Genomic DNA, 54,700 nt, shown 5'->3' on the forward strand with positions numbered 1-54,700 from the left:
ACGTGCGCGAAGGCATCATCACCTACAAGATCGCGGCCCACGCTGCTGACCTTGCCAAGGGCTGGCCCGGCGCGCAGCTGCGCGACAACGCGCTGTCCAAGGCACGCTTCGAATTCCGCTGGGAAGACCAGTTCAACCTGGGCCTGGATCCGGAACGCGCGCGTTCGTACCACGACGCCACGCTGCCGGCCGAAGGCGCCAAGATCGCCCACTTCTGCTCGATGTGCGGGCCGAAGTTCTGCTCGATGAAGATCACGCAGGAAGTGCGCGACTACGCGGCGTCGCTGCCCAAGGAAGCGAAGCAGGGCATGGAAGAAAAGTCGATCGAGTTCCTGAAGAAGGGCAGCAAGATCTACTCGTGATGCCGTGACAGGCAGTACGGGCATGGCGTCGCAACCCATGCCCGCGCATGATCCGCCGCCGCGCAGCGCCCCGCGCGGCGGCACCGACAACAAGGAGGCCGGACGCGGCCGCATGGCGCGTCCGGCACTACACCCCTCATGACAGCAGTGCAGTCGTTTGACGTCGCCATCCTCGGGGCCGGTCTTGCCGGCCGCCTGGCCGCCTGGCAACTGGTACGCAGCGGCGCCCGCGTGGCGCTGGTGGAGCGGGCCGGTCCGGACGGCGCGGGCTCGGCCGCCTATGTGGCCGCGGCCATGCTGGCGCCGCTGGCGGAATCGGCCATTGCCGAGCGCCGCATCGTCGACCTGGGCATCGCCAGCATCGACCTGTGGCGCGCGTGGCTGGCCGAATTGCCTGAGCCGGTCTTCTTCCAGGAGGACGGCACGCTGGTGGTCTGGCATGCGCGCGACCGCGCCGAGATGTCGCTGTTCACCAGCCGTGTGCGCGCGGTGGCGCCGCCCGAACTGGTGTCGCAGCGGCTGCGCGCGCTGGACGGCAAGGGCGTGGGCGAAGTCGAGCCCGCGCTGGCGGGCCGCTTCCCGCAGGGCCTGCTGCTGGCCGGCGAAGGCCAGCTCGACAACCGTGGCGCGCTGCGCGCGCTGCTGTCGTGCGCGGTCAGCGAAGGCGTGCATTGCGTCTGGGAGGCCGGCGAGGTCGATGCCGAATCGCTGCCCAGGCTCGGCATCCGTGCCGACGTGGTGCTGGACTGCCGCGGCCTGGGCGCGCGCGCGTCCTGGCCGGCACAGGTGGGCGGCACTGCCGGCGGCACCCAGCCGGGGCTGCGCGGCCTGCGCGGCGAAGTGGTGCGCGTGCATGCGCCCGACGTCAGGCTGCACCGGCCGGTACGGCTGCTGCATCCGCGCTACCCGATCTATATCGCGCCCAAGCCCAACGACCTGTACGTGATCGGTGCCACCGAGCTAGAAAGCGAGGATGATTCGCCCATGAGCGTGCGTTCCGCGCTGGAGCTGCTGTCGGCGGCGCATTCGCTGCATCCCGCCTTCGGCGAAGCGCGCGTGCTGGAGCTGAACGTGCAGCGGCGCCCGACGCGGCCCGACCACCTGCCCGCGATCCGCGTGGACCAGCGCGCGCGCGTGGTGCGCGTCAACGGCTTGTACCGGCATGGCTTTCTGATTGCGCCGGCGGTGACCGAGGCCGCGTGCGCGGTGGTGGGCGCGCTGCTCAAGGGCGATCCCGCGGCCCATGCGGTGCCGGCGGCGCTGCGCTGGCCTGGCATGATCGAGGCCGTGACCGAAGCGCCCGCCACCACCACCATGGCCGCACCCGGCGGACTGCTGCACTAACGCATGACAGACATGGATATCCTGCTCAACGGCCGACCGCTCGCCCTTGCCGATTCCGCCACGCTGGCGGACGCGGTGAGCGCGGCGCAGATCGCGCCCCCCTTTGCCGCGGCGGTCAACGGCCAGTTCGTGCCGCGCGGCGCCCACGCCAACACCCTGCTTGCGGCCGGCGACCGCATCGACCTCGTGCAACCCGTGACGGGAGGCTGACCCATGACATTCGAACCTTCCGAAACCCTGCGCGACCCGTTCGTGCTGTATGGCGAGTCGTTCGGCTCGCGCCTGCTGCTGGGCACCGCGCGCTACCCGTCGCCGGCCACGCTGGAGGCCGCCGTGCAGGCTTCGAAGCCCGCCATGATCACCGTTGCGCTGCGCCGCCAGGGCGCGGTGGGTGCAGGCGAGGGCGGCCAGGCCTTCTGGCAGATGCTCAAGGCGCTGGACGTGCCGGTGCTGCCCAATACCGCTGGCTGCTTCACCGCGCAGGAAGTGATCACCACCGCGATGATGGCGCGCGAGGTCTTCGAGACCCCGTGGATCAAGCTGGAACTGATCGGCGACGACTACACGCTGCAGCCCGATACGCTGAACCTGCCGGCCGTGGCCGAGACCCTGATCAAGGAAGGCTTCAAGGTGCTGCCGTACTGCACCGAGGACCTGGTGCTGTGCCGCCGCCTGCTCGACGTTGGCTGCCAGGCGCTGATGCCATGGGCCGCCCCGATCGGCACCGGCCGCGGCGCGGTCAACCCGCACGCGATGCGCGTGCTGCGCGAGCGCCTGCCCGACACGCCGCTGATTGTCGATGCAGGCCTCGGCCTGCCGTCGCATGCGGCGCAGGTGCTGGAGTGGGGCTACGACGGCGTGCTGCTCAATACCGCAGTGGCGCAGGCCGCTTACCCGGTCAATATGGCGCGCGCCTTTGCGCAGGCCGTTGAGGCCGGCCGCACCGCCTACCTGGCCGGGCCGATACCCGAGCGCGAGGTGGCGCAGGCCAGCACCCCGGTGGTCGGCATGCCGTTCTGGCACGCCGACAGCACGGAGCAGCGCGCATGACCCGCCGCGCCGTGCATGCCGCCAGCGACGGCCCGCTGCGCCAGGCGGTGCTGGAACACTATGGCGAGACCTTCGGCGTCGATGACAAGCCGTGGCAGGCCTGGCGCCTGGCCGACGCGCCCGCGCAACCTGGCGCCCACGACGTGCTGCTGTTCGACGGCGAAGCCGACGCAGGCACGATCGCGCGCGTCGCCGCCGCGGGCGCCACGCTGATCGAGACCGACCGCGAGGGCGGCCAGTGGGTCGACACCGTGCGCTCGCCGATGGGCACGTGGGTCTTCTCCGTCGCCGCAGACACCGACCAGCCGCATTCGCCCGCCTTTGTCGCGGTGCTGCTGGCCAGCCTGTCGCTGCATTTCCCCGCGCACGACGCGCTGTGCCTGGCACGTGCCTGGGAGCCGGGCTCGGCCGACTGGCCGTCCGACTTTGCCCGCTTCCCGCACGTGCGGCACGCCGCCCTGGTGGCGCCAGAGCAGGCCGCGGCGCCGTTCGCGCCGTGCCCCGCGCTGGGCCTGTACGTGGTGGTGCCAAGCGCCGAATGGATCGAGCGCCTGGCGCCGCTGAACGTGCCGACGGTGCAGTTGCGCTTCAAGTCCGACGACCCGGCCGCGGTGCGCGCCGAGATCGCACGCGCGGCGAAGGCCATGCAGGGCTCGTCTTCGCGCCTGTTCGTCAACGACCACTGGCAGGCCGCGATCGACTACCGCGCCGCCAACGGTGGTGAGCAGAGCGGCATCTACGGCATCCACCTCGGCCAGGAAGACCTGGATGATGCCGACCTCGACGCGATCAGCGCTTCGGGCCTGCGCCTGGGTGTCTCCACCCATGGCTATGCCGAGATGCTGCGCGTGGCCGCGATCCGCCCCAGCTACCTAGCGCTGGGCGCGATCTTCCCGACCACCACCAAGGTGATGCCGACCCAGCCGCAGGGCATGGGCCGCTTCCGCGCCTATGTGAAGCTGATGCAGCCGGTGATCCCGTCGCTGGTGGGTATCGGCGGCGTCAACGCGGCCAATATGCGCGAGGTGCTGGCCGTCGGTGTCGGCAGTGCCGCCGTGGTGCGCGCGGTGACCGAGGCTGATGACGTGCCGGCCGCGGTGGCCCGCCTGGCCAGCCTGTTCCCCGCTGCCTGAGCGCGGAGTCAGCCATGGCTGCTGCTGCGCACATCCGCCTGGCAGCGGCCGACGAGGTGCCGCGCCTGGCCGATATCGAACTGGCCGCCGCAGCGCTCTTCCCTGACGCGGACCTGCCGGCTCTGCTGCGCCTGGTCAGCACGCCCGAGCCGGTGCTGGCCGCCGCGCAGCGCGAAGCGCGCCTGTGGGTGGCCGAGCGCGATGGGGAACTCGCCGGCTTTGCGCTGGCCAGCCGCAACGGCGAGTACGCCTATCTCGATGAAATGGATGTGCACCCCGACCACGGGCGCCGCGGCATTGGGCGGGCGCTGGTAGGGGCGGTGCAGGGCTGGGCGCGGGCGGGGGGATCGCACTCGCTCAACCTGACCACCTTTGCCCACCTGCCCTGGAATGCTCCGTTCTATGCGTCGCTCGGGTTTCGCCAGCTGCGAGACGACGAGCTGTGTCCGCTGCTGGCCGATGCGCTGGCGGCGCAGCGTGCTGCGGGGCTGCGGCAGCGGGTGGCGATGCGGCAGGTGCTCTGAAGGGCGCGCGCGGCGCCAGGATTTGTGCGACATTCGCCCAGCCGCGGGAACCGAACGGGACCCCGCCGTTATGATGTTGGGCAGCACTCCCCGCCAACCACCCAGCATCCCCCCATCATGTCCTCCCAGCCCGCCCCCGAAATCACCCCCGTCGCCCCCGGCACGCCCGAGAAGCCCTACTTCGGCATCGACGTGCCGCTGATGCGCTATTTCGGCCTGCAGCCGGAGCTTATCGAGGAGGGCTATTGCCGCACGCGGCTGCCGGCGCACCCGTCGCTGGTCAACAGCCGCGGCGATGTGCATGGCGGCACGCTGATGGCGACGCTGGACTTTACGCTGAGCGGCGCCGCGCGCTCGCATGCGCCGCTGGAAACCGGCGTGATCACGATCGATATGTCCACGCATTTCCTGGCGGCCGCGCGCGGCGAGCTGACGCTGGAGGCGCGCTGCCTGCGGCGCGGCGCGCGCATTGCATTCTGCGAGGGCGAGGTCAAGGATGCTGCCGGCACCGTGGTGTGCGTGGCGCGCGCCGCATTCAAGCTGGTGCCGCTGTCCGCCGGCGGCAACTGACCCCGGCGTCGGCCTGGCCGCTCAGTCCTGCAGCGGCCGGTACACCTGTTCGAAGCGTGCGCGCTCTGTGATGCCATAGTCGCCGGGCGCGTATTGCATCAGCCAGTCGCCCGGCTTGCCGTGCAGCACGTCGCCGCCGGCGCTGCGCGCGATGCTGAAGGCCTCGTGCATCTCGCGCGCCAGTACCGGGATCGGCTTGTTGCGGTAGGCGCCGTCCTGGCCGTGCGCGAGCGGCGGCACGGCCTCGTACTTGGGGTCGAAGCGGTCGCGTGAGACGCACCAGCGGTCGCCGCCGCGGCTGGTGATGAGCGCATCGCCGGGCTGGTAGCGGTTGGGTCCCTCGCGGCTGATCAGCTCGCCGGGCCCGGTGGCGAACACCACGTCGACGACTTCATGCTTGAGGTAGAACGCGGCATCCAGATCGCTGCGCAGGTCGATATCGGCCAGCATCGTCATGTCTGTCAACCCAGCGCGCGCGGCGCGAACAAGTGGTTCAGCGGCCCGTTGCCGGCGCCCAGCCGCAGCCCCGCGCCCGCCGCGATGGCCTGTGCCACATAGTCCAGCGCCGTGCCCACTGCAGCCTCCAGCGCATCGCCGCGCGCCAGCTGCGCGGCAATCGCGGCGGCCAGCGTGCAGCCGGTGCCGTGCAGGTTGCGGGTATCGACACGCGGATGCGTGAACACGCGCACGCTTCCGTCGGCCAGCATCAGCAGGTCATCCAGGCCGCCGGCGGCGGCGCCGTCTTCGAGGTGGCCGCCCTTGAGCAGCACCGCGGGGCAGCCCATCGCGATCAGCTCGGCGGCGGCCTGTTCCATCTCGGCGCGGCGCGCGATCCTGCGCCCCAGCAGGTACGAGGCTTCGGGCAGGTTGGGTGTGACCAGCAGCGCGCGCGGGAACAGCAGTCGCACCATGGCCTGCGTGGTGGCGTCATCGGACAGCGTCGCGCCCGAGGTCGAGATCATCACCGGGTCCACCACCAGCTTGCGGATGCCGTGCCGGTCCGCCGCCGTGGCCACGGCCTCGACGATGGCGGCGGTGCCCAGCATGCCGGTCTTGGCCGCGTCCACGCCGATATCGCTGGCCACGGCATCGATCTGCGCGGCCACCATGTCGGCGGGAATGGCGTGCACGCCGGTCACGCCCAGCGTGTTCTGCGCGGTGATCGCGGTGATGGCGCTCATGCCGAAGCAGCCCAGCGCGGAAAAGGTCTTCAGGTCGGCCTGGATGCCGGCGCCGCCGCCGGAGTCGGAACCGGCGATGGTCAGGGTACGGGGTGGCGTTGGGATCATCTGTGCAGGAATCGGAGGGAGCCGGTGCGCAAGGCGCCCGGGCACGCTACAATACCGCCACTCCGAGGAGCGTTGCAACGGATGGAGGCCCGCGAAGCACATCGCGCGGCCGGCGGCACAGCCGCCCCATGCCATCCGCCAGGCTCGGACTGTCTTCAACGGCGCTCGCTGATCCGTGGTCCGCACGGAGGCGAGTCGACCTATCCGCGTGCTTCGCATGTGCCCTTGCGCCATGCCACAGCTGCCAGATTCCCCGTACTCGTCACCTGCGCGCCACTCTTCACCGGGAGTGAAACATGAACGCTGTGACCGACCTGAAGCAAGACTACCTCGTCGCCGACATCAACCTGGCCGGCTGGGGCCGCAAGGAAATCGCCATTGCCGAGACCGAAATGCCCGGCCTGATGGCGATCCGCGACGAATTCGCCGCCGCGCAGCCGCTCAAGGGCGCGCGCATCGCCGGCTCGCTGCACATGACCATCCAGACCGCCGTGCTGATCGAGACGCTCAAGGCACTGGGCGCCGACGTGCGCTGGGCCTCGTGCAACATCTACTCGACCCAGGACCACGCCGCTGCCGCGATCGCCGCCGGCGGCACGCCGGTGTTCGCCTTCAAGGGCGAATCGCTGAAGGAATACTGGGACTTCACGCACCGCATCTTCGACTGGTCGGACGGCGGCACCCCCAACATGATCCTGGACGACGGCGGCGACGCCACGCTGCTGCTGCACCTGGGTGCGCGCGCCGAGAAGGACGCGTCGCTCATCGCCAAGCCGGGCAGCGAGGAAGAGACCTACCTGTTCGCCGCCATCAAGGAAAAGCTGGCCAAGGATCCGAGCTGGTACAGCCGCAACCTGGAGGCCATCCGCGGCGTGACCGAGGAAACCACCACCGGCGTGCACCGCTTGTACCAGATGGCCCAGAAGGGCGAACTGCGCTTCCCGGCCATCAACGTCAACGACTCGGTGACCAAGAGCAAGTTCGACAACCTGTATGGCTGCCGTGAGTCGCTGGTGGACGGCATCAAGCGCGCCACCGACGTGATGATCGCCGGCAAGGTTGCCATCGTGGCCGGCTACGGCGACGTGGGCAAGGGCAGCGCACAGGCGCTGCGCGCGCTGTCGGCGCAGGTGTGGGTGACCGAGATCGACCCGATCTGCGCGCTGCAGGCCGCGATGGAAGGCTACCGCGTGGTGACCATGGACTACGCCGCGGAGCATGGCGATATCTTCGTCACCTGCACCGGCAACTACCATGTCATCACCCATGACCACATGGCAAAGATGAAGGACCAGGCCATCGTCTGCAATATCGGCCACTTCGACAACGAGATCGACATCGCCTCGATCGAGAAGTACGAATGGGATGAGATCAAGCCGCAGGTCGATCACGTCAGGTTCCCCGACGGCAAGAAGCTGATCATCCTGGCCAAGGGCCGCCTGGTGAACCTGGGCTGCGCCACCGGCCACCCGTCGTACGTGATGAGCAGCTCGTTCGCCAACCAGACCATCGCCCAGATTGAACTCTGGCAGGAACGCGACAGCGGCAAGTATCCGGTCGGCGTCTACACGCTGCCCAAGCACCTGGACGAGAAGGTGGCGCGCCTGCAGCTGCGCAAGCTGAACGCGCAGTTGACCGAGCTGACCGAACAGCAGGCCGCGTACATCGGCGTGAAGAAGGAAGGCCCGTACAAGGCCGACCACTACCGCTACTGATCCGCGCAGGAAGGCAGGGCTCCCCCTCCCGCTTGCGGGAGAGGGGAGAAACCACATTCAAGGAGCCGTCATGAGACTACTGGTCGTCTGGGTCATCAACGCCGTTGCGCTGTTCGTGCTGCCGTACCTCATCTCGTCGATCCACATCAAGAGCTTCGGCTCGGCGATGCTGGCGGCGCTGGTGCTGGGCCTGGTCAATACGCTGATCCGTCCGATCCTGGTGATCCTGACGCTGCCGGTCACGCTGCTGACGCTGGGGTTGTTTATCTTCGTCATCAACGCGCTGCTGTTCCTGTTTGTCGGCAACCTGCTGTCGGGCTTTACCGTCGGCGGCTTCTGGGCGGCCCTGCTGGGCTCCATCCTGTACAGTGTGATCTCGTGGCTGCTGGCCAGCCTGCTGCTGGGCGAACGCAACGCCTGACGCGGCGCCTGCACTGTCACGAATCCCATTTCGCGCGCCGCGCCAACGCGGCGCGCCACCATCATGCAAGACCGCTACTTCAGCTTTGAATTCTTCCCGCCCAAGACGGCGGAGGGCACGGAGAAACTGCGCAACACGCGTGCGCAGCTGGCCCCGCTCAAGCCCAAGTACATCTCGGTGACGTTCGGCGCCGGCGGCACCACGCAGCAGGGCACGCTGGACGCGGTGCTGGAAATCCAGCGCGAAGGCATCGAGGCCGCGCCGCACCTGTCGTGCGTGGGCTCGTCGCGCGAGAGCATCCGCGCCGTCCTGCAGCAGTACCGCGACGGCGGCATCCGCCATATCGTCGCGCTGCGCGGCGACATGCCCTCGGGCATGGGCGAGATCGGCGAGTTCCGCTACGCCAACGAACTGGTCGAGTTTATCCGCGCCGAGACCGGCGACTGGTTCAACATCGAAGTCGCGGCCTACCCCGAGTACCACCCGCAGGCCAAGTCGCCGCGCCACGATCTCGAGAACTTCGTGCGCAAGGTCAAGGCCGGCGCCAACTCGGCGATCACGCAGTATTTCTACAACGCTGACGCCTACTTCCGCTTTGTCGATGACGTGCGCGCGACGGGCCTCGAGGTGCCGATCGTGCCGGGCATCATGCCGATCACCAACTACACGCAGCTGATGCGCTTCTCCGAGACGTGCGGCGCCGAAGTGCCGCGCTGGGTGGCCAAGCGGCTGGAGAGCTTCGGCGACGACCGCGAATCGATCCGAGCCTTCGGCCTGGACGTGGTCACCGCGCTGTGCGAGCGTCTGCTCGCCGCGGGCGTGCCGGGCCTGCACTTCTACACGCTCAATGCCGCCGGCGCCACCAAGGCGATCTGGCAGCGCCTGAAGCTGTAACGCCCGCCATGGCCACGCGCCGCCCCGATCCCTTCATCGAACATCTGCTCGAGCTGATGGGGCCGCTGGCGGCGCGCATCGGTCCTGTCAGCGCCAGGCGCATGTTTGGCGGCCATGGCCTGTTCTATGACGGGCTGATGTTTGCGCTGGTGTCGGGCGGAACCTGCTACCTGAAGGCGGATGACGCCACGCGCGGCAAGTTCGAGGCCGAGGGCAGCGAACCCTTCCGCTATCAGTCGGCGAAGCGCGAGGTCACCATGCGCCACTACCTGAGCCTGCCGCCGGCGGCGCTGGAATCGCCCGGCGCGATGACGCCGTGGGCGAAGCTGGCGGTGGAGGCGGCGCTGCGGCTGGGGAATGCGGGCTGAGGCAAGGTCCCGCTATCGCGCCGAACTGCCGACAGTGCCATACTCGGCACCATGGTCACCGCCACCTTCCGCTTCTACGAGGAACTGAACGACTTCCTCGCGCCGGACCAGCGCCGGCGTGACCTGTCCTGCGCCTGCGCGCGCGCCGCCACGGTCAAGCACATGATCGAGGCGCTGGGCGTTCCGCATACCGAAGTCGAGCTGATCCTGGTCAATGGCGAATCGTCCGGGTTCGAGCGGCAGCTGTGCGATGGCGACCGGGTCTCCGTCTATCCCAAGTTCGAACGGCTCGATGTGTCCCCGCTGCTGCGGGTACGCGAGCAGCCGCTGCGGGTGATGCGCTTTGTCGCCGACGCGCACCTGGGCGGCCTGGCGCACCTGTTGCGCATGACCGGCTTCGACACCCTCTACGACAACCATTTCGAAGACAGCGAGATCGAGCGCATCGCCGTCGACCAGGGCCGCGTTGTGCTGACGCGCGACCGCGAGCTGCTCAAGCGCCGCGCCATCACCCACGGCTGTTATGTGCGCGCGATCAAGTCGCAGCTGCAGGTGCGGGAGATCTTTGCGCGGCTGGACCTGGCGCGCAGCGCACGGCCGTTTTCGCTATGTCTGGACTGCAATGCGCCGCTGCGTGCGCTGGATGCGGCCGGCGCGGCCGGGCGCGTGCCGCAGGGGGTGCTGGAGCGCCATCGCAGCTTTGTCACCTGCGACCAGTGCCGGCGCGTGTTCTGGGAGGGCTCGCACTGGCGCTGCATGCGTGCGCTGGTGGATGAGCTGGTGCGGGGCGCCGAGGCCGAGCCGGGTTAGTGTCCTGTCCCGCACATACCTTGCCATTTTGGCAAGCTATCTACGGAACAGGACACTAGAACGCGCCGGACTCCGTGACGATCCAGTCCATGGCAATGTCATGCGGCTGCGCCTGCAACGGTAGCCGGCAGCTTTCGTAGCCAATGCCGATCGCCACTGGCCGCTGCGCCATGGCCGCCAGCGTGCGGTCGTAGAAGCCGCCGCCGTAGCCCAGGCGGAACTTGTCCGGGCTGAAACCGACACAGGGTATGAGCAGCGCCTCGGGCGTCACGGCCTCGGTGCCGTCCGGCACCGGGATGCCGTAGTGGCCGGTGGCCATGGGCGTGTCCGGTGTCCACAGGTGGAAATCCAGCGGCGCGCCCGGGCGGCTGACCGACGGCAGCGCGGCGCTGCGGCCAGGCATGGCGGCGAGCCAGCGGCCGACCGCCTCGCGCGCATCGAACTCCTGCTGGATCGGCCAGTAGAAACCCAGGCAGCGCACGGCCAGGCCGGCCAGCAATCCGGACAGCGCGGCGGCGATGCGTGCGTCGGCTTCGGCGCGTGCGGGCAGGGCGGCGCGCTGCGCCAGCAACTGCGTGCGCAGTGCACGACGGTCGTCGGCGGCGGGGTTGGGTGCGGTCGTGACAGGAGTGGATGACATGGCGTGGGATAATGCCCCTCGTCCGAACCAAACACGGACGGCGGAGCCGCGGCTGGGCACAAGGTTGCACGCGCCGGCGCCGCCGTCATCGACAAGGAAGCAAAGAATGCTGAAGGGAGTATATCTGCAGCGTGCCGGCCGGGCCGCCTGGATCGCGCTGGCATGTGCACTGCTTGTCACGCCCGTCCATGCGCAGAAGCGCCCGCAGGCGGTGTCGCGCCCGCAGGCGGCGGTGATCCCGAGCGATCCCGACGAGGCCTTCACCGCGCTGCGCGAAGCCGCGCGCAAGAACGACGTGGAACGCGCCTACGCGATCTCGGCCACGCTGGTGGACTACCCGGTCCCGTCCTATGTTGAGTACTTCCGCATCAAGCCGCAACTGTTCGACGCCAGCGGCCTGGCGCGCATCGATGCGCCCGACGACCAGGTGCGCGCATTCCTGCAGCGCTACAAGGGCGATGCCATTGCCGACCGCATGCGCAATGACTGGCTGCTGGTGCTGGGCAAGAAGCGCGACTGGGCCAATTTCGATGTCGAGTATCCGCAGTTCGCGCTCAAGGACGATACCCAGGTCGAGTGCTATGCGCTGCTGTCGCGCGCGCTCAAGGGCCAGAACGTGGCCGCCGATGCGCGCAATGTGCTGAGCGACCCCAAGTACTACGGCGAAGGCTGTGTCGACCTGATCGGCTACCTGGCGCAAAGCCAGCAGATCCAGCGCAGCGATGTCGCCTACCAGGCGCGTCTGGCGCTGGAACAGAACTATGTCACGCTGGCCGGCAAGATCGCCGCGCTGGTGCCCGACGCGCGCGCGGATGGCGATACGCTCGCCACCGTCGTCAAGATGGCGCGCAACGACCCGTCGCAGGCTGCAGCCTACCTCGGCACGGCCCAGGGCGCGCTGTCGCGCGACGAGCAGGGCGCGGCCTGGGGCGTGATCGGCCAGTTTGCCGCCAAGAAGCTGCTGCCCGACGCAGCCGGCTACTACCGCCGCCAGATGGACCTGGGCGGCAACCAGTGGCTCTCCGACGACACGCAGGAATGGCGCGTGCGCGCCGCGCTGCGCCAGGGCGACTGGAAGCAGGTGCGCCAGGCGGTGGAGCTGATGCGCCCCGAACTGCGCGCCAAGGACCCGGCCTGGATCTACTGGTATGGCCGCGCGCTCAAGGCCGACGGCCGCGACACCGAGGCCCAGCAGAACTTCCAGCAGATCGCCGGCCAGTTCAATTTCTACGGCCAGTTGGCCAGCGAAGAGCTGGGCAACCGCATCACGCTGCCGGCGCGCACCACCGTCAGCGACGCCGAGGCCATGGCCATGCGCACGCGCGCCGGTTTTCAGCGGGCGCAGAAATTCTATGCGATGAACCTGCGCTTCGAAGGCAACCGCGAGTGGAACTGGGAGCTGCGCAATATGAGCGACCGCGAGCTGCTGGCCGCGGCCGAGTATGCGCGCCGGCTGGAACTGCTGGACCGCACCGTCAACTCCGCCGACCGCACCCGCAACGAACATGACTTCACGCTGCGTTTCCTGATGCCGTACCGCGACATCATGCAGCGCGCCACCGACGATGTCGGCCTGGACATGGCGTGGGTCTACGGCCTGATCCGCCAGGAATCGCGCTTCCTCATGAACGCGCGCTCGTCGGCGGGCGCACATGGCCTGATGCAGGTGATGCCGGCCACAGCCAAGTACGTCGCGCGCAAGATCGGTATGGCCGACTTTTCGCCGTCGATGATGGCCGATCCCAATATCAACATCCTGCTTGGCACCAACTACCTGAACATGGTGCTGACCGACCTGGACAGCTCGTGGACGCTGGCTTCGGCTGCGTACAACGCAGGCCCGGGCCGGCCCAAGGCCTGGCGCAGCACGCTGGCGCAGCCGGTGGAAGGCGCGATCTTTGCAGAGACCATTCCGTTCAATGAAACGCGCGGCTATGTGAAGAATGTGCTTTCCAACGCCACGTACTATGCTGCATTGATGAGTGGCCGGCCGCAGTCGCTGAAATCGCGCCTGGGCATGGTCGCGCCGTCGGCGGTGACCACTACCAGCCTGCCCTGAAGTTGCCCCTGTGGGGGCGGGCAGGACGGGCCCTGCCGGGACGATCCGGCGGGCCCGGGCTGGCGCAGGGTGCGGCGGCGTGCAGTTTTCTTGGCACGGAGGCATCATGCAGACCAGCAACGTCCTCGTCATCGGTGGTGCCGGCTTTATCGGCAGCCACCTCGTCTCGCGCCTGGCCGGGGCTGCCTCGGCCTCGGGCGCGCCGCTGGAGCCCGGCGCCAACCCCGATTCCCCCATCGCCCCAGACCGCATCGTAGTCGGCACGCGCAATATCGAGCACGCGCAGCACCTGCTGCTGCTGCCGCGCGTGGAGGTGGTGGAGCTGGGCCTGGCCGACAATGCCGCGCTGGACGACGCCATCGGCTCGCTGGGCGTGGATGGCATCGTCGTCAACCTGGTGGGCGTGCTGCACGGCGAGCGCGCCGACCCCTACGGCGAAGCCTTTGCCAGCGCGCATGTGGAGATGGTGCGGCAGATCGCAGCGTCGTGCCTGTCCACCGGCGTGCGCCGGCTGTTGCATATGAGCGCGCTGGGCGCGGACAGCAACGGGCCGTCGATGTACCTGCGCAGCAAGGGCGACGGCGAGCGCGTGGTGCGTGCCAGCGGGCTGGACTGGACCATCTTCCGGCCCTCGGTGGTGTTCGGCCCCGACGACCATTTCCTGAACCTGTTCGCCCACATGCAACAGATGGCCCCGGTGGTGCCGCTGGCGTGCGCGCATGCGCGCTTCCAGCCGGTATTCGTGCAGGATGTGGTGCAGGCCTACCTGAATGCCATGGTGAACCCGGCCACGATCGGCCACGGCTATGAGCTGGGCGGCCCGCAGGTCTATACGCTGGAAGAGCTGGTGCGCTTTGCCGGCCGCGCTTCCGGGCATCCGCGCCCGGTGATCGCGCTGCCCGATGCACTGGCACGGGTGCAGGCCAGCATCATGGAGCATATGCCGGGCGAACCGCTGCTGTCGCGCGACAACCTCGACTCGATGCAGCTCGACAATGTGCTGGAACACCCGGTCGCACCCGAACTGAACCTGCATCCGGCCAGCCTGGAGTCGATCATGACCGACGCGCTGGCCGGGCGCAACCGCGATACCACGCTGACCCATATGCGCGCGAGCGTGCACCGCTGACGGGCCCGGCGGCCCGGTGCGCGCATCGATGCGCCCTATGTGACCGGATTTCATATCGGTTGCTAGCGCAATTCACTTTGATGCGGACGGCCGCGCTGGCAGAATGACCAGTCCGGCGCGCGGCCGCCATGCCGTCCTGCAGGCGGCAGGCGCCGCGCCTGCGCCGTCTCCCTCCGTTTCCTCCCCCAAGGACCCACGATGAAGCTCGTCATCGGCAACAAGAACTATTCCTCCTGGTCGCTGCGCCCGTGGCTGTTGCTGCGCCAGGCCGGCATTGATTTCGAAGAAGTGCAGGTGCGCCTGTTCACCGGCAGCTTCGCCGCCGAGATCGCGCGCTACTCGCCCGCGGGCAAGGTGCCGGCGCTGGTCGATGGCGAGGTCACGGTGTGGGATTCGCTGGCGATCTCCGAGTATCTGGCCGAGCGCTTCCCGGAAAAGCACCTGTGGCCGGCCGACCGCGCCCAGCGTGCAGTAGCGCGCGCAGTCTGCGCCGAGATGCATTCGGGCTTCGGCAACCTGCGCAACCAGTTGCCGATGAACGTGACCGCGGTGCTGCCAGGGCGCGGCTGGAACGTGGCCGTGCAGCGCGACGTGGAGCGCATCGCCGCGATCTGGGAAGGGCTGCGCCAGCAGCACGGCGCGAACGGGCCGTTCCTGTTCGGCGAGTTCACCGTGGCCGACGCGTTCTTCGCGCCGGTGGTGAGCCGCTTTGCCACCTACGGCATCCACCTGCCCGATGACGCCGAAGCGGCCAAGGCCTACGCCGACTTCATGCTGGCGCTGCCGGCAATGCAGGAATGGATTGCCGGCGCACGCGAGGAACGCGACTTCCTGGCCGACGACGAACCCTACCGGCTGGCCCCGGATCGTCCCGATGCGATAATCATCAACCACTAGCGATACCGCCGGCGCCGGGCACCTGCCCGGCACCGGCCCATGACGAGGCCACAACGATGCAGGTGTATGCCGTCGGCGGCGCGATCCGCGACGAACTGCTGGGCAAGCCCAGCCAGGACCGCGACTACGTGGTCGTTGGCGCGACCCCGGCGCAGATGGAGGCCGCGGGCTTTCGCCCGGTGGGCAAGGATTTCCCGGTCTTCCTGCATCCGCGCACCAAAGAGGAATACGCGCTGGCCCGCACCGAACGCAAGACGGCGATGGGCTACAAGGGCTTTGCCTTTTATTGCGAGCCCGATGTCACGCTGGAAGACGACCTGGTGCGGCGCGACCTCACCATCAACGCGATGGCGCGCGCGGTCGGTGCCGACGGTAACCTGACCGGCCCGGTCATCGATCCGCACGGCGGCCAGCGCGATCTGGCCGCGCGCCTGTTCCGGCATGTCTCCGACGCTTTTGCCGAAGACCCGGTGCGCATCCTGCGCGTGGCCCGCTTTGCCGCGCGCTTCCATGAATTCGACGTCGCCGCCGAGACCATGCGGCTGATGCGCGAGATGGTCGCCGCCGGCGAGGTCGACGCGCTGGTGCCCGAGCGCGTCTGGCAAGAGCTGGCGCGCGGGCTGATGGAAGCGAAGCCGTCGCGCATGTTCGAAGTGCTGCGCGAATGCGGCGCGCTGGCGCGGCTGCTGCCCGAGTTGGAGCGCCTGTGGGGCGTGCCCCAGCGCGCCGACTACCATCCCGAAATCGATACCGGCGTGCACGTGATGATGGTGATCGATCAGGCCGCCGCCATGGGCGCGCCGCTCACGGTGCGCTTTGCCGCGCTGGTGCATGACCTGGGCAAGGGCACCACGCCCGCGGACGTGCTGCCGCGCCATATCGGCCACGAAACGCGCAGCGCGCAGCTGCTCGAAGACGTCTGCGCGCGCCTGCGCGTGCCCAATGAGTGCCGCGACTTGGCGCTGGTGGTGGCGCGCGAGCACGGCAATATCCACCGTTCGCTCGAGTTCAGCGCCGCGGCGGTGATGCGCCTGCTCGAGCGCTGCGATGCGCTGCGCAAGGCGGCACGCTTCGCCGAGGCGCTGCAGGCCTGCGAGGCCGACCTGCGCGGGCGCAAGGGCTTCGAAGCGAGCCCCTACCCGCAGGCGGCGCGCCTGCTGGCGGCGCTGGAGGCTGCGGCGGGCGTCGATGCCGGCGCCATCGCGCGTGCCTGCGGCGATGACGTGGGCCAGATCCGCGATCGCGTCCATGCCGCGCGCGTGGCGGCGGTGGCGGCGCGCATCGGCGGTTGAGCGTAGCGCACCGGACGTACTGGACTCGTCGGCGCGCAAGACACTAGCGGTAGACCAGCACTGGGATCTGCGTGCGCGTGAGGACCCTCTGCGTCTCGCTGCCGATCACCAGTGCCTGCACCCCACGCCGCCCGTGCGAGGCCATCACGATCAGGTCGCACTTCCTCGCCTCGGCCTCGTCGATGATGGCCTGGAAGATGTGGTCGCCGGTGGGGCAGGCGGTTTCGCACGGCACGCCCGCCGCGGCGGCCTCCTGCGCGATCGTTGCCAGGTAGGCCTCGGCTTGCCGGTAGGCTTCCTGCATGAAGCGTTGCCGGGTTTCCTGGAGCAGGGCGGTCTGCAGGCGCATCACGTCATAGTGCGCGACGACCTGGACCGCGGTGAGGCGGGCCTGTATCGAGCTGGCCAGCTCGATGGCTTTGCGGTAGGCCGTATCGGACAGGTCCGAGCCGTCGACCGCCACGAGCAGATGCTTGAACATTTTGGTCTCCTTGTAAGCCGGCGCCGCACCGCAGCGGTGGCTCAGGCGCCAAGAAATAGCCGGCCGACCTCCGGGTCCCGGCTCAGTTCGTCACCGGTGCCGGCCATGGCCAGCTGCCCGGCCACCAGGACATAGCCGAGGTCGGCGAAGGCGAGCCCTTTGCGGGCGTTCTGCTCGACCAGGATGATGGTCTTGCCCTCGTCCTGCCGCAGCTGGCGCAGGCGTTCGAACACCAGATCGACATAGCGCGGCTCCAGCCCGATCGAGGGCTCGTCCACCAGCAGCACGGCGGGATCCATCATCAGTGCGCGCGAGATTTCGAGCAGCCTGCGCTCCCCGCCGGAGAGCACGCTGGCGCGCTGGCCGCGCCGTTGCGCGAGCGCGCCATGGCGCTGGAAGATGCGCTCGGCCGCAGCCCTGGCAGCTCGCGGGTGCGGCATCAGGTACCCGCCCATCAGCAGGTTTTCTTCGACCGTCATGTCGGGGAAGATCGAACCCTCCTGCAGTACATAGGCCACGCCTGCCTGCCGCAGCATCTGCTCGGCACGCAGGTGGGTGACCGGCGCGCCGGCCACGGTGATGGTCCCCGACATGACCCGGGCCAGGCCGCAGATGGCACGCAGCACCGTGGACTTGCCCGCGCCGTTCGGGCCGATCAGGCACAGCGACCCGCCGCGCGCCACGCGCAGGCTGAAGCCGTGCAGGATCTCCATGCCGCCATAGCCGGCGACCAGGTTGTCGACCGCGACCATTGGCGTGCCGCCGGCCAGTTGCTCAAGTTGTGCGACGGTTGGCCGGGGGCGCGAGAGCGCGGCGGCGAGTGTGGCGGCAGGCGCGTGGGCAAGCGGCTGGGCCATGGTGTGCGCGGTGCTCATGGCTGTCCTCCCAGGTAGGCCTCGATCACGGCGCGGTTGGCGGTGATCTGCGCTGGCGATCCCTGCGCCAACACCTCGCCATGCGCCAGGCAATAGATGTGGCCGGCCAGCTGCATCATCACCCGCATATTGTGTTCGATCACCAGCAGGGTGATGCCGAGCCGTGCGTTGATGTCCCTGAGCAGCGCGATCAGGCTGTCGGCCATCACCGGGTTCACGCCGGCGGTCGGCTCATCGAGCAGCAGCAGCTTGGGCTCGTTCATCAGGGCCATGCAGATCTCGAGCAGCTTCTGCTGCCCGAACGACAGGTCGGCGCCGCGCTGGTCCGCGTGGTCCAGCAGTCCTGCCATGCGCAGGATCTGGCGGGCCTGTTCTGCCACCGCCGGCGCCTGCCGCGTGCACATGGCGGCAAGGCCTTCATGCACATGGGGCACGCTGACCAGCAGGTTCTGCAGGCAGCTCATCTTGCCGAACACCCGCGTCTGCTGGAAGGTGCGCACCAGGCCCAGGCGGGCGATCTCGGGAACGCGCAGCCGCGAGATCTCGCGCCCGTCGAACGCGATCGATCCGCCGTCGATCGGGTGGTAGCCGACGATGGAATTGAACAGGGTCGTCTTGCCCGAACCGTTCGGCCCGATCAGGCCGACGATGCTGCCGTGCGGCACCTGCAGGGAAATGTCATGGTTGGCGACGACGCCGCCGAAGCGCTTGGTGACGCCGCGCACCGCAAGCAGGTCGGTCATGGCGCGGCACTCCCCGTGATGCGGCGGCGGTTGGCACTGTAGTCGCGCAGCCAGCCCATGATGCCGGTCGGGAACAGCACCACGATCAGCACGATCAGCACGCCCAGCGCAACGCGCTGCCAGTTCAGCAGGTAAGTCCAGAACAGCTCCTGGGTCAGGTGGAACAGCGCGGCGCCGATCACCGGGCCCCACAGCGTGCCCTTGCCGCCCAGGATTGCCATCACCACCATCCACACGCCGAAGGTGGCGCCGGCAAAGGCCAGCTCGCGCGGATCGATGAAGCCCACCAGGTTGCCCGTCAGGGCGCCCGCCATGCCGAGGAAGAGGGCGCACACGCACCAGGCCAGGATCTTGCAGCGCGTGGTATGCAGGCCGAGCGCCTCGGCCTTGTCCTCGTCATCTCGGATGGCATTGAGCGCAAGGCCGAATGGCCGCGCATAGAGCCAGCGCAGCGACAGCAGGGTCACCACCGCCAGCACCAGCATCGCGTAGTAGAAGAACTGCTCGCGGCTGCCGGCAGCACCCGGGAACAGCGGCAGCGTCATGCCCGAGCCCGCGCCGATGAAGTCCCAGCCGGCGGCGGCATCGGCGCAGGCGATGCCCAGGCCCAGCGTGCCGATGGCGAAGTAGTGCCCGCGCAGGCCGAGCATGGCCGGACCCAGTGCCAGCGCCGCCGCCACAGCCGCCAGCGCGGCCAGGCCGGTACCCGCCGCCAGGCCGGCGAAGTAACCCAGTCCGAAATCGCGCTGCGCCACCGCGCAGACATAGGCGCCCACGCCGAAGAACACGATGTTGCCGAAGGAGTTGTAGCCCATCTGCCCGCCCATCACGTCCCACGTCAGCGCGAACAGCACCATCAGCCAGAGAAAGGTCAGTTGCGTGGTGATGCCGGCGGACAGCCACGGCGCGATCAGCGCGCCCAGGCTGCCCGCAAGCAGCGCCAGCCAGGCCACCGGGGAGGTGGCCAGGAGATCCGATGCGGGCCGGCGCGCGCCGCGCAGGTGTAGGTTCATCGCAGGTAGCCGCGCCGCCGGCGCAGCATCAGGTTGCGGCTTACCAGGATCACCACCAGCAGCGCGTAGAGGAAGGCGGTCTGGTATTCGGTGCCGAGCAGGAAGCCGGCATAGTTCTCGGCAATGCCCAGCCCGCCGCCGGCGCCGAGCACCGGCAGCATGCTGCCCAGCCCGGCCACCACCACGATCATGAAGGCGCGCACGGTATAGGGCAGACCCAGGTAGGGGTGGATGATCCAGGTCATCGCCACCAGCCCGCCCGCCGCGCCGCAGATGGCGGCATTGAGCGCGAAGGTCGAAGCGTAGATGCGATCGGCGTTCACCCCCAGCACACGGGCAGCGCGCGCGTTCTGGGCTGTCGCCCGGATCGCCTGGCCGCGGCGCGAATGCCTGAGGAACAGCATCAGGCCGGCGCCCAGCGCCAGCGCTGCGGCGAACGCCGCCAGCTTGATCTTCGGCACCACCAGTCCGCCCGGCAGCAACAGGCTGCCCAGCCCCGCATCTAGCGTGCGCACGTTGGCGCCGAAGGCCAGGTTGGCGAACTGCTGCAGCACGATGCTCAGGCCGAAGGTGGCCAGCACCGAGACAAAGAGATCGCGCTCGACCAGGCGGAAGATGACGATGCGATAGAGTCCCCAGCCCACGCAGTACATCACCGCCGCTGCAACCGGCACGGCCAGCATTGCGGGCACGCCCTTGCCAACCAGCCAGATCACGGTATAGCCGCCCAGCATCACCAGCTCGCCCTGGGCTATGTTGATGAGATTCATCACGCCCCATACCAGCGCCATGCCATAGGCGGCCAGCGCAAAGATCGCGCCGGCCAGCAGGCCATCCACCACGAGCTGCAGGTTCAGCTCGGGACTCTGGACGAGGACCGCGAGATTGCTCATCTGCGTCAGGCCGCGCAGCAGCCCCCTATTTGCGCAGCGCCCAGGCAGGGGCCGGATAGATGACCTTCGACGACGCCCACTTGCCCGGTGCGACCACCTTGAACTTGCCGTCCTGCACCTGGTACAGCACCATCGACTTGGCGATGTTCTTGCCGCTCTGGTCAAACCTGAGCGGGCCGTAGAACGTCATCAGGTCGGTTTTTGCCAGGGCATCGCGGACCTTCTCCGTTTCGAAAGAGCCGGCACGCTCGAAGGCGTCGGCGAACGCCAGCACCGCGGCGGTGGACTCGGCCGCCTGGTATGGCGCCTCGTAGTGGTACTCCTTCTCGAAGCGCTGCGCGTACTGGTCAGCCGTGCCGAACCAGCGGTCCTTGTAGCTGAGCGTGCGGTCCCATTGCGAGCCGCACACCGCGAATTCGGCGCTCTTGCCGAATTTCTCGATGATCTGCGCGGAGTCGCAGTGCGTCAGCGCCAGCATCGGCACGTCGATGCGCATCTCCGCCAACTGCCGCACCGCCAGCGCCGCGCCTTTTTCATGGCCGGATACCACCAGGATGTCCGGCTTGAGCGCCTTCACCTTGGCCAGCGTGACCGACATGTCGTTCAGCTCGGGCGGCAGCTTGTCGTCGATCACCACCTGCATGCCCAGGCGTTTCGCATCCTCTTCCACGCCGTCGCGCACGTCCTGCGAGAAGTTGTCGTTCTCGATGGCGATGGCCACCTTGAGGTTCTTCGGCGACTTGCCTGCCCGCTGCGCTTCCTCGGCGGCGAGCTGGATGGCCGAGCGCAGATAGTAGTCGGAGGTGTTGAGCACCGCGAACATGTAGCGATAGCCCTGTGTGAACAGGTTGCGGTCCGCGCCGTTGCCCTCGACCATCGGGATCCGGTACTTCTCCGTGACCGGGGCGATCGCCTTGGTGAGCCCGGAGCTGTATGGCCCCAGCACGAACTTGACGCCGTCCTGGCTGATCAGCCGCTCGGCCAGCTGCGCGCCGCGGGCCGAAGTGGATTCGTCGTCGTAGAAGATGATCTTCAGCTGGTAGGCCTTGCCGCCGACCTTGACGCCGCCCATCTCGTTGATGCGCTTCGCGGCAAGCGTGTAGCCGTCCTGGGTGTTCTTGCCATTGGTGGAGTACTTGCCGGTCAGCGAGACCGCGGCACCGAGGACGATGGTGTCGCCCTCCACCTTGGCGGCGGCGGGGACCGACACGGCCAGGCCCAGACCGGCCAGGGCGCAGGCGGCGGCATGGCGCAAATGGATAGCGGACCTGGGATTGCCTGGCGAGCTTCGTGTAGATGCGTTTTTCATGGCACCTCCTCACTCTCTCCAACGTAGGACTCATTTCTGAAAGCGGAAGTGCCCGTATGTCACGGGTCCATCACTCCATGAGGTGTTCCCGGGATTCCCTATTCATGAAATGAGGCCTACGCTTGAGTTGATCAGGCAGATCGTTGCTCGACCGGGATGGGAGCCGACCGCTTTCTCGCACGAGGAGATAGCCATGGCCAAGACAGCGCATCCAGGTGGTACCCACGTGGCAGTCGCCACCAGCCCCGATACGAATACCAATACCGGCAGGCGCGGATTCATCCGGGCCACTGGCGCCATCGGGCTTGCCGCCGGCCTCGGACCTTTCGTGATCCCGCGCTACGCCCATGCGGCAAAGCACACGCTCAAGATCCTGCAGTGGAACCACTTCGTGCCTGGCTACGACAAGTGGTTCGACGACACCTATGTGAAGGAGTGGGGCCAGAAGAACGACACCGAGGTGGTGGTCGACCACGTCGGCATTCCCGCGCTGGCCCCTTCTGCGCCGCCGAAGTGTCGGCGCAGAAGGGGCATGACCTGTTCATGTTCCTGTCGCCGCCGCCGGTCTACGAGGAGCAGGTGATCGACCATCGAGAGCTTTATGAGGAATGCCAGCGCAAGCATGGCAAGCCGATGGAGCTGGCCATCAAGAGCACGTACAACCCGAAGACGAAGAAGTACTACGGCTTCTCTGACAGCTTCGTGCCGGACCCGATCAACTACCGCAAGGACCTCTGGGACGACGTCGGCATGAAGCCGCCGGACACCTGGCTTGACGTACTTGCCGCCGGCCGCAAGATCAAGGCCAAGAGCGGCATCCCGGTCGGCGTGGGGCTGTCCGCGGAACTCGACACCGCGATGGCGATGCGCGCCATCCTGTATGCCTTCGGCGGTTCGGTCCAGGATGACCGGCACACCGTGGTGCTGAACTCGAAGAACACCGTCGAAGCGGTGAAGTTCGTCAAGGCGCTGTACCAGGAGGCCATGACGCCGGAAGTGCTGGCATGGGACCCGTCGTCCAACAACCGCGCCATGCTGGCCGGCAAGATCTCGCTTTGCCTGAACGCCATCTCCATCACCCGCGAGGCCGAGAACAAGAACCTGCCGATCGCGCGCGACATCTGGTTGACGCAGGCCCTGCAGGGGCCAGTGCGGCGCATCGCGCTGGAGCACGTGATGGACTGCTACGTGATCTGGAAATTCGCCGAGAACATCGCCGGCGCGAAGAAATTCCTGGTCGACTATATCGACAACTTCCGGCAGGGCTTCCTGGGCAGCGAGTTCTACAACTTCCCCTGCTTCCCCAGCACCGTGCCCGACCTGCAGAAGCTGATCGCCGACGACCAGAAGGCCACGCCGCGCGACAAGTACAAGGTGCTCGGCGCGCTGATGAACCAGGCGACCAATGTCGGCTACCCCGGCTACGCCAACGCGGCTGTCGACGAGATCTTCAATACCTGGGTCCTCAACACCATGTTCGCCAAGGCAGCCACGGGCGACGAGACGCCGGAGAACGCGGTCCGGATCGCCGATGCCGCGTGCAAGCGCATTTTCGCCAAGTGGCGCGACAAGGGCATGGTGTAGCGCGCGGCTGGATATGGGGATATGGCTTCGGTAGAAGTTCGTTCGCTCACCAAGCATTTCGACGGCGCCAACGCGGTCGATAACGTCGACCTTGGCGCCCGCGATGCCGAGTTCCTGGTGCTGCTGGGGCCGTCCGGCTCCGGCAAGACCACGCTGCTGCGCCTGATTGCCGGGCTCGAGGCGCCCAGCCACGGCGATATCCTGGTGGACGGCCGCGTCGTCACGGCGCTGCCGCCCAGGCTGCGCAACATGGCGATGGTGTTCCAGAGCTACGCCTTGTACCCGCACCTGAATGTGTTCGACAACATCGCCTTTCCGCTGCGGGCCAGGCACATGTCGCGCGAGGAGACCGGCAGCAAGGTGGACTGGGCCGCGCAATTGTTCGGCATCGGCCATCTGCTGCAGCGCAAGCCGCGCCAGCTGTCCGGCGGCGAGCGCCAGCGGGTGGCGCTGGCGCGCGCGGTGGTGCGCGAGCCGGTGGCGTTCCTGCTCGACGAGCCCTTGTCCAATCTCGACGCCAAGCTGCGGACCTCGGCGCGTGACGAGCTGCAGCGCTTCCAGCGCCGGCTCGCCATCACCACCATCTACGTCACGCATGACCAGATCGAGGCGCTGGGCCTGGGCGACCGCATTGCCATCCTCGATCACGGCAGGATTCACCAGATCGGCACGCCGCAGGAGGTCTATGAACGTCCAGCCGATCTCTTCGTCGCCACCTTTATCGGCTCGCCGCCGATGAACCTGATCGAGGCCGACGGCGTCGTGACCGGATTCCGTCCCGAGCATTTCCTGCCGCGCGAAGCCTATCCCGCGGCGGATGCGCTGCGCGCCTTTGCCATGGACGTGACGCGCATCGAGAACCTGGGCTCGGACCGCCTGGTGTACGGCAAGCTGGAAGCGCCGCTGCCGCCGGCCAGCGTGGTCTCGCGCATTCCCTGCACGGTGACGGTCCCGATCGAGCCCGGTGCCGGCCACCGCTTCGTGGTGCGTGAACGCGATCTGCGCCGCTTCGACGCAAAATCCGGGGCCAGTCTGGGGGCCGCGCCGTGAAACCGCTGCATATCGCCACCGGGCAGCCCGCGCAGGACCAGGCGCGACAGCCCGCGCAGCGCCTGGCCGACGACGACCGCTGGCTTGGCCGCGCCATGCTCGCCCCGGCGGTGATCTACATCGCGCTGCTGGTCGGCTTCCCGTTCATGCTGTCGATCTACTACAGCCTTTCGGATGCCACCGTGGGCAGCCAGGTGCAGCACTTCGTCGGCCTGGAGAACTTCCGGCGCGTGCTGGAAAGCCATACGTTCTGGCGTTCGCTGCGCAACGCGCTGGTCTTCACGCTGGTGTCGCAGGTGCTGGTGGTGGTGCTGGCCAAGATGCTGGCGCTGGCGCTGTACCAGGACTTCCGCGGCAAATGGCTGGTGCGTCTGCTGATCCTGCTGCCGTGGGTGGCGCCGATCTCGCTCGGCACCATCGGCTGGCTGTGGATCTTCGATCCGGTCTACAGCATCATCAACTGGACCCTGGCCGCGGTCGGCGTGCTGGGGCCGCGCAACTGGCCGGTGTGGCTCGGCCAGCCGGAGCTGGCGATGGCCTCGGTCATCGTGGTGGATGTCTGGCGCCTGCTGCCGCTGGCCACGGTGATCATCCTCGCTGGCCTGAGCGGCATCCCGCAGGACATCCACGATGCCGCCGCCATGGATGGCGCCGGCTTCTGGCGGCACCTGTTCCTCATCAATATTCCGCTGGTGATGCCCATCATGCTGGTGGCGCTGCTGTTCGGCATCGTCTTCACCTTCACCGACATGATCATCATCTACGTGCTGACCCGCGGAGGGCCGTACGACACCACCCAGGTGCTGGCCAGCCTGGCCTTCTTCACCGGCATACAGGGCGGTGACCTGGCCGAAGGGGCCGCCATCTCGCTGTTCCTGTTCCCGGTGCTGGTAGCGGTCGTGATCGTGCTGCTGACCGTGGCGCGCCGCGCGGAGGTGACCTGAGATGCGCGCCGCCGCCATCACTTACCGGCGCTGGGCTGCGCGCGGTGCCCACTTCGGCCTGCTTGCCGCCTTCGTGGCGTTCTGCGCGTTTCCCTTCTACTGGATGCTGATCACGACCTTCAAGGATGTGCACGACCTGATCAACACCGCCAACAACCCGTTCCTGTTCAACCTGTCGCCGACGATGGAGAACCTGCGGATCCTGTTCGGCGAGACCCGCTATCTGCGCTGGGTGCTCAACACCCTGGTCGTGTCCGCAGGCGTGGTGCTGATCACGCTGCTGCTGGCCGTGCCCGCCGGCTACAGCCTGGCCCGGCTGTCGGGGCGATGGGGCCGGCAGTGGGCCATCGGCATCTTCCTGACCTACCTGATTCCGCCTACGATCCTGTTCATCCCGTTCTCGCGCATCATCGGCGCGCTGGGCCTGCAGGATTCGCTGTGGTCGCTGGTGCTGGTGTACCCCAGCTTCACGGTGCCGTTCTGCAGTTGGCTGATGATGGGGTTCTTCAAGGCGGTGCCGCGCGACATCGAGGAAGCCGCGATGATGGACGGCCTGAGCCGCTTCGGCGCGTTCCTGAAGGTGGTGGTGCCGCTGTCGTCGAGCGGGATACTGACCGTGGTGATCTTCAGCGCCACGCTGGCGATGCAGGAGTTCGTCTATGCGCTGACCTTCATCACCAGTTCGTCGCAGTACACGGTGAGCGTCGGCGTGCCGACCTTCCTGGTGCGGGGCGATGTCTATTTCTGGGGCTCGCTGATGGGCGCCTGCCTGATCGTCAGCGTGCCGGTGGCTGCGCTCTACAACATTTTCCTTGATCGCTTCGTCGCGGGGTTTACCGTCGGCGCGATCAAGTGATTCAGAAAACTAAAGCAGCTTGCCGATCACCAGCGCCACCATCGACAGCAGGATCGTCGAAGCAAACGGCAATACAAACTCGCGCCCGAACAGCCGGAAGCGCACATCCCCCGGCAGCCGTCCCAGCCCGACCTTCTGCAGCCAGGGCAGCGCCGCGGACAGGATGATCACGCTCAGGAAAATCGTCAGGGTCCAGCGCAGCATGGCGGCTCCGGTGCCGTTACAAGGTATGGCAGCGGTCGCCGCGGGTAAAGCCGTCCATCGGTTCGCTGTCGTCCAGGCCGCGCGTGAGCGCGATCACCTTGAACAGCTCGCCCATCTCGGCTTCTGACAACAGCTTCTGCACCGCATTGGCCTGCGGCAGGAAGGCGCGGGCGTCGGATGGGTCCAGCGCCATCAGCAGCTCGGTGATGCCAGCGTTCATCAGGAAGCGCGCCTGCGAGGCAAAGCCCGCCACGGTCAATCCCGCATCCACCGCGGCGAGCGCAATGCCGCTGAAATTCACGTGGGCGGTGATGTCCTGCAGGCCCGGGTACAGGAACGGGTCCGGGTGCGCATGATGGCGATAGTGGCACATCAGCGTGCCGCCGGCGCGCTGCGGGTGGTAGTACTCGCCCGCCGGGAAGCCGTAGTCGATAAGGAAGGCCGCGCCGCGCGCCAGCATGGCGCCGACCGCGCGGGTAAAGCCCTCGGCTTCGGCATGGGTCTCGGTGACGAGGTCGTGGTCGCCGGGGATGGCGCGCAGGGCCTCGGGCACGTCGGCATCGGCAAGCGGGCGGTCCTCGAAGCGGAAGGCGGGTGTGGAATCGCCGCCGCGCACTACGCCGCGCTCATGCCAGCGGCCGCCGTTGCGTGCGTAGAGCTGTACCGGCATCGCATCCAGCACTTCATTGCCGACGATCACGCCTTCAAAGCTGGCAGGCAGCGTATCGAGCCAGGTGACGCGGTCCGCCAGGTGCGGCGCGCGCTGCGCCAGCGTGGCCTGCTGGCGCGCGCGCAGTTCGCCCGACAGCTCGACGATGGCGTAGGTGTCAGGCAACTGGCCTTCCTGCTCCAGCCCCAGCAGCAGGTCCGCCGCCAGCCGGCCGGTGCCGGCGCCGAATTCCAGCATGCGCGGCAATCCCAGCGCCAGCAGCGGCGCGAACTGGCGCGCCAGCGTGCGCGCGAAAAAGGGGCTCAGCTCCGGGGCGGTGATGAAGTCGCTGCCATCGCGGGCATCGCGCCCGAACTTGGCCGAACCGCCGCTGTAATAGCCCAGGCCGGGCGCGTACAGTGCCAGCGCCATATAGCGGTCAAAGCCGATCCAGCCGCCGGCTGCGTCGATGGATTCGCCAATGCGGGCCGTAAGGGTATCGGACGCGGCCTGCGCGTCGGCGGGGGGAAGGGGTAAACTAGCGGCTTTCTGCATCCTGCGATTGTAGCAATGCCCGCATCCAAGACTCCTGCCAGCCAGACCGGTGACCAGACCCATAGCCAGACTGGCAGCCAGCGCGCCACCGCCCGCGGCGTGGCGCTGGTGACCGGCGGCGCGCGCCGCCTGGGCCGCGCCATCGCGCTTGAACTGGCCGCGCAGGGCTGGGACGTGGCCGTGCACTGCCATCGCTCGGTGGACGAGGCCGAGGCCCTGGCCGCGCAGATCCGCGCGCTGGGCCGCCGTGCCGCGGTGCTGCGCGCCGACCTGGCCGACGAGGCCGCCACCGGCCGCCTGGTGGCCGACTGCACCGCCGCGCTGGGCGTGCCCACTTGCCTGGTCAACAACGCTTCGCTGTTCCAGTACGACGTGGCGACCAGTTTCTCATATGCGTCGCTGGATACGCATATGCGCACCAACGTGGCGGCGCCGCTGCTGCTGGCGCGGGAACTGCACAAGGCCCTGGCGGCCGCTGCCGGCAACGACAAGGCCACCGAGCCGCGCGGCGTGGTGGTCAACCTGCTCGACCAGAAGCTGGATAACCTGAACCCGGACTTCCTGTCGTACACGCTGTCCAAGGCCGCGCTGCAGACCGCCACGGTGCAGCTGGCCCAGGCGCTGGCGCCGCGCCTGCGCGTGGTGGGCGTGGCCCCAGGAATCACGCTGGTTTCGGGCGAGCAGTCGGAGCAGAGCTTCCGCCGCGCGCACCGGGTGACGCCGCTGGGCCAGTCGTCCACGCCCGAGGACATCGCCCAGGCGGTGGCCTACCTGGCACAGGCGCGTGCCGTGACCGGCACCACGCTGTATGTGGACGGCGGCCAGCACCTGATGCCGCTGGCGCGCGACGTGATGTTCCTGACCGAGTAAGCTGGAAGCCAGCAACCGAATACCGTAGTGCCCTGATGTGCCGCGCCCGCCGGGAGCGGCTTCCTTTTTCCCCTCAGCAGCCCGCTCATGACCATGCTCGCCGCCCTTTCCCACCCCAGCCTGCAAGACTGCCGACGCATGTTCCTGCGCAACTACGAAGTGCAGATCAATATCGGCGTGCACGAATTCGAGAAGAAGGGCGAACAGCGGGTGCTGATCAATATCGACCTGTTCGTGCCGCTGGCGCAGAGCACCCCGCAGGCCGACAAGCTCGATGAAGTGGTCGACTACGACTTCATGCGCAACACCGTGGCCGAGCGCATGGCACAGGGCCACGTGCACCTGCAGGAAACGCTATGCGATGACGTGGCGCGCGCGATGCTCAAGCATCCCAAGGTGCGCGCGGTGCGTGTCTCGACCGAAAAACCCGACGTGTACCCGGACTGCGATTCGGTCGGCGTCGAGGTCTTCCATATCAAGCAGGCCTGAGCCGCGGGTCCACTGGCGCCAGCACCGTGCGGGCGCCTAAAGTAAAATGTTGCCCCTTCGCGCCGCGCCGGCCATTCCATCCGGCGGGCGCCACGCAACAGGATGCCCCATGAGCCACTCGAACAACTTCTACCGCCTCGAGACGAGGCTGCAATCGCAAACCGGCAAGGCCATCGGCGACTTCGGCATGATCGAGGACGGCGATACCGTGCTGGTCTGCATGAGTGGCGGCAAGGACTCGTACACCATGCTGTCGGTCCTGATGGCGCTGCAAAAACGCGCGCCGATCCGGTTCAAGCTGATCGCGATGAACCTGGACCAGAAGCAGCCTGGCTTCCCGGAACACATCCTGCCCGAGTACCTGAAGTCGGTCGGCGTGGAATATGTGATCGTCGAGGCGGATACCTACTCGATCGTCAAGGAGAAGGTGCCCGAGGGCAAGACCACCTGCTCGCTGTGCTCGCGCCTGCGCCGCGGCGTGATCTACCGCACCGCCAAGGAGCTGGGCGCCAACAAGATCGCGCTGGGCCACCACCGCGACGACATCGTCCAGACCTTCTTCCTGAACATGTTCTTCGGCGGCAAGATGAAGGCGATGCCACCCAAGCTGTCGACCGACGACGGCCAACACATCGTGATCCGCCCGCTGGCGTACTGCTCGGAGAAGGACATCGCGTCGTACGCGCGCGCCATGGAATTCCCGATCATCCCGTGCAACCTGTGCGGCTCGCAGGAAAACCTGCAGCGCAAGAAGGTCAGCGAGATGCTGCAGGACTGGGAGCGCCAGAACCCGGGCCGTATCGACAATATCTTCTCGGCGCTGCGCAACGTGGTGCCGTCGCACCTGGCCGATACCGACCTGTTCCCGTTCACCGGGCTGGCCACTGGGCTGGCCAAGGTGGATGAGGCCTCACTGTTCGGCGAAACCACTTTCCAGCAGCAGCCGCTGATGTTTGCCGGCAACGTGGAAGAGAACCGGATGGAGTTCGTGCGCTTCGAGCGCCCGCCCGCGGTTGCCGCGGCACCGGCACCGGCGGCGGAGCAGGCCGGCACGCAGTAAGACCGCCGGCAGCCTAAGCTTGCCGCCCGTTTTCTCCCCTCTCCCGCAAGCGCGAGAGGGGGCGAGCAATCGGTTTTTTCAATTGCCCTTTCAATTGCCCTAATTCGCAGCCGCCGCGCGCACCGGGGCGTTTGCCTTCTCGCGCATCAACGCATGCGTGTCGTCGATCCATTTCTGGAACCGGTCTTGCGCATGCGCCTTCTGCTGCGGCGTGGTCATGTTGGCGATGGCCACGGTCAGCGCGATGCCTGCGTTGTCACTGGCTTCATGGCTGGCGGCAAGCCTGGCTGGCGGGTTCTGCCAGTATTCGCGGAAGCGGTGCAGCATGTCTATCACCTGCGCCTTGGGTGGCTGCGTGGCCTGCACGTAGCGCACCATCTTGAGCCATTCCTGCTGCCGGGCGACGCGCTCGGCGTAGCGCGCCTCGGCATTCTGCACCACCGGGCCTATCCTGGCGCGGATGGCCTTTTCCTGAACGCTGGAGAAGTTGCCGTAGACCAGCCGCGCGTACTCCATCACCTTGTCATAGCGCGCTTCCTCGCGCTCGGCAGGGTCTGGATTCAGGAATTTCTTGCGGTACTTGGTATTGCCCTCGGCAAATTTCTTCTCCATGCGGCCGATCTGCTCAGGCGTCAGCGTCAGCAACAGGTCGGCGAGGTCGGGCATCGTCTGTTCGAAGGACTTGCGCGCCAGTTGCTGCGAGGCGTCCTGGAAGTGCTCGACCGTGGCCGGTGTCACCGGTTGGCGCACGTCGGCCTTGGCCCGCTGCAGCAAGGTGGCGATTTCCGGCAATTGCGCCTTGCGATGCCAGGCAAAAAAGCGCGCGATGGCCTCGCGCGTGAGCGGTTCCTGGGCCGTGGTGACATCGACGTAGTTGTCGATCCACCAGTACGCCAGGTGGTCACCCTGCTGGTATCCCAGCTTCATGGCGCTGCAGGCGCACAAGGCCGCCGCGCCCAGAATCGCGAAAATCCGCCGGGCCCAGCAATTGTGAAATTCAGAAACGGCGGTCCGATGCGCAGAAACCGCCATGTTAAAATCGGCGCGCATCGCAACCGGGCTGCCCAGGTGGCCGCCAGCCAAGTCCTGGCAAGGGTTTGCGGGATTATGCGCAGGCCTGGCCGCACGTTTTCGCCAAGCCTGGCGGCGCAGTCCGCCAAACACCCGGCTGGCGTTTTCAAGAATATTTTCGGACACACTCACTTAGGGGTCTCCTTGTGAATATCGTCATTCTCGCCGCGGGCATGGGCAAGCGGATGTATTCCGATTTGCCCAAGGTACTGCACCCGGTAGCCGGCCGGCCCATGCTCGCGCATGTCCTGGACACGGCCCGTGCGCTGTCGCCGTCGCGGCTGGCGGTCGTGGTCGGCCACGGTGCCGAGCGCGTGCGCGAGGCCGTTGCCGCCGCCGATGTCGCCTTTGCCGAACAGCCCCAGCAGCTTGGCACGGGCCATGCGGTGATGCAGGCACTTCCCTTGTTGGACGACAGCCAGCCCACGTTGGTTCTGTACGGTGACGTGCCGCTTACCAGCGCTGCCACGCTCCAGGCACTCGTGGCCGAAGCCGGCACCCAGCGCTTTGGCGTGCTGACCGTGGAAATGCCAGACCCGACCGGCTATGGCCGCATCGTGCGCGATGCCGCGGGCAGCATCGTCCGCATTGTCGAGCAGAAGGACGCCAGCGACGCCGAGAAGGCGATCCGCGAGATCAACACCGGCATTATCGTGTGCCCCACCGGCCACCTGCGCAAGTGGCTGTCGACGCTGCGCAACGACAATGCCCAGGGCGAGTACTACCTGACCGACACGGTCGAGCGCGCCGTGGCCGATGGCGTGGAGACCGTCTCGGCCCAGCCGGCGGCGATCTGGGAGACGCTCGGCGTCAACAGCAAGCTGCAGCTGGCCGAGGTCGAGCGCATCCACCAGGGCAACCAGGCCCGGCGCCTGCTGGAAGCCGGCGTGACGCTGCTGGATCCGGCCCGCATCGACGTGCGCGGCGAACTGAACTGCGGGCGCGACGTTACCATCGACGTCGGCTGCGTATTCGAAGGGCGCGTGCACCTGGAAGACGGTGTGCGCATCGGTGCCCATTGCGTGATCCGCAACAGCACCGTCGGCGCCGGCGCCCAGGTGCACCCGTTCTGCCATATCGACGAGGCGAAGGTTGGCCCCGCCGGGCGCATCGGGCCGTACGCGCGGCTGCGCCCCGGCACCGAGCTGGGCGAGGACGTGCATATCGGCAACTTTGTCGAGGTCAAGAACGCCCAGGTGGCCGCGCACAGCAAGGCCAACCACCTGGCTTATGTGGGCGATGCCACGGTGGGGTCGCGCGTCAATATTGGCGCGGGTACCATCACCTGCAACTATGACGGGGTGAACAAGCACCGCACGGTGATCGAGGACGATGTCTTTATCGGCTCCGACACCCAGCTGGTGGCCCCGGTGACGGTGCGCCGCGGCGCCACGCTGGGCGCCGGCACCACGCTGACCAAGGAGGCGCCCGCCGACAAGCTGACGCTGTCGCGGGCCAAGCAGCTGACCATCGACGCCTGGCAGCGCCCGGTCAAGCAGCCGAAGAAGTAAGCGTCAGAGGGCCGCCAGCGGGCGGCCAGGGCACGCGCCGCCTCGGCGAGGCGGCGCCACAGGATTCATACCGGCGCCGGAGGTCTTCGGGCAGGCGCCAGCAAACGGGGGTTCAGCATGTGTGGCATCGTCGGCGCGGTTTCCACGCGCAATATCGTTCCGGTCCTGATCGAAGGGCTGCGCCGCCTGGAGTATCGCGGCTATGACTCGTGCGGCGTCGCCGTCGTGCGCGACGATGCGGTCGAGCGCGCGCGCACCGTGTCACGCGTGGCCGACCTGGACGCGCAGACGCAGGCTTCCGGCCTGTCCGGCCTCACCGGCGTGGCGCATACGCGCTGGGCCACGCATGGCAAGCCCGATACCGTCAACGCCCACCCGCACCTGTCGGGCGAGACCATCGCGCTGGTGCACAACGGCATCATCGAGAACTACGAGCCGTTGCGCGAAGAACTGCGCGCGGTCGGCTACGGCTTTGAATCGCAGACCGATACCGAGGTGGTTGCCCACCTGATCCACCAGGCCTACACCTACCCCAGCAGTGCCACGCGCGGCGACCTGTTCGCCTCGGTGCGCGCGGTGACCAAGCGCCTGCACGGCGCCTACGCCATCGCCGTGTTCGCCAAGGACCAGCCGGGCCGCGTGGTCGGCGCGCGCGCCGGTTCGCCGCTGGTGGTGGCGCTGGGCGAGAACGAGGCCTTCCTGGCCTCCGACGCGCTGGCCGTGGCCGGCACCGCCAACCGCATCATCTACCTGGAAGAGGGCGATGTGGTCGAGATCACGCTGGACGGCGTGACCATCCACGACGTCGACGACCACCCGGTCGAGCGCGAGGCGCGCGTGGTCGAAGCGCACGCCGCATCGGTGGAACTGGGCCCGTACCGCCACTTCATGCAGAAGGAGATCTTCGAGCAGCCGCGCGCGCTGGGCGACACGCTCGAAGGCATCGAGGCCATATCGCCGGAACTGTTCGGCAGCGGCGCCGCCGAGGTCTTTGCCGGCATCGACAGCGTGCTGATCCTGGCCTGCGGCACCAGCTACTACTCCGGCTGCACCGCCAAATACTGGCTGGAGAGCATTGCCAGGATCCCGACCCAGGTCGAGGTCGCCAGCGAATACCGCTACCGCGAAACCGTGCCCAACCCGCGCGCGCTGGTGGTGGTGATCTCGCAGTCCGGCGAGACCGCTGACACCATGGCCGCGCTGCGCCATGCGCGCGCGCTTGGCCACGTGCACACGCTGGCGGTCTGCAATGTGGCCACCAGCGCCATGGTGCGCGAGACCGAGCTGCGCTTCCTGACGCGCGCCGGCACCGAGATCGGCGTGGCCTCGACCAAGGCCTTCACCACGCAGCTGGCCGCGCTCTACATGCTGACGCTGGCGCTGGCCAAAACGCGCGGCCTGCTCACCGAAGAGACCGAGGCCAAGGACCTGGCCAACCTGCGCCACCTGCCCGCCGCGCTGCATGGCGTGCTGGCGCTGGAGCCGCAGATCATCGCCTGGTCGGAAGACTTCGCGCGCCGCGAGAACGCACTGTTCCTCGGCCGCGGCCTGCACTACCCGATCGCGCTGGAAGGCGCGCTCAAGCTCAAGGAAATCTCCTATATCCACGCCGAGGCCTACCCGGCGGGCGAGCTCAAGCACGGCCCGCTGGCACTGGTCACCGAAGCCATGCCGGTGGTCACCGTCGCCCCCAACGACGCACTGCTGGAAAAGCTCAAGTCCAACATCCAGGAAGTGCGCGCCCGCGGTGGCCGCCTGTACGTGTTTGCCGACAGCGACACGCAGATCCAGTCGTCCGATGGCATCCAGGTGATCCGCCTGCCCGAGCACTACGGCGACCTTTCGCCGATCCTGCACGTGGTGCCGCTGCAGCTGCTGGCCTACCACACGGCCTGCGCCCGCGGTACCGACGTGGACAAGCCGCGTAACCTGGCGAAGTCGGTGACGGTGGAGTAAGGCGAGGGCAGCCCCCTTGCTGGAAGAACCAAGAGGCCCCGCGGGGCCTCTTTGCATTGGCGGAGCGTGGCTATGCCACGTACAGCAGGAACGCCCGTGCCATCTCCCGGTCCAGCCGCCGATCCGACAGCGCAAAGGTGCTGTCGCGGTTGATCAGCGCATACAGCAGGGTGCCGGCCAGCGCCTGGTGCGCAAAGCGGATGCGCAGTTCCAGTTCCGGCGAGGCGCCCGCCGGGTGCAGCCGCGCCAGGCGTGAAACCAGGTCGTCCATGTACTGCCGGTTGAGCTGCCGGATCGGATCCTCGCCGATGGTGACGCGGGCAACCAGCGAGGCACGCAGCACCCCGGCATTGCGGTAGGCCCAGATGCGGCTGTCGCGCGCCAGCGCGCACACGGCGTCTTCCAGCGTCGGCGGGCATGTGTCGAGTTGCGCAAGACGCTCGGCCATGCCCTTGCGCAGCGTGGCCAGCGCCAGGGCCTGCAGCGCCTTGAAATAGCTCTCCTTGCCTTCGAAGCGGCTGTAGAACGCGCCGGTCGTGACGCCGGCGTGCGCGCAGATTTCCTGGATCGAGACCTGTTCCAGCGTGCGCTCGCGCAGCAGCCGGCGGCCGGCTTCCAGCAGCAGCAGCGTGGTGCGCAGGCCACGCGAATAGCGCGGTGCGGCATAGCCGGCGTGGCCTTCCAGCCCGGTCAGCTTGTTTTCCATGACGCCCATTCTCCCCGCGGGGCGTGGCCCGGGCCCGCCCCGTCATGTCCGTGTTTTTACGGATGTCGTGAACCGTATCCGGCCAACATACTGGCCCGAAAACGTAATCCATATTACGAATTGAGCGGCGGCGTGCCTATCAGGTGCCGCCCGGAGACCGATGTCCGCCCTTCGGGAGACCTCGCATGACCATGTCCTACCAGCCGCGCCGCGCGTGGCTGACCGCAGCGCTGTTGTTCTTCTTCCTGGTGGTCAACGCCATGGACAAGATGGTGGTGGGCCTGCTCGCCGCGCCGATGATGGATGAACTGGGGCTGACGCCGGCGCAGTTCGGCCTGGTCGGCAGCAGCTTCTTCTGGCTGTTCGCGGTGTCCGGCGTGCTGGGCGGCTTTCTTGCCAACCGCACGCCGACCTCGCGGCTGCTGGTCTGCATGGCGCTGGCATGGTCGCTGTGCCAGATCCCGCTGGCGCTGTCGTCCAGCCTGGCGGTGCTGATCGTCTCGCGCATCCTGCTGGGCTTCATGGAAGGGCCGGCTGCGCCGGTGGCGATCCACGCCTGCTACAAGTGGTTTCCAAACAGCCGGCGCAACCTGCCGGTCGCGGTGCTGACGCAGGGGGCCGGGATCGGCATCGTGCTGGCGGGCTTCCTGATCCCGGCGGTTGCCGTGCATTGGGGCTGGCGCGCCAATTTCTACGTGCTGGCGGCGCTGGGCGTGCTGTGGGCCGTGGTCTGGCTGGCGCTCGGGCGCGAAGGGACGCTCGACGAACGCCCGGCGGGGCACGATGCCCCCCACGCCTCCGCGGCCGCCAGCGCGCCGCTGCGCCTGCCGTACCGCGTCTTGCTGAGCGATCCCACGGTGCTCGGCTGCTTCGCGCTGCGGCTGGCGGCGTACTGGGGCCTGGCGCTGTGCCTGACCTGGATCCCGGCCTACCTGCAGAGCGGGCTGGGCTTCGGCCACGCCGTCAGCGGCAAGCTGTTCGCGCTGATCATCGGCACCAACCTGCCGTTGACGCTGGCCATTGCATGGTTCTCTGAACGGCTGCTGGCGCGCGGCGTGTCGTCGCGGCTGGCGCGCGGGCGGGTCTCGGCCGGCATGCTGCTGATGGCCGGCGGCTTCTTCCTGTTGCTGCTGTGGCCGGACACCACGCCGGCCATGCGGGTGGGCCTGCTGGTAGTGGCCTGCGTGTGCGCGCCGGCGATCTATTCGCTGGGCCCGGCGATGCTGGCCGAGGTCGTGCCGGCGGGGCAGCGCGGTGCGATCCTCGCCATCGATGCGTCGGTGTCGTCGCTGGCCGGCGTGCTGGCGCCGCTGGTCACGGGTGTGCTGGTGCAGAACGTTCCGGGGGCACGCGGTTTTGAACTTGGCCTGGCCGTCTGCGGCGCGATCATGGTGGTGGCGGCGCTGGCCGGGCTGTACGTGGTCAACCCTGAGCGCTCGCGCCGCCGGCTGGCCGCGCACCTGCCGGCGCGTGTCGATGCGGGGCAGCCCGCGGTGGCTGCTGGCTGAATCCCGAACGCCCGGGCTATGACCCGGGCTTACGGCCCGGCACCGCCGCTGGCTTGCGCCACCGCTTCGTGCACCAGCGCCGCGAATGCGCGCATGGCCGGCGACGGTGAGCGCCCGGCCAGCGACACGATCCCATACTGCGCCCTCAGCTCGGTTGGCGGGTGCATCGGCAGGGCCACGGCCATGCCTTGCGCGCAGGCGTCGGCCATCATCGCCACGGGCACCAGCGCCACGGCATCGACGGCCAGCAGCAGCGAGCGCAGCGCGTGCATGTCGTTGCAGGTGACGGTCATCAGCCCGGGCGCGTCCTCGGAGACCGGGCCGCTGCCACCGCGGGCTTCATGCAGTGCCTGCCGGAAGAAGCGAAGGATATGCGCCGGCAGCCGGGTCCCGGCCACCGGATAGGCGCGCAGTTCAGCCAGGGTGACTTCGCGCTGCCGCGCCAGCGGATGCCCGCTGCGGACGAAGAATGCCGTTTCCAGCGCCGGCAGCCGGTCAATCTGCAGGTGTCCCAGTTCCGCCAGGCTGCGGCTTTCGCCGACAAAGACATCGAGGCGTTCCGCTTCGAGCGAACGCCGCATGGCCGGCGTGTCGGCGGTCTCCAGGTCGATGCGCAGATGCGGGTAGCGTCGCACCAGCGCCTCGAGCACGGGATCGAGCAGGAACGATGCCGCAAACGGCCCGAAGCCCGCGCGGATCGTGCCGATCTCTACTTCCTCCAGCAGTTGCAGGTCGCGCCGCAACTCGCGCTGTTCGCGCAGCATGCGGCGCGCGCGCTCGAGCGCCAGCATGCCGGCCGCGGTTGGCCGCACCTTGCCGTAGCTGCGGTCGATCAGCGGCCCCAGGTCTGCTTCCAGCGCCTGGATGCTGCGCGTCAGCGCCGGCTGCGACAGGTGCAGGGCGCCGGCGGCACGGGCAAAGCTGCCTTGCTCGACCAGCGTGACGAAGTGATGCAGCTGCCTTAGCCCCACGTCAGCCCCATGAATTAACTATTTTTGCATCAAAAACTGAAAAATATTGCATTGGACGTAATTTCTCAAGCCCGCTAACGTTGTCCTCCAAAACCATAAAGACGACCTGGAGACGACATGAACCGACGCGCATGGCTCGCGCTGGCCGCTGGCGGGCTGACTGGCGGGCTTTCGCTCAGCCTGGCCCTGCCCGCTGCGGCACAGACCTATCCCGCCAAACCGATCCGCATCGTGGTGCCTTATGTGGCCGGCGGCGGCACTGACACTATCGCCCGTGCCATGGGCGAAAAGCTCAGCAAGCGCCTGGGCCAGCCCGTGGTGGTGGACAACAAGGCGGGCGCCTCGGGCATCATCGGCACCGACGCCGTGGCCAAGGCCGCGCCGGATGGCTACACGCTGTTGATGACCCTGACGCAGTCGGTGCTGACCAACCAGTTCCTGTACCAGAAGCTGCCCTACGATCCGCGCAAGGACCTGACCATGATCAGCGTGCTGGCCGATGCGCAGTTGGTGCTGGTGGCCCATCCGTCGGTGCCGGCGCGCACCGTGCGTGAACTGGGCGAATACGCGCGCAGCCGGCCAGGCAAGCTCAGCTATGCCTCGTGGGGAGTGGGTTCGCTGTCGCACCTGAGCGGCGCCTACTACAGCAAGCTGGTGCACGGCCAGGCCACGCACGTGCCCTACAAGGGCGAGGCGCCGATGATGCAGGACCTGCTGGGCGGGCAGGTGCAGTTCGGCTTTGCCAGCATCCTGACCGCCAAGCCCTATATCCAGAGCGGCAAGCTCAAGGCGCTGGCGGTGACCGGCACGCAGCGCAGCAGCGCGCTGCCTGACATGCCCACCTTCGCTGAGTCCGGCATGCAGGACAGCGCCTTCAAGACCGTCGGCTGGATCGGTTTGGTGGCTCCGGTGGGCGTGCCCGCGCCGATTCTCGCCAGGCTTGAAGGCGAAGTCCGCGCCATCCTGCAGGCGCCCGACATGCAGGAGCGACTGGTCGCGCTGGGGCTGCGCACGGTGGGCAGCTCGCCGGCCGAGGCGCAGGCGCTGTATGCGCGCGACTGGCCGGTGCTGAAGACGCTGGTGGCGGATTCGGGCGCAAAGCTCGACTGATTTTCAAGACTGGTTCCCGATGGCGGGCGGCGCGGCAATTGCCGTGTGCGCCCGCTTTTCTATTTGCACAATGCCGCGCGATGCGCTTTTGGAAACCGAATGGAAACCATTGGTATTCGCATCTGCAATGGCGCGTGAAAACCCGGCGAAAATGCGGCAGCAAGGCTGAATTTGCTTGATGTCCGCTCTTGCCGGACTACCATGAAATTCGCGGCGGGATTATCACTGCGGGGTTTTCGTGATTACGAAAATGAGAGTGGGTCCATCGGTTTTGAGGGGGCGTTGGGGGCAGTCATGAAAAGCGACAAGAAGGTGATCCAGTTGCTCAATGGCCAGCTACGTCATGAGTTGACTGCGATCAACCAGTATTTCCTGCATGCCCGCATGTACCGGCATTGGGGGCTCGGTGCGCTGGGCAAGCACGAGTACGAGGAATCGATCGAGGAAATGAAGCACGCGGACAAGCTGATCGAGCGCATCCTGTTGCTCGATGGCCTGCCCAACCTGCAGGACCTGGACAAGCTGCTGGTCGGCGAGAACACCGAGGAGATGCTCGGCTGCGACCTGAAGCTCGAACAGGTGTCGCAGGCCAGCTGCAAGGAAGCGATCAAGTTTTTCGAGTCGGTCGGCGATTATGTCTCGCGCGAGATCGTGGTCGATATCCTGGCCGACACCGAGGAACATATCGACTGGCTCGAGGCACAGCTGGAACTGGTGAACAAGGTCGGGTTGCAGAACTACATCCAGTCCGCGATGGGTTAGGGTCCGGCCCCGTCTCCTGCAAAGATTTCCATTTCCCGCTACACTGCGGCCCGCAGCACGTAGCGTCGCACAGACGCAGCGTCAGCGGCGGGGTGGCAGAGTGGTGATGCAACGGCCTGCAAAGCCGTATACGACGGTTCGATTCCGTATCCCCGCCTCCAGTGCTTCTTTGCCTGGCACAAGTTGCCGGGCTGTCCTGCGCGCGCCCGCGCAATGTCCCCGGTTTTCATGCGCCTGTCACAGTGACCGGTCATGCACGGCTGCCATGCCGTGATGCGCGTAATTGCCGCGATGGCGCGGGCCATTCCGGACCCCCTTTTTTCCGTTACTTCCCCAATAGAACAACGCCACCGAATCGGGTAATGTTGCCTGACAGGCCACATGGCCTGCGTGCAACCCGTGCCGCCGGTGGCGGCACAGCCATGTCCGGGCTTCCATGGTGTTCCCGTCGCGAGGTGATGTGAAAAAGAGAGGCTCCAGATGATCAAAGACTTGCGGATCCGGGCGGCCATGCCCTCGGACGCGCCAGCCGTGGGCAGCGTGCTGGAACGCTGCGGTCTGCCCGTGGACGATGTGGTCCGCTTGCTCGAGCACTTCCACGTTGCCATCCTTGGCGCGCAGATCATTGCCTGCGCTGCCGGCGAGCGCTTCGGCGAGACCGTGGTGATCCGCAGTGTTGCCGTATTGCCTGAACACCGCGACCAGGGCGTGGCCACGCATGTGGTGCGCGCCGCGCTGATGCGCGCTCGCGCCAATGGCGCGAGGCGCGCGGTGCTGCTGGCCTCAAGCTGCCCGAGCTATTTCGCGCGCTACGGTTTTACGCTGGTGCCGGCCGCGAAGCTGCCGGCCGAGGTCATGTCATCGAGCGAATTCCACCGCCATACCGATACGCCGCCGCTATGCATGTGGTGCGAGCTGGACTGAACCCGCACGCACCGATGGCACGCCTCAGTGCGCGCCGTCGCAGCGGCTGATCTCCACCGTCACGTGCACCAGTTCCTCATGCACGGATAGTGCTTCGCGCACGCGCTGCGGGGTCAGCGCCAGATCGTGCGTGACCAGGCAGGCGATGCAGGCAAACTGCTGCCGGCCCACGCGCCAGACATGCAGGTCGGTCACACGGGTGCATTCCTCGCCGCTGGCCTCGGCAGGGTCCAGGCCCGCCAGCACCTCGCGCAATGCTTCCACCACCGGGTGGTCCATCTCGCGGTCCAGCAGCACGGCGCCGCTCTGGCGCAGCAGGCCGACGGCCCACCTGCCGACCAGCGCGGCGCCCACCAGGCCCATCACCGGATCCAGCCACGCCCAGCCCAGCCACCAGCCGCCGGCCAGCGCGACAAGCGCCAGCACCGAGGTTGCGGCGTCGGCCAGCACGTGCATGTAGGCGGCGCGCAGGTTGATGTCGTGGTGGTGGCCGTGGCCGTGATCATGGTCATGGCCGTGGTGATGGTGGCCATGGTCGTGCCCGTGCGCATGGCCGCCCAGGATCAGCGCGCAGCCCAGGTTGACCAGCAGGCCGAGCGCGGTCACGGCCATGGCCTCGCGGTAGTGGATGTCCTGCGGGCTGAACAGCCGCTCGACCGAGCCGGCCGCCATCAGCGCCGCGATGCCAAGCAGGAACACCGCGCTGGCAAAGCCGGCCAGCACTTCGATCTTCCACGTGCCGAAGGCAAAGCGCCGGTCGCCGGCATAGCGGCGCGCGGCGGCGTAAGCGAAGGCCGACAGGCCGATGGCCAGGGCGTGCGAGCTCATGTGCCAGCCATCGGCCAGCAGCGCCATCGAGTTGAACCAGAGGCCGGCGGCGATCTCCACCACCATGGTGGCGGCGGTGATTGCCATCACCAGGCGCGTGCCGCGTTCGGCGGCGCGGTTGCCGGCATCGAAGGCGTGGCTGTGGGTCCAGGCGGACAGGTCGTGGCTATGCATGGTCGGGTTCTGCTGAGCGCTTGAGAGCTGAAATCGTCACCCCGCGTGGGGCAATGCAGTCACAAGGGTAGCAGAGCCCCGGCGCTTCGGCGGCCGCGTCCCTGACGGCTGCAGGGACAGCTGGCGCGTACTTTGCGAGCTCCCCGCGATACAAATAGCCCCTGATTGTCCGCGGGAAATCCACGCGGTCGTTACATACATTCATGAATGGATGTATGATTCAACGAAGAATTCACACTGCCTTCACGACTTTGTTGTCCATTCCGAGATGAGTTATCGATTTATCGCTATCTGCCTGACCGCCTGGCTGGGCCTCTGCGCCACCGCGGGCTGGTTCGTCGAGCGCCTCTGGAGCTGACCCCTCCGTCCTGCGCGGATGCTAGGCCGCGCGCGGCGCCTGCGCCAACCGGTCAAAGAACTGCCACAGCTGTGGCGCATCGCCGGTGGCCACGTTGAAGCGGATCCACGGCGAATCGGTTTCGTCCGGCTCGAAATACGACCCTGGCGCCAGCCAGATGCCATGCTCCAGCGCCAGCGTGGCCAGGCGGTTGCCGTGCAGCCGCTCGCCACGGCGGCTGGCCTGCAGCCGCGCCTGTGCCGCCTCGTTCAGGCGCGCCCAGGCGAACATCCCGCCCTCCGGGCGCAGCAGCACCTCCAGCCCGTGGGCTTCCATCTTTTCCGTCACGCGATCCTGCTGCGCGCGCAGCCGCTCGGCCAGCGCCGCCACGTGGCGGCCGTAGTGGCCGCTGGTCAGCACCGAGTAGACCAGCCGCTCAGTCACTTCCGATGAGGTCAGGCCGACCGCCATCTTGGTGCGCGCGAAGGCCTTTGCCAGGTCGGGGCTGGCGGCAAGATAGCCGACGCGCAGCGATGGCGTGATGGTCTTGGAAAAGCCGTTGATGTAGACCACCTGCGACAGCCCGTCCATGGCTGCCAGCATCGGCGAGCCGGCCGGCGCCAGCTCGCGGTAGATATCGTCCTCCACCACCAGCAGCCGGTGCTGCTCGGCCAGCTGCAGCACACGGAAGGCGTTCATGCTGCTCAGGCTGGCGCCGGTCGGGTTCTGCAGCACGGTATTGATAAAGAGCGCGCGCGGGGCATGGGCGCGAATGGCATCGTCCAGCGCGTCAGTATCCAGCCCCGCCGCCGAACGCGGCACGCCCACCACGCGCAGCCCCGCCAGCCGCAGGATCTGCAGGAGGTTGCAGTAGCAGGGCGATTCCACCAGCACCGTATCGCCGGCACGCAGCAACGTGCGCACCACCAGGTCCAGCGCCTGCGTGGCGCCCTGCGTCAGTACCACCTGCTGCGCCTGCAGCGGGATGCCGTACTGGCCCAGGCCGGCGGCGATATGCTCGCGCAGCGGCGCAAAGCCGTACGGATGGCCGTAGCCAGACAACTGCGCCGCCGGCACGCGCGCCGAGGCGCGCATGGCCTGGTGCAGCCCTTCCTCATTGAGCCAGTCGCCGGGCAGCCAGCCGGCGCCAGCCTTGATCGGCACCGAGTGGTCGGCGAACACATCCGACAGCAGCCACGCCGCGTTCAGTCCCGGCGCCTCCCAGTGCGGCGCGCGCGCGCGCCCGGCCGGGGCATGGCGGTGCGCCACGGTATAGCCCGAGCCCGGGCGCGCCGCCAGGTAGCCCAGCGCGGTCAGCCGGCCGTAGGCCTCGGCCACGGTGAAGGTGCTGACGTGGTGGTGCTGCGCAAAGCGGCGCACCGAGGGCAGGGCGGTGCCGGCACGCAGCGCGCGCTGCTCAACCAGCGCGGCGATGCCGGCGACGATCTGCTCGGTCAGGGTGTCGCCGTCGCGGCGGCTGCGGGTCAGGTTCAGGGTCAGCATCAGGCACTCGGACAGGCGTGAACCTGTACAGTTTAGCGGCTGGACGCAGGCCAGGCTGCGGTGGCTTTCCACCAAGCGAAATTTGCCGCAGTGCAGCGTGGGATGACGCGCCGCGGCCCAGAGCGGAGCGTGGCACGGCGGCGGGCTGGCGGCACCCCGATGGCGCTTGCCTGTACGGTTTGGCGTGTTCAAACTGCACGGTAAGGCAGCCTTGTCCGGACTGTATATTTTGTCGGCCAGACGCCGCCGGTAGAGTGGCCCTCGTTGCCGCCGCGCTGCCCGCCAGCGTGCTACCCGCCAATCCGACCCGATTCCCCCTAGGAGGACGTATGGACGCCGCCAAGACCGTGATTCCCGATCTCGATGCCCTGTGGATGCCCTTCACCGCCAACCGCCAGTACAAGGCGGCGCCGCGCCTGCTGGCGTCGGCCAGCGGCATGTACTACACCACCCACGACGGCCGCCAGATCCTGGACGGTTGCGCCGGCCTGTGGTGCGTGGCCGCCGGCCACTGCCGCAAGGAAATCTCTGAGGCCGTAGCGCGCCAGGCCGCCACGCTGGACTATGCGCCGCCATTCCAGATGGGCCATCCGCTGTCGTTCGAGGCCGCCACCAAGGTGGCCGCGATCATGCCGCAGGGGCTGGACCGCATCTTCTTCACCAACTCGGGCTCGGAGTCGGTCGACACCGCGCTGAAGATCGCGCTGGCCTACCACCGTGCACGCGGCGAAGGCCAGCGCACGCGCTTTATCGGCCGCGAGCGCGGCTACCACGGCGTGGGCTTCGGCGGCATGGCGGTGGGCGGCATCGGCCCCAACCGCAAGGCGTTCTCGGCCAACCTGATGCCGGGCACCGACCACCTGCCGGCCACGCTGAATATCGCCGAGGCAGCCTTCTCCAAGGGCCAGCCGCAATGGGGCGCGCACCTGGCGGATGAGCTGGAGCGCATCCTGGCGCTGCACGACCCGTCCAATGTCGCCGCCGTGATCGTCGAGCCGCTGGCCGGCTCCGCCGGCGTGCTGGTGCCGCCGGTCGGCTACCTGGAAAAGCTGCGCGAGATCACCAGCCGCCACGGCATCCTGCTGATCTTCGACGAGGTGATCACCGCCTTCGGCCGCCTGGGCGCCGCCACCGCGGCCGAGCGCTTCAAGGTCACGCCGGACCTGATCACCATGGCCAAGGCGATCAACAACGCCGCGGTGCCGATGGGCGCCGTCGCCGTGCGCCGCGAGGTGCATGACACCGTGGTCAATTCGGCCGCGCCGGGCGCGATCGAGCTGCTGCATGGCTACACCTACTCCGGCCACCCGCTGGCCGCGGCTGCCGCCATTGCCACCCTCGACCTGTACCAGCGCGAAAACCTGTTCGGCCGCGCCGCCGAACTGGCGCCGGTGTTCGAAGCCGCGGTGCACGGCGTACGCAGCGCGCCGCACGTGAAGGACATTCGCAACTACGGCCTGGTCGCCGGCATCGAGCTGGAGCCGCGTCCCGGCCAGCCCGGCGCGCGCGCGTATGAGGCCTTCCTGAAGTGCCTGGAGCTCGGCGTGCTGGTGCGCTACACCGGCGACATCCTGGCGTTCTCGCCGCCGCTGATCATCTCCGAAGCGCAGATCGGTGAGTTGTTCGATACGGTGAAGAAGGCGCTGCAGGACATCAAGTAAGCGGCGCGCGCCGCATCGCATTGCCGCCGGACCTGCGGGTCCGGCCTCCCTGATTGCACGCCGGGGCGCGCGCTGACTTGCGTGCCGCGGCAATCGAAGGAAATCCCAAGTGAGCATCGCAGAAAACCGGCAACTGGCCGAGATCCACCATTTCATCGGCGGCGCCGTGCGCCGCGCCGGCGGCCAGCGCCTGGCGGACGTATTCAACCCCGCCACCGGCGAAGTTGCAGCACGCGTGGCGCTCGGCACCGCGCAGGACGTGGCCGATGCCGTCGCCGCCGCCCAGGCCGCATTCCCGGCCTGGGCCGACACCCCGCCGCTGCGCCGCGCGCGCATCCTGTTCAAGTTCAAGGAACTGCTCGACCAGCACCATGACGACCTGGCGGCGCTGATCACGCGCGAGCATGGCAAGGTGTTCTCGGATGCCAAGGGCGAAGTCACGCGCGGCATCGAGGTGGTGGAATTCGCCTGCGGCATCCCCAACCTGCTCAAGACCGATTTCACCGACAACATCGGCGGCGGCATCGACAACTGGAACCTGCGCCAGCCGCTGGGCGTGGTGGCCGGCATCACGCCGTTCAACTTCCCGGTGATGGTGCCGATGTGGATGTTCCCGGTGGCGATCGCCTGCGGCAATACCTTCGTGCTGAAGCCGTCGGAACGTGATCCGTCGCCGAGCCTGCTGATTGCCGACCTGCTGCGCCAGGCTGGTTTGCCCGATGGCGTGTTCAACGTGGTGCAGGGCGACAAGGAAGCCGTCGATGCACTGCTGGCGCATCCGGATGTGCAGGCGCTGTCGTTCGTCGGTTCGACGCCGATCGCCCAATACATCTACACGGAAGGGACCAAGCACGGCAAGCGCGTGCAGGCGCTGGGTGGTGCCAAGAACCACCTGGTGGTGATGCCCGATGCCGATCTCGATCAGGCGGTCGATGCGCTGATTGGCGCGGCCTATGGCTCCGCCGGCGAGCGCTGCATGGCGATCTCGGTAGCCGTAGCGGTGGGCGATGTCGCTGACAAGCTGGTGCCGCGTCTCGCCGAACGCGCGCGCACGCTGAAGATCCGCAACGGCATGGAGTCCGATGCCGAGATGGGTCCGCTGGTGTCCGGTGCGCACAAGGCCAAGGTCGAAGGCTATATCGCCAAGGGCGTGCAAGAGGGCGCGACGCTGGTCACCGATGGCCGCGGCCACAAGGTCGATGGCCATGAGAACGGCTTCTATGTCGGCGGCACGCTGTTCGACCACGTCAAGCCCGACATGACGATCTACAAGGAAGAGATCTTCGGCCCGGTGCTGTCGGTGGTGCGCGTGCATGACTTTGCCGAAGCCGTGGCGCTGATCAATGCGCATGAATACGGTAACGGCGTGTCGTGCTACACCAGCGACGGCGGCATTGCGCGCGCGTTTGCGCGGCAGATCCAGGTGGGCATGGTGGGCATCAATGTGCCAATCCCGGTGCCGATGGCATGGCATTCGTTCGGTGGCTGGAAGCGCTCGCTGTTCGGCGACCACCATGCCTATGGCGAAGAGGGCGTGCGCTTCTACACGCGCTACAAGAGCGTGATGCAGCGCTGGCCGGATTCGATCGCCAAGGGCGCTGAGTTCACCATGCCGGTGGTGAAGTAGGTTGTTGTGCCTATCGGGCGGGGATCGCTTGACGGTCCCCGCTCCGTTCAGGCGCCAGCGGCCGCTTGTTCAAGGAGGCAAGGGATGAACGTCAGACGTATCGTCGCCAATATCCCGGCCGCGGAGCCTTCGCTTGCGCGCGCCTTCTACCAGGACGTCCTTGGTCTTGATCTGCTGATGGATCACGGGTGGATCCAGACTTATGGCCGCGACACTGCCATGTCCGTTCAGGTCAGCGTGGCGTCGGAGGGTGGCAGCGGTACATCCGTGCCGGACCTATCGATAGAGGTTGACGACGTCAATGAAGCGCATCGCCGCATGGTGGTCGCGGGCTTTGCCATCGAATACGGACCGGTCGACGAGCCGTGGGGCGTGCGCCGTTTCTATGTGCGTGATCCGTTCGGGCGACTGGTGAATATCCTCATGCACGCCTGAGCGCGGCTATTCCGCGCTGCGCGTGCTGGCTTGCCGGTAGGCGCTCGGCGTGCCGGCTTCTCCCTTGTTCCAGCAGGCGCGGAAGGCCTGCACGCTGGCGAAGCCGCTCTTCAACGCGATCGCTTCCACCGGCAGCGTCGATGCGGCCAGCAGCTTGCGCGCGCGTGCCATGCGCAGGGTCAGCTGGTATTGCTTCGGCGTGAGGCCGGTTTCCTCATGGAACAGGCGCGACAGGTGCCTGACGCTGACCGCGAAACGCTGTGCAAAGCGCGGGTCGGCGACGTTGGCTTCCAGGTCGCGCGAGATCGCGTCCTGCACTGCATGCACCAGCGGGTTGCCGTGCGAGCGTGCGCTGAACTGCGGATCAAGCTGCGGATCGGCGCCGAAGCGCCGGAACGGCACGACGTTATCGCGCGCCACCGCAATCGCGGCTTCGTCGCCGCAGGCGTTGGCCACCAGCCGCAGCGCCAGGTCGATGCCGGAGGCCACGCCGGCCGAGGTCCAGACATTGCCGTCGCGGACGAACACCCGGTTGTCGATCACCGAGGCATCCGGATGGCGCGCGCGCAGGCGCTTGATATGTGCGTGGTGTGTCGTGCACAGGCGCCCGTCGAGCAGACCCGCTGCGCCAAGCAGGAAGGCGCCGGTGCAGACGGCGGCCACCTGCACGCCGCCATTCCTGCCCTCACCAAAGCTTGCCCTCAACCATGCCGCGCTATCGTGCCACGCAGGCGATGTCGTCAATGTGTCCAGAAGTTTGCTGCCAACGGCAATGACCAGATCGCCGGCTTCGAGCCGGGCGGGCATGCGTTCAACCCGGCCAAGCGCCGGACCCTGGAAGGACGTGACGCTGGAATGCGGGCCGACGCAACGCACAGTGAGTGGCGCAAGCCCAAGTTCTCCCACGCTCGACAGGATCTGTAGCGGCCCGCCGAGGTCGAGCATGTGGACATTGGGCAGCACCAGGAAATAGGCGGTAGTCATCACCAGTGTGGAGATCGCAAGGCCGATGCCGGCATTCTCGCGCGAATCGCAGGCTTTGTATCGGCGATGTCCGAAAATTTGCTTTTCTGGTCCATGGCGTTGCCCCGGCAGGCGGTCGGCTTTCCTTAGCATGGTCAACGAACCCCTGCCAAAGAGAGATCGCCATGCACCGCACCCGCCTGCCCGCCGTCACCGTGGCCCTGGTCGCCATCGGCTTTGCCGTGATGTTCGTGTCGACCGCGGTGAAGGGCCTCTACCAGGTGTACTTCGTCGACCTCGCCACGCACTTCGGGCAGGGCCGTGCGCAGTTTGCCTGGTCCGGCAGTGTCTTTATGCTGGCCACCGGGCTGATGTCGCCGGTGGTCGGCGCGCTCAGCGATCGCGCCGGCCCGCTGCGCACCGCGGCCGCAGGTGCGCTGGCGGCAGGCATTGCGCTGGGTAGCGCGGCGCTGTGGCCGGGATCGCTGACGTTCTTCGTGCTGATGTTCGGCCTCGCCGGCGCGTTCGGGCTGGCGGCCATGACCTTTGTGCCGATGGGCATCCTGGTGGACCGGCTGTTCGAGGAGCGCAAGAAGGGGCTGGCCTATGCGGTGGTTACCAACGGCACCGCGATCGGCTTTGTCGTGCTGTCGCCGCTGTGGATCTGGCTGCAGCCGCAGGCGGGCTGGATCACGGCGTTCGGCGTGGCGGGTGCGGTGTTTGCGTTGCCGGTGGCCGGTGCCTTGTGGCTGGCTTCGCGCTGGGAGCCGGCGTCCGCACCGGCGCCACGCACGGCCGAGGCCGAGGTGCCGGCATGGTCGGTGGTGCGGCGTGACCCGGTGTTCTATGCGCTGGCAGCCGGCTTCTTCGGCTGCGGCGCCACCATGGCCTTTATCGACGTGCACCTGATCGCGTACTGGCAGGGGCAGGGCGTGCCGCGGCTGGCGATGGGCTATGCGATGAGCACGCTCGGTGCGCTGGAGCTGGCCAGCGGCCTGGTCTCCGGCGCGCTGGCACTGCGCTGGGACAAGCACCGGCTGCTGGCCGCGTTCTACGCGCTGCGCTCGGCATCGATGCTGTTGCTGCTGGTGCCGGGCCTGGGCGTGCTGCCGTTTGCGGTCGGCTTTGGCGCCAGCTACCTGGGCACGGTGATCCTGACCTCGATGTTCTGCTTCGAGCGCTACGGCAGCCGGATCAAGGGCAAGGTGTTTGGCCTGCTGTTCCTGGGGCACCAGCTGGGTGCCTTCCTGACGGTGCAGCTGGGGGCGTGGTCGTTCGATGCCACGCGCAGCTACCAGCACAGCATCACGGCGCTGGTGGCGGTGACGCTGTGCTCCGCCGCGTGCTCGTGGTTTGGCCTGCGCCGCGCGGGGCCGTTGCCGGCACTGGCCAAAGGCGCGGCGCACGCCGCGGTGCCCGAGGCTGCCCGCCGCTGAAGTGCTGATGCTGCCGCGGCTCCTTCTTGCCTGCGCGGCCCTTGCTCCGCTGGGACTGGCGGCCTGGGCGATGCCGTGGGCGCTGCGCGCAAGGATTGCCGCGCTGGCGGCACTGGCCCTTGCCGGCGCCGCACTGCTGGCGCTCGATCCGCTTGCCGCCGCACTGGCGCGCGTGGACGGCATCCTGTCGGCGCCCGGCTGCGGCGGCTGACATCCTCCATCTGCAGTTTGCCTGCGGTCAGTGCCGGCCAGCCTGGCCTTTCCTATCATTCGATGACGTGCCTGCCGCGCGCGGGGCGCGCAATGTGATGCCTTCGTGCCGGGGCGGGCGTAAACTACCGCCCTTTTTCCGGGCCGCCGCCTTGCCGCTGCGTGCCCGGCCACAGTTGCAGGGAGTTTGAATGAGCTTGTTCCGCACCAAGGACATCGACGCGATGCTGGCCGTCGCGCGCGATGACGGCCTGAAGAAGGTGCTGGGTCCGATCGACCTGGTGATGATGGGCATCGGCGCCATCATCGGCACCGGCATTTTCGTGCTGACCGGCACCGGCGCGCTGACCGCGGGGCCGGCGCTGACGGTGTCGTTCGTGATCGCGGCGCTGGCCTGCGGCTTTGCCGCGCTGTGCTACGCGGAGTTTGCCTCGGCGATCCCGGTGTCGGGATCGATCTATACGTACAGCTACGCCACGCTGGGCGAGATCGTCGCGTGGATGATCGGCTGGGACCTGCTGCTGGAATACGGGCTGGCCACGTCCGCCGTGTCGGTGGGGTGGTCGGGCTACTTCCAGTCGCTGATGGCGGGCTTCGGGCTGAAGCTGCCGGCGGCGCTGAGCGCGGCGCCAGGGTCCGTGCCGGGGGTGAAGACCATGCTGAACCTGCCGGCGTGCCTGATCATGCTGGCCATCACCTGGGTGGTGTCATATGGCGTGCGCGAATCCACGCGCATCAACAACCTGATGGTTGCGATCAAGATCGGCGTGGTGCTGCTGTTTATCGCGGTGGGCGTGTGGCATGTGCAGCCGGCCAACTGGCAGCCATTTGCGCCATTCGGCTTTGCCGGCATCTTCAATGCGGCGGCGCTGGTGTTCTTTGCCTTTATCGGCTTCGACGCGGTGACCTCGGCCGCGGAAGAGGTGCGCAACCCGCGCCGCGACCTGCCGATCGGCATCATCGGTTCGCTGGTGGTGTGCACGGTGCTGTATGTGGTGGTGGCGGCGATCATGACCGGCATCGTGCCGTTCGCGAAGTTTGCCGGCGTGGACCACCCGGTCTCGCTGGCGCTGCAGTTCGCGGGCCAGAACTGGGTGGCGGGCTTTGTCGACCTGGGCGCAATCCTGGGCATGACCACAGTGATCCTGGTGATGACCTATGGCCAGACCCGCGTGATCTTCGCGATGTCGCGCGACGGCCTGTTGCCCGAGCGGTTGTCTTCAGTGCACCCGGTGCATGCCACGCCGTATTTCGCCACCTGGACCGTGGGCATCGTGTTTGCCGCGATTGCCGCGCTGGTGCCGCTGAACGTGCTGGCCGAGCTGATCAATATCGGCACGCTGGCGGCCTTCACGCTGATCTCGGTGGCGGTGCTGGTGCTGCGCAAGACCCGGCCCGAGCTGCCGCGCGCGTTCCGCTGCCCGGGCGTGCCGGTGGTGCCGCTGCTGTCGATCGGCTTCTGCCTGTTCCTGATGGCGCACCTGCAGGCGCTGACCTGGGCCGCCTTCCTGATCTGGCTGGCAGTGGGGCTGGTGATCTACTTCGCCTACGCGCGGCGCAATGCCGTGCTGCATAACCACGGCGGCTGAACCCCCTCAGTTGCCGCGCTCGGCCGCGGCCTTCATGAAGGCCACCGCGCGCGGCTCGTTGGCATAGGCGGCGTTGATCCGGATCCATGCCGAGGTCTCGCCGCCCGGGCGGAAGTAGTTGCCCGGTGCCAGCGTCACGCCGTATGCCTCGCCCAGCGTCACCAGTTCGCGCGAATCCTCGATGCCGGGCGGGCGCGCCCACAGGAAGTTGCCGCCGGACGGCTGGCAGAACACCTCCCAGCCGTTGCCGGTCAGTTGCCGCACGGCATTGGCCGAGGCCTCGCGCACGCGCAGGCGCAGCCGCTCCACATACTTGCGGTAGCCGCCGCGTTCCAGCAGCGCCGCCGTCACCGCTTCGGCAAAGTGCGAGCCGGCCACGCTGGTCAGCACCTTCACGTCGACCAGGTCCTTGACCAGCGCCTTGTCGGCCACCAGGTAGCCGACCCGCAGCGAGGCTGACACCGTCTTGGAAAAGCCGCCGATGTAGATCACGTGCTCAAGCTGGTCCAGCGTGGCCAGCCGGTCGGTGAAGTGGGTCTGGAAGTCCGAGAAGATATCGTCCTCGACAAAGCGGAAGCCATGCCGGCGCGCCAGCTCCAGCAGCCGGAATGCCACCGGCGGCGCCAGCGTCGACCCGGTCGGGTTCTGCAGCACGCTGTTGGTGAAGAACAGCTTGGGCTTGTGCTGTCGCAGCAGCGCCTCGGTGGCGTCCGGGTCGGGGCCGTTGGCCGTGTGCGGCACGCCCACCAGCTGCACCCCGTGCAGCCGCAGCAGGCCGAACAGGTTGTAGTAGCCGGGATCTTCCACGAATACGGTATCGCCGGGCTTGAGCAGGTGGCGCACCACCAGGTCCAGCGCCTGGCTGGCACCGCTGGTGATCAGCACTTGCGGCAGTTCGGCGGCGATGCCCAGCTGGCGCACGCGCAGCAACACCTGGCGGCGCAGTTCCGGATGCCCCATCGGCGTGGCGTAGTGGATCACGCTGTCGATCTCGTTGCGCGAGATCGCGCGGATCGCCTGCGTCAGCCCCTCAACGTCGCGCCAGGTCTCCGGCACGAAGCCGCCGGCCAGCTTGAGCGTGCCGCTGGGGTGGTTGAACTGCTCGAGGATGTGGTCGGAAAGATCCTCGGCCAGGCTCGGATCCGACCAGCCGCACGCTGAGCGCCCCGCCAGCGGACTGTCCGCCACATAGAAGCCCGAACCCTGGCGCGAATCCAGCAGCCCCTGCGATACCAGCCGGTCATAGGCTTCGATCACCGGGAAGCGGCTGATGCCGTTCGCGGCTGCCAGCTGACGGATCGACGGCAGCTTTGCGCCGGGCCGGGCCTCGCGGTTGCCGATCCACGACTTCACGCCGTTGACGATCTGATCGGTCAGTGGAATTCCGGTGGAAGCATCTAAGATTAGTTTCATAAGGCAGGGCAGCCGGGGGAAACCGGAGGACGCAACTGTCAGGGAAAACTACTGAACAGTTCATCGAAAACTGTTCACAACTGTACATGGGATTGTAGTGAAGGATGCGAATAATGGAAGCGTGGCGGAGAAAGGCGCCGGCTCCTGTGGTCATTCGGCATCCAGGAGTCGGCACCGGACCAGACCGCCGGGCTGATGAGGAGTGCGACATGCGCGAACTACGGACTTTCGAACTGGACGAGCCCGGACAGCCAGTGAGCTGGCGCGCCGGTTACGGGCAGACCGTCTGCGCGGCGGCGGGCAAGCTGTGGGTGACGGTGGAAGGCAATCCCAACGACATCTGGCTGGAGCCAGGCGCCGAACTGCCGTTGCCGGAGGGCTACCGGGTGTGGCTGTCGGGCGATGGCGCGGGCGCGCGCTTCACGCTGGCACAGGTGCCGGCGCCGTGGTCGCTGCGGCGGCTGGCGGCGTGGCTGCGGGTGATGCGGCACCGGGTGGAGGAGCACAGCACGGATGCGTTCGGGGAGTGCCCGAGGATCTGGGCCTGAGCGGCCACTCACGCTTTGCCGGAACGGCCACCCGCGGGTGGCCTTTTGTTTGCCCGGGCGCTTGCGCGGCGCCTGCCGCAGGCGCCTACTCTATAGGGGCAGCCCCGTCCCACTCTCGCCGGTATCGGGGTTCCGCCCCATTGCTTTACGTTAACGTCAACTTCATATAATCGATCGGCCCCGACCCGGGGCGCAGCCCGCGCATTTGCAGCCAAGCCGGCACAGAACGGCACTTCCGGCGCACGCCGCGGTGGCAGCCAACACCAGAAACGGTGGAGACAATGACCGACCTTTCCGATGTGCATGATGTGCGCCGCGGTGCGCCCCAGCCCAAGCCCACTGCGCAGGGCCGCGGTCCGGTCAACAAGGTGCGCTTTGTCACGGCGGCCTCGCTGTTCGATGGCCATGACGCCTCGATCAACATCATGCGCCGCATCCTGCAGTCGCATGGCTGCGAGGTGGTCCACCTCGGCCACAACCGCTCGGTCGAGGAAGTGGTGACGGCGGCGCTGCAGGAAGACGCGCAGGGCATCGCGATTTCCAGCTACCAGGGGGGTCATGTCGAGTTCTTCAAGTACATGGTCGATCTGCTGCGCGAGAAGGGCGGCGAGCACGTGCAGGTGTTCGGCGGCGGCGGCGGCGTGATCGTGCCGGACGAGATCCGCGAGCTGCAGGCCTACGGCGTGGCGCGCATCTTCAGCCCCGAGGACGGCCAGCGCATGGGCCTGGCCGGCATGATTGCCGACATGGTGCAGCGCTGCGACATCGACCTGTCGCGCTATGCGCCGGCCACGTTGGAGCCCGTTGCCGGTGGCGACCGCCGCGCGCTGGCCCAGCTGATCACCGCGCTGGAGAACGGCAAGGCCGATCCCGCGCTGGTGGACGCGATGCATGCGCAGGCAAAGCAGGCATCGATTCCCGTGCTCGGCATCACCGGCACCGGCGGCGCCGGCAAGTCGTCACTGACCGACGAACTGATCCGCCGCTTCCGGCTGGACCAGCAGGATGCGCTCTCCATCGCCGTGATCTCGATCGACCCGTCGCGGCGCAAGTCGGGCGGCGCGCTGCTGGGCGACCGCATCCGCATGAATGCGATCAACCACCCGAACATCTTCATGCGCTCGATGGCGACGCGAGAGGCGGGCTCGGAGATCTCGCAGGCGCTGCCGGACGTGATCGCCGCGTGCAAGGTGGCGGGCTTCGACCTGGTGATCGTCGAGACCTCGGGCATCGGTCAGGGCGATGCAGCCATCGTGCCGCACGTGGACCTGTCGCTCTATGTGATGACGCCCGAGTTCGGCGCGGCCAGCCAGCTCGAGAAGATCGACATGCTGGACTTTGCCGACTTCGTCGCCATCAACAAGTTCGACCGCAAGGGCGCGCAG

At 67.6% G+C, this 54,700-nt stretch carries 56 protein-coding genes, 1 tRNA gene and 1 riboswitch (2 of these 58 running past the window's edge); of the genes, 39 read left to right on the plus strand and 18 right to left on the minus strand.

Annotated elements, in window-relative coordinates; all coding sequences use genetic code 11:
• The 7 genes from thiC to RS901_RS07425 all read left to right on the plus strand — a co-directional run.
• Positions 1–362, plus strand: partial view of a phosphomethylpyrimidine synthase ThiC gene (gene thiC / locus RS901_RS07395; protein ID WP_316152462.1) — the final stretch only. Its footprint begins 1,519 nt before the window's first position; 362 of the gene's 1,881 nt are visible here — the last part of the coding sequence; its start codon lies off the left edge, out of view; the stop codon is at positions 360–362.
• Between the two features lie 138 nt (positions 363–500).
• A complete protein-coding gene (locus RS901_RS07400) occupies positions 501–1,706 on the plus strand; it encodes an FAD-dependent oxidoreductase (RefSeq protein WP_316152464.1) in 1,206 nt (401 codons plus the stop codon).
• Positions 1,707–1,718: 12 nt separating this feature from the next.
• Positions 1,719–1,916, plus strand: a complete 198-nt coding sequence (gene thiS, locus RS901_RS07405; RefSeq protein ID WP_114131108.1) for a sulfur carrier protein ThiS — start codon at positions 1,719–1,721, stop codon at positions 1,914–1,916.
• Between the two features lie 3 nt (positions 1,917–1,919).
• Positions 1,920–2,756 (plus strand): thiazole synthase, encoded by an 837-nt coding sequence (locus RS901_RS07410; RefSeq protein ID WP_316152467.1) that lies wholly within the window; start codon positions 1,920–1,922, stop codon positions 2,754–2,756.
• Complete coding sequence (locus RS901_RS07415) at positions 2,753–3,889, plus strand: thiamine phosphate synthase (protein ID WP_316152469.1); 1,137 nt, start codon at positions 2,753–2,755, stop codon at positions 3,887–3,889. The genes RS901_RS07410 and RS901_RS07415 overlap by 4 nt, the downstream gene beginning before the upstream one ends.
• A gap of 14 nt (positions 3,890–3,903) precedes the next feature.
• A complete protein-coding gene (locus tag RS901_RS07420; protein WP_316152471.1) occupies positions 3,904–4,413 on the plus strand; it encodes a GNAT family N-acetyltransferase in 510 nt (169 codons plus the stop codon).
• A 117-nt stretch (positions 4,414–4,530) separates the two neighbouring features.
• Complete coding sequence (locus RS901_RS07425; RefSeq protein WP_316152473.1) at positions 4,531–4,983, plus strand: PaaI family thioesterase; 453 nt, start codon at positions 4,531–4,533, stop codon at positions 4,981–4,983.
• A gap of 21 nt (positions 4,984–5,004) precedes the next feature.
• Here RS901_RS07425 and RS901_RS07430 read toward each other — a convergent pair whose 3' ends face one another.
• Both RS901_RS07430 and thiD read right to left on the minus strand, forming a co-directional pair.
• Complete coding sequence (locus tag RS901_RS07430; protein ID WP_316152475.1) at positions 5,005–5,439, minus strand: PGDYG domain-containing protein; 435 nt, start codon at positions 5,437–5,439, stop codon at positions 5,005–5,007.
• Positions 5,440–5,444: 5 nt separating this feature from the next.
• Entirely contained in the window at positions 5,445–6,272 is an 828-nt protein-coding gene (gene thiD / locus RS901_RS07435) for a bifunctional hydroxymethylpyrimidine kinase/phosphomethylpyrimidine kinase (RefSeq protein ID WP_316152477.1), read from the minus strand.
• Between the two features lie 58 nt (positions 6,273–6,330).
• Positions 6,331–6,446, plus strand: a riboswitch (S-adenosyl-L-homocysteine riboswitch).
• 122 nt (positions 6,447–6,568) lie between these two features.
• Here thiD and ahcY point away from each other — a divergent pair.
• The 5 genes from ahcY to RS901_RS07460 all read left to right on the plus strand — a co-directional run bounded on the left by ahcY (position 6,569) and on the right by RS901_RS07460 (position 10,480).
• Complete coding sequence (gene ahcY / locus RS901_RS07440) at positions 6,569–7,987, plus strand: adenosylhomocysteinase (protein ID WP_316152479.1); 1,419 nt, start codon at positions 6,569–6,571, stop codon at positions 7,985–7,987.
• 70 nt (positions 7,988–8,057) lie between these two features.
• Complete coding sequence (locus RS901_RS07445; protein WP_316152481.1) at positions 8,058–8,408, plus strand: phage holin family protein; 351 nt, start codon at positions 8,058–8,060, stop codon at positions 8,406–8,408.
• Between the two features lie 63 nt (positions 8,409–8,471).
• Positions 8,472–9,302, plus strand: coding sequence for a methylenetetrahydrofolate reductase [NAD(P)H] (metF, locus tag RS901_RS07450; RefSeq protein WP_316152483.1), 831 nt, complete (start codon positions 8,472–8,474; stop codon positions 9,300–9,302).
• An 8-nt stretch (positions 9,303–9,310) separates the two neighbouring features.
• Positions 9,311–9,670 (plus strand): TfoX/Sxy family protein, encoded by a 360-nt coding sequence (locus tag RS901_RS07455; protein ID WP_013955327.1) that lies wholly within the window; start codon positions 9,311–9,313, stop codon positions 9,668–9,670.
• A 51-nt stretch (positions 9,671–9,721) separates the two neighbouring features.
• Positions 9,722–10,480, plus strand: a complete 759-nt coding sequence (locus RS901_RS07460) for a Mut7-C RNAse domain-containing protein (RefSeq protein ID WP_316152486.1) — start codon at positions 9,722–9,724, stop codon at positions 10,478–10,480.
• 55 nt (positions 10,481–10,535) lie between these two features.
• Here the strand turns inward: RS901_RS07460 and RS901_RS07465 are convergent, their stop codons facing one another.
• Positions 10,536–11,120 (minus strand): 5-formyltetrahydrofolate cyclo-ligase, encoded by a 585-nt coding sequence (locus RS901_RS07465; protein WP_316152487.1) that lies wholly within the window; start codon positions 11,118–11,120, stop codon positions 10,536–10,538.
• Positions 11,121–11,226: 106 nt separating this feature from the next.
• Here RS901_RS07465 and RS901_RS07470 point away from each other — a divergent pair, with 106 nt between their 5' ends.
• The 4 genes from RS901_RS07470 to RS901_RS07485 all read left to right on the plus strand — a co-directional run bounded on the left by RS901_RS07470 (position 11,227) and on the right by RS901_RS07485 (position 16,497).
• A complete protein-coding gene (locus RS901_RS07470) occupies positions 11,227–13,179 on the plus strand; it encodes a lytic transglycosylase domain-containing protein (protein ID WP_316152489.1) in 1,953 nt (650 codons plus the stop codon).
• Positions 13,180–13,285: 106 nt separating this feature from the next.
• Positions 13,286–14,308 (plus strand): complex I NDUFA9 subunit family protein, encoded by a 1,023-nt coding sequence (locus RS901_RS07475; RefSeq protein WP_153954929.1) that lies wholly within the window; start codon positions 13,286–13,288, stop codon positions 14,306–14,308.
• Between the two features lie 198 nt (positions 14,309–14,506).
• On the plus strand, positions 14,507–15,205 hold the full coding sequence (locus tag RS901_RS07480; RefSeq protein WP_316152491.1) for a glutathione S-transferase family protein: 699 nt from the start codon (positions 14,507–14,509) through the stop codon (positions 15,203–15,205).
• A 56-nt stretch (positions 15,206–15,261) separates the two neighbouring features.
• Positions 15,262–16,497: a multifunctional CCA addition/repair protein gene (locus RS901_RS07485; protein ID WP_316152493.1), complete on the plus strand. Its 1,236-nt coding sequence runs from the start codon at positions 15,262–15,264 to the stop codon at positions 16,495–16,497.
• Positions 16,498–16,540: 43 nt separating this feature from the next.
• Here RS901_RS07485 and RS901_RS07490 read toward each other — a convergent pair whose 3' ends face one another.
• The 6 genes from RS901_RS07490 to RS901_RS07515 are packed head-to-tail and all read right to left on the minus strand — an operon-like array spanning position 16,541 to position 21,811.
• Complete coding sequence (locus RS901_RS07490; RefSeq protein ID WP_316152495.1) at positions 16,541–16,978, minus strand: universal stress protein; 438 nt, start codon at positions 16,976–16,978, stop codon at positions 16,541–16,543.
• A gap of 41 nt (positions 16,979–17,019) precedes the next feature.
• Positions 17,020–17,853, minus strand: coding sequence for an ABC transporter ATP-binding protein (locus tag RS901_RS07495; RefSeq protein WP_316152497.1), 834 nt, complete (start codon positions 17,851–17,853; stop codon positions 17,020–17,022).
• Complete coding sequence (locus RS901_RS07500) at positions 17,850–18,596, minus strand: ABC transporter ATP-binding protein (RefSeq protein ID WP_316152499.1); 747 nt, start codon at positions 18,594–18,596, stop codon at positions 17,850–17,852. Before RS901_RS07500 ends, RS901_RS07495 begins: the two co-directional genes overlap by 4 nt.
• Entirely contained in the window at positions 18,593–19,609 is a 1,017-nt protein-coding gene (locus tag RS901_RS07505) for a branched-chain amino acid ABC transporter permease (RefSeq protein WP_316152501.1), read from the minus strand. The genes RS901_RS07500 and RS901_RS07505 overlap by 4 nt, the downstream gene beginning before the upstream one ends.
• On the minus strand, positions 19,606–20,502 hold the full coding sequence (locus tag RS901_RS07510; RefSeq protein WP_316152503.1) for a branched-chain amino acid ABC transporter permease: 897 nt from the start codon (positions 20,500–20,502) through the stop codon (positions 19,606–19,608). Before RS901_RS07510 ends, RS901_RS07505 begins: the two co-directional genes overlap by 4 nt.
• 25 nt (positions 20,503–20,527) lie before the next feature.
• Positions 20,528–21,811, minus strand: a complete 1,284-nt coding sequence (locus tag RS901_RS07515; protein WP_316152504.1) for an amino acid ABC transporter substrate-binding protein — start codon at positions 21,809–21,811, stop codon at positions 20,528–20,530.
• A 193-nt stretch (positions 21,812–22,004) separates the two neighbouring features.
• On the opposite strand from RS901_RS07515, the gene RS901_RS07520 reads away from it, so the two are divergent.
• From RS901_RS07520 to RS901_RS07540, 5 genes are read left to right on the plus strand one after another with little or no spacing between them, the layout of a single operon-like run.
• Entirely contained in the window at positions 22,005–22,394 is a 390-nt protein-coding gene (locus RS901_RS07520; protein ID WP_316152506.1) for a twin-arginine translocation signal domain-containing protein, read from the plus strand.
• Positions 22,355–23,395: an ABC transporter substrate-binding protein gene (locus RS901_RS07525; protein WP_316152508.1), complete on the plus strand. Its 1,041-nt coding sequence runs from the start codon at positions 22,355–22,357 to the stop codon at positions 23,393–23,395. Before RS901_RS07520 ends, RS901_RS07525 begins: the two co-directional genes overlap by 40 nt.
• Positions 23,396–23,416: 21 nt before the next feature.
• The gene (locus RS901_RS07530) at positions 23,417–24,445 is read left to right on the plus strand and encodes an ABC transporter ATP-binding protein (protein WP_316152510.1); all 1,029 of its coding nucleotides are present in this window, start codon (positions 23,417–23,419) and stop codon (positions 24,443–24,445) included.
• The gene (locus tag RS901_RS07535; RefSeq protein WP_316152512.1) at positions 24,442–25,389 is read left to right on the plus strand and encodes a sugar ABC transporter permease; all 948 of its coding nucleotides are present in this window, start codon (positions 24,442–24,444) and stop codon (positions 25,387–25,389) included. The genes RS901_RS07530 and RS901_RS07535 overlap by 4 nt, the downstream gene beginning before the upstream one ends.
• A gap of 1 nt (position 25,390) precedes the next feature.
• Positions 25,391–26,245, plus strand: coding sequence for a carbohydrate ABC transporter permease (locus RS901_RS07540; RefSeq protein WP_316152515.1), 855 nt, complete (start codon positions 25,391–25,393; stop codon positions 26,243–26,245).
• 9 nt (positions 26,246–26,254) lie between these two features.
• Here the strand turns inward: RS901_RS07540 and RS901_RS07545 are convergent, their stop codons facing one another.
• Both RS901_RS07545 and RS901_RS07550 read right to left on the minus strand, forming a co-directional pair.
• The gene (locus RS901_RS07545) at positions 26,255–26,449 is read right to left on the minus strand and encodes a DUF2905 domain-containing protein (RefSeq protein ID WP_013955344.1); all 195 of its coding nucleotides are present in this window, start codon (positions 26,447–26,449) and stop codon (positions 26,255–26,257) included.
• A 16-nt stretch (positions 26,450–26,465) separates the two neighbouring features.
• Positions 26,466–27,653: a class I SAM-dependent methyltransferase gene (locus tag RS901_RS07550; RefSeq protein WP_316152519.1), complete on the minus strand. Its 1,188-nt coding sequence runs from the start codon at positions 27,651–27,653 to the stop codon at positions 26,466–26,468.
• A 15-nt stretch (positions 27,654–27,668) separates the two neighbouring features.
• On the opposite strand from RS901_RS07550, the gene RS901_RS07555 reads away from it, so the two are divergent.
• The 3 genes from RS901_RS07555 (at position 27,669) to ttcA (ending at position 30,072) form a co-directional block, all read left to right on the plus strand.
• Entirely contained in the window at positions 27,669–28,523 is an 855-nt protein-coding gene (locus RS901_RS07555; protein WP_316152521.1) for an SDR family oxidoreductase, read from the plus strand.
• A gap of 87 nt (positions 28,524–28,610) precedes the next feature.
• Entirely contained in the window at positions 28,611–29,012 is a 402-nt protein-coding gene (locus RS901_RS07560; protein WP_011614433.1) for a dihydroneopterin aldolase, read from the plus strand.
• A gap of 109 nt (positions 29,013–29,121) precedes the next feature.
• Entirely contained in the window at positions 29,122–30,072 is a 951-nt protein-coding gene (gene ttcA / locus RS901_RS07565; protein ID WP_316152527.1) for a tRNA 2-thiocytidine(32) synthetase TtcA, read from the plus strand.
• 99 nt (positions 30,073–30,171) lie between these two features.
• Here the strand turns inward: ttcA and RS901_RS07570 are convergent, their stop codons facing one another.
• Positions 30,172–30,999, minus strand: coding sequence for a DUF6279 family lipoprotein (locus tag RS901_RS07570; protein WP_316152529.1), 828 nt, complete (start codon positions 30,997–30,999; stop codon positions 30,172–30,174).
• 290 nt (positions 31,000–31,289) lie between these two features.
• Between RS901_RS07570 and glmU the strand changes: the two genes are divergently transcribed.
• Together glmU and glmS are read left to right on the plus strand one after the other, a co-directional pair.
• On the plus strand, positions 31,290–32,654 hold the full coding sequence (gene glmU, locus RS901_RS07575; protein WP_316152530.1) for a bifunctional UDP-N-acetylglucosamine diphosphorylase/glucosamine-1-phosphate N-acetyltransferase GlmU: 1,365 nt from the start codon (positions 31,290–31,292) through the stop codon (positions 32,652–32,654).
• A gap of 117 nt (positions 32,655–32,771) precedes the next feature.
• The gene (gene glmS / locus RS901_RS07580) at positions 32,772–34,610 is read left to right on the plus strand and encodes a glutamine--fructose-6-phosphate transaminase (isomerizing) (protein ID WP_316152533.1); all 1,839 of its coding nucleotides are present in this window, start codon (positions 32,772–32,774) and stop codon (positions 34,608–34,610) included.
• Positions 34,611–34,680: 70 nt separating this feature from the next.
• Here glmS and RS901_RS07585 read toward each other — a convergent pair whose 3' ends face one another.
• Positions 34,681–35,316: a helix-turn-helix domain-containing protein gene (locus RS901_RS07585; protein WP_316152534.1), complete on the minus strand. Its 636-nt coding sequence runs from the start codon at positions 35,314–35,316 to the stop codon at positions 34,681–34,683.
• A 185-nt stretch (positions 35,317–35,501) separates the two neighbouring features.
• Here RS901_RS07585 and RS901_RS07590 point away from each other — a divergent pair, with 185 nt between their 5' ends.
• On the plus strand, positions 35,502–36,824 hold the full coding sequence (locus RS901_RS07590; RefSeq protein WP_316152536.1) for an MFS transporter: 1,323 nt from the start codon (positions 35,502–35,504) through the stop codon (positions 36,822–36,824).
• Positions 36,825–36,853: 29 nt separating this feature from the next.
• Here RS901_RS07590 and RS901_RS07595 read toward each other — a convergent pair whose 3' ends face one another.
• The gene (locus tag RS901_RS07595) at positions 36,854–37,795 is read right to left on the minus strand and encodes a LysR family transcriptional regulator (RefSeq protein WP_316152537.1); all 942 of its coding nucleotides are present in this window, start codon (positions 37,793–37,795) and stop codon (positions 36,854–36,856) included.
• 117 nt (positions 37,796–37,912) lie between these two features.
• Between RS901_RS07595 and RS901_RS07600 the strand changes: the two genes are divergently transcribed.
• The 4 genes from RS901_RS07600 (at position 37,913) to RS901_RS07615 (ending at position 40,591) form a co-directional block, all read left to right on the plus strand.
• Positions 37,913–38,905 carry a Bug family tripartite tricarboxylate transporter substrate binding protein gene (locus RS901_RS07600; RefSeq protein WP_035820636.1) on the plus strand — a complete coding sequence of 331 codons (993 nt, stop codon included), beginning with the start codon at positions 37,913–37,915 and terminating at the stop codon, positions 38,903–38,905.
• Between the two features lie 294 nt (positions 38,906–39,199).
• The gene (gene bfr / locus RS901_RS07605) at positions 39,200–39,667 is read left to right on the plus strand and encodes a bacterioferritin (protein ID WP_035820638.1); all 468 of its coding nucleotides are present in this window, start codon (positions 39,200–39,202) and stop codon (positions 39,665–39,667) included.
• Positions 39,668–39,753: 86 nt separating this feature from the next.
• Positions 39,754–39,828, plus strand: a tRNA-Cys gene (locus tag RS901_RS07610).
• Positions 39,829–40,147: 319 nt separating this feature from the next.
• On the plus strand, positions 40,148–40,591 hold the full coding sequence (locus tag RS901_RS07615; RefSeq protein WP_316152542.1) for a GNAT family N-acetyltransferase: 444 nt from the start codon (positions 40,148–40,150) through the stop codon (positions 40,589–40,591).
• Between the two features lie 24 nt (positions 40,592–40,615).
• Here the strand turns inward: RS901_RS07615 and dmeF are convergent, their stop codons facing one another.
• On the minus strand, positions 40,616–41,593 hold the full coding sequence (gene dmeF / locus RS901_RS07620) for a CDF family Co(II)/Ni(II) efflux transporter DmeF (protein ID WP_316152544.1): 978 nt from the start codon (positions 41,591–41,593) through the stop codon (positions 40,616–40,618).
• A gap of 379 nt (positions 41,594–41,972) precedes the next feature.
• Entirely contained in the window at positions 41,973–43,433 is a 1,461-nt protein-coding gene (locus RS901_RS07625) for a PLP-dependent aminotransferase family protein (RefSeq protein WP_316152546.1), read from the minus strand.
• A gap of 329 nt (positions 43,434–43,762) precedes the next feature.
• Between RS901_RS07625 and RS901_RS07630 the strand changes: the two genes are divergently transcribed.
• From RS901_RS07630 to RS901_RS07640, 3 genes are all read left to right on the plus strand, one after another.
• A complete protein-coding gene (locus tag RS901_RS07630) occupies positions 43,763–45,094 on the plus strand; it encodes an aspartate aminotransferase family protein (protein WP_316152549.1) in 1,332 nt (443 codons plus the stop codon).
• 109 nt (positions 45,095–45,203) lie between these two features.
• Positions 45,204–46,721, plus strand: a complete 1,518-nt coding sequence (locus RS901_RS07635; RefSeq protein WP_410054162.1) for a CoA-acylating methylmalonate-semialdehyde dehydrogenase — start codon at positions 45,204–45,206, stop codon at positions 46,719–46,721.
• 84 nt (positions 46,722–46,805) lie between these two features.
• Positions 46,806–47,156, plus strand: a complete 351-nt coding sequence (locus tag RS901_RS07640) for a VOC family protein (RefSeq protein ID WP_316152551.1) — start codon at positions 46,806–46,808, stop codon at positions 47,154–47,156.
• Between the two features lie 6 nt (positions 47,157–47,162).
• Here the strand turns inward: RS901_RS07640 and RS901_RS07645 are convergent, their stop codons facing one another.
• Complete coding sequence (locus tag RS901_RS07645) at positions 47,163–48,140, minus strand: GlxA family transcriptional regulator (protein WP_316152553.1); 978 nt, start codon at positions 48,138–48,140, stop codon at positions 47,163–47,165.
• Between the two features lie 164 nt (positions 48,141–48,304).
• Between RS901_RS07645 and RS901_RS07650 the strand changes: the two genes are divergently transcribed.
• The 3 genes from RS901_RS07650 (at position 48,305) to RS901_RS07660 (ending at position 51,354) form a co-directional block, all read left to right on the plus strand.
• Entirely contained in the window at positions 48,305–49,555 is a 1,251-nt protein-coding gene (locus tag RS901_RS07650) for an MFS transporter (protein ID WP_316152555.1), read from the plus strand.
• 7 nt (positions 49,556–49,562) lie between these two features.
• Complete coding sequence (locus RS901_RS07655) at positions 49,563–49,766, plus strand: hypothetical protein (protein WP_147266307.1); 204 nt, start codon at positions 49,563–49,565, stop codon at positions 49,764–49,766.
• 190 nt (positions 49,767–49,956) lie between these two features.
• Positions 49,957–51,354 (plus strand): amino acid permease, encoded by a 1,398-nt coding sequence (locus RS901_RS07660; protein WP_316152559.1) that lies wholly within the window; start codon positions 49,957–49,959, stop codon positions 51,352–51,354.
• A gap of 6 nt (positions 51,355–51,360) precedes the next feature.
• Here the strand turns inward: RS901_RS07660 and RS901_RS07665 are convergent, their stop codons facing one another.
• Positions 51,361–52,767 (minus strand): PLP-dependent aminotransferase family protein, encoded by a 1,407-nt coding sequence (locus RS901_RS07665; RefSeq protein WP_316152562.1) that lies wholly within the window; start codon positions 52,765–52,767, stop codon positions 51,361–51,363.
• Positions 52,768–52,976: 209 nt separating this feature from the next.
• Here RS901_RS07665 and RS901_RS07670 point away from each other — a divergent pair, with 209 nt between their 5' ends.
• Together RS901_RS07670 and icmF are read left to right on the plus strand one after the other, a co-directional pair.
• Positions 52,977–53,315: a DUF2917 domain-containing protein gene (locus tag RS901_RS07670; RefSeq protein WP_035819806.1), complete on the plus strand. Its 339-nt coding sequence runs from the start codon at positions 52,977–52,979 to the stop codon at positions 53,313–53,315.
• A gap of 281 nt (positions 53,316–53,596) precedes the next feature.
• On the plus strand, positions 53,597–54,700 hold the start of the coding sequence (gene icmF, locus RS901_RS07675) for a fused isobutyryl-CoA mutase/GTPase IcmF (protein WP_316152565.1). The gene runs 2,187 nt beyond the window's last position; 1,104 of the gene's 3,291 nt are visible here — the first part of the coding sequence; the start codon lies at positions 53,597–53,599; its stop codon lies off the right edge, out of view.

The sequence above is a fragment of the Cupriavidus sp. BIC8F genome, from assembly GCF_032465815.1.
GTDB lineage: Bacteria > Pseudomonadota > Gammaproteobacteria > Burkholderiales > Burkholderiaceae > Cupriavidus > Cupriavidus necator.

Coding starts and splice junctions, on each gene's coding strand:
- RS901_RS07400 (WP_316152464.1), top strand. CDS start 501: ATGACAGCAGTGCAGTCGTTTGACGTCGCCATCCTCGGGGCCGGTCTT.
- thiS (WP_114131108.1), top strand. CDS start 1,719: ATGGATATCCTGCTCAACGGCCGACCGCTCGCCCTTGCCGATTCCGCC.
- RS901_RS07410 (WP_316152467.1), top strand. CDS start 1,920: ATGACATTCGAACCTTCCGAAACCCTGCGCGACCCGTTCGTGCTGTAT.
- RS901_RS07415 (WP_316152469.1), top strand. CDS start 2,753: ATGACCCGCCGCGCCGTGCATGCCGCCAGCGACGGCCCGCTGCGCCAG.
- RS901_RS07420 (WP_316152471.1), top strand. CDS start 3,904: ATGGCTGCTGCTGCGCACATCCGCCTGGCAGCGGCCGACGAGGTGCCG.
- RS901_RS07425 (WP_316152473.1), top strand. CDS start 4,531: ATGTCCTCCCAGCCCGCCCCCGAAATCACCCCCGTCGCCCCCGGCACG.
- RS901_RS07430 (WP_316152475.1), bottom strand. CDS start 5,439: ATGACGATGCTGGCCGATATCGACCTGCGCAGCGATCTGGATGCCGCG.
- thiD (WP_316152477.1), bottom strand. CDS start 6,272: ATGATCCCAACGCCACCCCGTACCCTGACCATCGCCGGTTCCGACTCC.
- ahcY (WP_316152479.1), top strand. CDS start 6,569: ATGAACGCTGTGACCGACCTGAAGCAAGACTACCTCGTCGCCGACATC.
- RS901_RS07445 (WP_316152481.1), top strand. CDS start 8,058: ATGAGACTACTGGTCGTCTGGGTCATCAACGCCGTTGCGCTGTTCGTG.
- metF (WP_316152483.1), top strand. CDS start 8,472: ATGCAAGACCGCTACTTCAGCTTTGAATTCTTCCCGCCCAAGACGGCG.
- RS901_RS07455 (WP_013955327.1), top strand. CDS start 9,311: ATGGCCACGCGCCGCCCCGATCCCTTCATCGAACATCTGCTCGAGCTG.
- RS901_RS07460 (WP_316152486.1), top strand. CDS start 9,722: ATGGTCACCGCCACCTTCCGCTTCTACGAGGAACTGAACGACTTCCTC.
- RS901_RS07465 (WP_316152487.1), bottom strand. CDS start 11,120: ATGTCATCCACTCCTGTCACGACCGCACCCAACCCCGCCGCCGACGAC.
- RS901_RS07470 (WP_316152489.1), top strand. CDS start 11,227: ATGCTGAAGGGAGTATATCTGCAGCGTGCCGGCCGGGCCGCCTGGATC.
- RS901_RS07475 (WP_153954929.1), top strand. CDS start 13,286: ATGCAGACCAGCAACGTCCTCGTCATCGGTGGTGCCGGCTTTATCGGC.
- RS901_RS07480 (WP_316152491.1), top strand. CDS start 14,507: ATGAAGCTCGTCATCGGCAACAAGAACTATTCCTCCTGGTCGCTGCGC.
- RS901_RS07485 (WP_316152493.1), top strand. CDS start 15,262: ATGCAGGTGTATGCCGTCGGCGGCGCGATCCGCGACGAACTGCTGGGC.
- RS901_RS07490 (WP_316152495.1), bottom strand. CDS start 16,978: ATGTTCAAGCATCTGCTCGTGGCGGTCGACGGCTCGGACCTGTCCGAT.
- RS901_RS07495 (WP_316152497.1), bottom strand. CDS start 17,853: ATGAGCACCGCGCACACCATGGCCCAGCCGCTTGCCCACGCGCCTGCC.
- RS901_RS07500 (WP_316152499.1), bottom strand. CDS start 18,596: ATGACCGACCTGCTTGCGGTGCGCGGCGTCACCAAGCGCTTCGGCGGC.
- RS901_RS07505 (WP_316152501.1), bottom strand. CDS start 19,609: ATGAACCTACACCTGCGCGGCGCGCGCCGGCCCGCATCGGATCTCCTG.
- RS901_RS07510 (WP_316152503.1), bottom strand. CDS start 20,502: ATGAGCAATCTCGCGGTCCTCGTCCAGAGTCCCGAGCTGAACCTGCAG.
- RS901_RS07515 (WP_316152504.1), bottom strand. CDS start 21,811: ATGAAAAACGCATCTACACGAAGCTCGCCAGGCAATCCCAGGTCCGCT.
- RS901_RS07520 (WP_316152506.1), top strand. CDS start 22,005: ATGGCCAAGACAGCGCATCCAGGTGGTACCCACGTGGCAGTCGCCACC.
- RS901_RS07525 (WP_316152508.1), top strand. CDS start 22,355: ATGTTCCTGTCGCCGCCGCCGGTCTACGAGGAGCAGGTGATCGACCAT.
- RS901_RS07530 (WP_316152510.1), top strand. CDS start 23,417: ATGGCTTCGGTAGAAGTTCGTTCGCTCACCAAGCATTTCGACGGCGCC.
- RS901_RS07540 (WP_316152515.1), top strand. CDS start 25,391: ATGCGCGCCGCCGCCATCACTTACCGGCGCTGGGCTGCGCGCGGTGCC.
- RS901_RS07545 (WP_013955344.1), bottom strand. CDS start 26,449: ATGCTGCGCTGGACCCTGACGATTTTCCTGAGCGTGATCATCCTGTCC.
- RS901_RS07550 (WP_316152519.1), bottom strand. CDS start 27,653: ATGCAGAAAGCCGCTAGTTTACCCCTTCCCCCCGCCGACGCGCAGGCC.
- RS901_RS07555 (WP_316152521.1), top strand. CDS start 27,669: ATGCCCGCATCCAAGACTCCTGCCAGCCAGACCGGTGACCAGACCCAT.
- RS901_RS07560 (WP_011614433.1), top strand. CDS start 28,611: ATGACCATGCTCGCCGCCCTTTCCCACCCCAGCCTGCAAGACTGCCGA.
- ttcA (WP_316152527.1), top strand. CDS start 29,122: ATGAGCCACTCGAACAACTTCTACCGCCTCGAGACGAGGCTGCAATCG.
- RS901_RS07570 (WP_316152529.1), bottom strand. CDS start 30,999: ATGAAGCTGGGATACCAGCAGGGTGACCACCTGGCGTACTGGTGGATC.
- glmS (WP_316152533.1), top strand. CDS start 32,772: ATGTGTGGCATCGTCGGCGCGGTTTCCACGCGCAATATCGTTCCGGTC.
- RS901_RS07585 (WP_316152534.1), bottom strand. CDS start 35,316: ATGGAAAACAAGCTGACCGGGCTGGAAGGCCACGCCGGCTATGCCGCA.
- RS901_RS07590 (WP_316152536.1), top strand. CDS start 35,502: ATGACCATGTCCTACCAGCCGCGCCGCGCGTGGCTGACCGCAGCGCTG.
- RS901_RS07600 (WP_035820636.1), top strand. CDS start 37,913: ATGAACCGACGCGCATGGCTCGCGCTGGCCGCTGGCGGGCTGACTGGC.
- bfr (WP_035820638.1), top strand. CDS start 39,200: ATGAAAAGCGACAAGAAGGTGATCCAGTTGCTCAATGGCCAGCTACGT.
- RS901_RS07615 (WP_316152542.1), top strand. CDS start 40,148: ATGATCAAAGACTTGCGGATCCGGGCGGCCATGCCCTCGGACGCGCCA.
- dmeF (WP_316152544.1), bottom strand. CDS start 41,593: ATGCATAGCCACGACCTGTCCGCCTGGACCCACAGCCACGCCTTCGAT.
- RS901_RS07625 (WP_316152546.1), bottom strand. CDS start 43,433: ATGCTGACCCTGAACCTGACCCGCAGCCGCCGCGACGGCGACACCCTG.
- RS901_RS07630 (WP_316152549.1), top strand. CDS start 43,763: ATGGACGCCGCCAAGACCGTGATTCCCGATCTCGATGCCCTGTGGATG.
- RS901_RS07640 (WP_316152551.1), top strand. CDS start 46,806: ATGAACGTCAGACGTATCGTCGCCAATATCCCGGCCGCGGAGCCTTCG.
- RS901_RS07645 (WP_316152553.1), bottom strand. CDS start 48,140: ATGACTACCGCCTATTTCCTGGTGCTGCCCAATGTCCACATGCTCGAC.
- RS901_RS07650 (WP_316152555.1), top strand. CDS start 48,305: ATGCACCGCACCCGCCTGCCCGCCGTCACCGTGGCCCTGGTCGCCATC.
- RS901_RS07655 (WP_147266307.1), top strand. CDS start 49,563: ATGCTGCCGCGGCTCCTTCTTGCCTGCGCGGCCCTTGCTCCGCTGGGA.
- RS901_RS07660 (WP_316152559.1), top strand. CDS start 49,957: ATGAGCTTGTTCCGCACCAAGGACATCGACGCGATGCTGGCCGTCGCG.
- RS901_RS07665 (WP_316152562.1), bottom strand. CDS start 52,767: ATGAAACTAATCTTAGATGCTTCCACCGGAATTCCACTGACCGATCAG.
- RS901_RS07670 (WP_035819806.1), top strand. CDS start 52,977: ATGCGCGAACTACGGACTTTCGAACTGGACGAGCCCGGACAGCCAGTG.